Annotated in this window: 56 protein-coding genes, 3 pseudogenes and 1 other annotated feature (2 of these 60 cut by a window edge); of the genes and pseudogenes, 42 read left to right on the plus strand and 17 right to left on the minus strand. The window is 45.8% G+C overall.

What is annotated here, in order from left to right; genetic code table 11:
* Nucleotides 1-851 (minus strand): annotated as a pseudogene (locus WA325_RS13735) (DMT family transporter) (it extends 114 nt beyond the left edge of the window).
* Nucleotides 848-1,675, minus strand: coding sequence for an AraC family ligand binding domain-containing protein (locus WA325_RS13740; protein WP_105955634.1), 828 nt, complete (start codon nt 1,673-1,675; stop codon nt 848-850). Before WA325_RS13740 ends, WA325_RS13735 begins: the two are co-directional and overlap by 4 nt.
* A 471-nt stretch (nt 1,676-2,146) precedes the next feature.
* On the opposite strand from WA325_RS13740, the gene WA325_RS13745 reads away from it, so the two are divergent.
* The 12 genes from WA325_RS13745 (at nt 2,147) to trhO (ending at nt 12,927) form a co-directional block, all read left to right on the plus strand.
* Nucleotides 2,147-3,205: an iron-containing alcohol dehydrogenase family protein gene (locus WA325_RS13745; RefSeq protein WP_336183799.1), complete on the plus strand. Its 1,059-nt coding sequence runs from the start codon at nt 2,147-2,149 to the stop codon at nt 3,203-3,205.
* Between the two features lie 99 nt (nt 3,206-3,304).
* Entirely contained in the window at nt 3,305-4,459 is a 1,155-nt protein-coding gene (gene purT, locus WA325_RS13750) for a phosphoribosylglycinamide formyltransferase 2 (protein WP_227599082.1), read from the plus strand.
* A gap of 149 nt (nt 4,460-4,608) precedes the next feature.
* Entirely contained in the window at nt 4,609-5,547 is a 939-nt protein-coding gene (locus WA325_RS13755) for a trypsin-like serine peptidase (RefSeq protein WP_326324246.1), read from the plus strand.
* Nucleotides 5,510-5,914, plus strand: a complete 405-nt coding sequence (locus tag WA325_RS13760; protein ID WP_326324326.1) for a DUF2606 family protein — start codon at nt 5,510-5,512, stop codon at nt 5,912-5,914. Before WA325_RS13755 ends, WA325_RS13760 begins: the two co-directional genes overlap by 38 nt.
* A 174-nt stretch (nt 5,915-6,088) precedes the next feature.
* Nucleotides 6,089-6,985, plus strand: coding sequence for an alpha/beta fold hydrolase (locus tag WA325_RS13765; RefSeq protein ID WP_010332862.1), 897 nt, complete (start codon nt 6,089-6,091; stop codon nt 6,983-6,985).
* A 186-nt stretch (nt 6,986-7,171) separates the two neighbouring features.
* A complete protein-coding gene (pssA, locus tag WA325_RS13770) occupies nt 7,172-7,705 on the plus strand; it encodes a CDP-diacylglycerol--serine O-phosphatidyltransferase (RefSeq protein ID WP_024120065.1) in 534 nt (177 codons plus the stop codon).
* A complete protein-coding gene (locus WA325_RS13775; RefSeq protein WP_024120066.1) occupies nt 7,696-8,184 on the plus strand; it encodes a DedA family protein in 489 nt (162 codons plus the stop codon). Before pssA ends, WA325_RS13775 begins: the two co-directional genes overlap by 10 nt.
* The gene (locus WA325_RS13780; RefSeq protein ID WP_202852403.1) at nt 8,177-8,968 is read left to right on the plus strand and encodes a phosphatidylserine decarboxylase; all 792 of its coding nucleotides are present in this window, start codon (nt 8,177-8,179) and stop codon (nt 8,966-8,968) included. The genes WA325_RS13775 and WA325_RS13780 overlap by 8 nt, the downstream gene beginning before the upstream one ends.
* 57 nt (nt 8,969-9,025) lie before the next feature.
* On the plus strand, nt 9,026-9,301 hold the full coding sequence (locus WA325_RS13785) for a hypothetical protein (RefSeq protein WP_024120068.1): 276 nt from the start codon (nt 9,026-9,028) through the stop codon (nt 9,299-9,301).
* A gap of 130 nt (nt 9,302-9,431) precedes the next feature.
* A complete protein-coding gene (locus WA325_RS13790; RefSeq protein ID WP_415859195.1) occupies nt 9,432-10,751 on the plus strand; it encodes an erythromycin esterase family protein in 1,320 nt (439 codons plus the stop codon).
* Between the two features lie 112 nt (nt 10,752-10,863).
* Entirely contained in the window at nt 10,864-11,745 is an 882-nt protein-coding gene (locus WA325_RS13795; RefSeq protein WP_336183800.1) for an AraC family transcriptional regulator, read from the plus strand.
* Nucleotides 11,746-11,958: 213 nt separating this feature from the next.
* Nucleotides 11,959-12,927, plus strand: coding sequence for an oxygen-dependent tRNA uridine(34) hydroxylase TrhO (gene trhO, locus WA325_RS13800; RefSeq protein WP_105955625.1), 969 nt, complete (start codon nt 11,959-11,961; stop codon nt 12,925-12,927).
* Nucleotides 12,928-12,967: 40 nt separating this feature from the next.
* On the opposite strand, the gene gltP is transcribed toward trhO, so the two are convergent.
* The 3 genes from gltP to nagB all read right to left on the minus strand — a co-directional run bounded on the left by gltP (nt 12,968) and on the right by nagB (nt 17,018).
* Nucleotides 12,968-14,212, minus strand: a complete 1,245-nt coding sequence (gltP, locus tag WA325_RS13805) for a glutamate-aspartate/proton symporter GltP (protein ID WP_024120072.1) — start codon at nt 14,210-14,212, stop codon at nt 12,968-12,970.
* A gap of 139 nt (nt 14,213-14,351) precedes the next feature.
* Nucleotides 14,352-16,247 carry a glucose-specific PTS transporter subunit IIBC gene (gene ptsG, locus WA325_RS13810; RefSeq protein ID WP_336183801.1) on the minus strand — a complete coding sequence of 632 codons (1,896 nt, stop codon included), beginning with the start codon at nt 16,245-16,247 and terminating at the stop codon, nt 14,352-14,354.
* Between the two features lie 21 nt (nt 16,248-16,268).
* On the minus strand, nt 16,269-17,018 hold the full coding sequence (nagB, locus tag WA325_RS13815; RefSeq protein ID WP_202852405.1) for a glucosamine-6-phosphate deaminase: 750 nt from the start codon (nt 17,016-17,018) through the stop codon (nt 16,269-16,271).
* Between the two features lie 217 nt (nt 17,019-17,235).
* Between nagB and gamR the strand changes: the two genes are divergently transcribed.
* The 3 genes and pseudogenes from gamR to WA325_RS13830 all read left to right on the plus strand — a co-directional run bounded on the left by gamR (nt 17,236) and on the right by WA325_RS13830 (nt 19,583).
* Nucleotides 17,236-17,943 (plus strand): transcriptional regulator GamR, encoded by a 708-nt coding sequence (gene gamR / locus WA325_RS13820; protein ID WP_010332873.1) that lies wholly within the window; start codon nt 17,236-17,238, stop codon nt 17,941-17,943.
* A 61-nt stretch (nt 17,944-18,004) separates the two neighbouring features.
* A pseudogene (locus tag WA325_RS13825) lies at nt 18,005-18,281 on the plus strand (DUF1648 domain-containing protein).
* A gap of 234 nt (nt 18,282-18,515) precedes the next feature.
* Nucleotides 18,516-19,583 carry a branched-chain amino acid aminotransferase gene (locus WA325_RS13830; protein ID WP_105955423.1) on the plus strand — a complete coding sequence of 356 codons (1,068 nt, stop codon included), beginning with the start codon at nt 18,516-18,518 and terminating at the stop codon, nt 19,581-19,583.
* A gap of 35 nt (nt 19,584-19,618) precedes the next feature.
* On the opposite strand, the gene mmuP is transcribed toward WA325_RS13830, so the two are convergent.
* The 4 genes from mmuP to WA325_RS13850 all read right to left on the minus strand — a co-directional run bounded on the left by mmuP (nt 19,619) and on the right by WA325_RS13850 (nt 24,670).
* On the minus strand, nt 19,619-21,031 hold the full coding sequence (mmuP, locus tag WA325_RS13835; RefSeq protein ID WP_101860213.1) for an S-methylmethionine permease: 1,413 nt from the start codon (nt 21,029-21,031) through the stop codon (nt 19,619-19,621).
* A 122-nt stretch (nt 21,032-21,153) separates the two neighbouring features.
* A complete protein-coding gene (gene mmuM, locus WA325_RS13840; protein WP_105991865.1) occupies nt 21,154-22,101 on the minus strand; it encodes a homocysteine S-methyltransferase in 948 nt (315 codons plus the stop codon).
* Between the two features lie 127 nt (nt 22,102-22,228).
* A complete protein-coding gene (locus tag WA325_RS13845) occupies nt 22,229-23,665 on the minus strand; it encodes an alanine/glycine:cation symporter family protein (RefSeq protein WP_336183802.1) in 1,437 nt (478 codons plus the stop codon).
* 21 nt (nt 23,666-23,686) lie between these two features.
* The gene (locus WA325_RS13850) at nt 23,687-24,670 is read right to left on the minus strand and encodes a glutaminase (protein WP_024120081.1); all 984 of its coding nucleotides are present in this window, start codon (nt 24,668-24,670) and stop codon (nt 23,687-23,689) included.
* A 301-nt stretch (nt 24,671-24,971) separates the two neighbouring features.
* Here WA325_RS13850 and WA325_RS13855 point away from each other — a divergent pair, with 301 nt between their 5' ends.
* From WA325_RS13855 to WA325_RS13925, 15 genes are all read left to right on the plus strand, one after another.
* The gene (locus WA325_RS13855; protein ID WP_105991864.1) at nt 24,972-26,204 is read left to right on the plus strand and encodes an ATP-binding protein; all 1,233 of its coding nucleotides are present in this window, start codon (nt 24,972-24,974) and stop codon (nt 26,202-26,204) included.
* A 9-nt stretch (nt 26,205-26,213) separates the two neighbouring features.
* Entirely contained in the window at nt 26,214-27,161 is a 948-nt protein-coding gene (locus WA325_RS13860; protein ID WP_336183804.1) for a DNA-binding domain-containing protein, read from the plus strand.
* A 213-nt stretch (nt 27,162-27,374) separates the two neighbouring features.
* On the plus strand, nt 27,375-28,301 hold the full coding sequence (gene kdgD / locus WA325_RS13865) for a 5-dehydro-4-deoxyglucarate dehydratase (RefSeq protein ID WP_059292043.1): 927 nt from the start codon (nt 27,375-27,377) through the stop codon (nt 28,299-28,301).
* Between the two features lie 32 nt (nt 28,302-28,333).
* Complete coding sequence (gucD, locus tag WA325_RS13870) at nt 28,334-29,800, plus strand: alpha-ketoglutaric semialdehyde dehydrogenase GucD (RefSeq protein ID WP_322012057.1); 1,467 nt, start codon at nt 28,334-28,336, stop codon at nt 29,798-29,800.
* Nucleotides 29,801-29,885: 85 nt separating this feature from the next.
* Nucleotides 29,886-31,253, plus strand: a complete 1,368-nt coding sequence (gene gudP / locus WA325_RS13875) for a glucarate transporter GudP (protein WP_336183805.1) — start codon at nt 29,886-29,888, stop codon at nt 31,251-31,253.
* Nucleotides 31,254-31,289: 36 nt separating this feature from the next.
* Nucleotides 31,290-32,657 (plus strand): glucarate dehydratase, encoded by a 1,368-nt coding sequence (gene gudD, locus WA325_RS13880; RefSeq protein WP_202852409.1) that lies wholly within the window; start codon nt 31,290-31,292, stop codon nt 32,655-32,657.
* A gap of 69 nt (nt 32,658-32,726) precedes the next feature.
* Complete coding sequence (locus tag WA325_RS13885) at nt 32,727-33,428, plus strand: FadR/GntR family transcriptional regulator (RefSeq protein WP_105955418.1); 702 nt, start codon at nt 32,727-32,729, stop codon at nt 33,426-33,428.
* 92 nt (nt 33,429-33,520) lie between these two features.
* Nucleotides 33,521-35,053, plus strand: coding sequence for a galactarate dehydratase (garD, locus tag WA325_RS13890; protein WP_105955417.1), 1,533 nt, complete (start codon nt 33,521-33,523; stop codon nt 35,051-35,053).
* 278 nt (nt 35,054-35,331) lie between these two features.
* Nucleotides 35,332-36,255, plus strand: coding sequence for a macrolide 2'-phosphotransferase MphK (gene mphK, locus WA325_RS13895; RefSeq protein ID WP_336183806.1), 924 nt, complete (start codon nt 35,332-35,334; stop codon nt 36,253-36,255).
* A 56-nt stretch (nt 36,256-36,311) separates the two neighbouring features.
* Nucleotides 36,312-36,561: a binding site (T-box leader), on the plus strand.
* 94 nt (nt 36,562-36,655) lie between these two features.
* Nucleotides 36,656-36,817: a tryptophan RNA-binding attenuator protein inhibitory protein gene (locus WA325_RS13900; RefSeq protein ID WP_024120093.1), complete on the plus strand. Its 162-nt coding sequence runs from the start codon at nt 36,656-36,658 to the stop codon at nt 36,815-36,817.
* A 158-nt stretch (nt 36,818-36,975) separates the two neighbouring features.
* On the plus strand, nt 36,976-37,656 hold the full coding sequence (locus tag WA325_RS13905; protein WP_105955433.1) for a response regulator transcription factor: 681 nt from the start codon (nt 36,976-36,978) through the stop codon (nt 37,654-37,656).
* Nucleotide 37,657: 1 nt separating this feature from the next.
* A complete protein-coding gene (locus tag WA325_RS13910) occupies nt 37,658-38,593 on the plus strand; it encodes a HAMP domain-containing histidine kinase (RefSeq protein WP_336183807.1) in 936 nt (311 codons plus the stop codon).
* Between the two features lie 93 nt (nt 38,594-38,686).
* Nucleotides 38,687-39,610 (plus strand): ABC transporter ATP-binding protein, encoded by a 924-nt coding sequence (locus WA325_RS13915; protein ID WP_336183808.1) that lies wholly within the window; start codon nt 38,687-38,689, stop codon nt 39,608-39,610.
* A gap of 17 nt (nt 39,611-39,627) precedes the next feature.
* Nucleotides 39,628-40,314 (plus strand): ABC transporter permease, encoded by a 687-nt coding sequence (locus WA325_RS13920; RefSeq protein WP_081638227.1) that lies wholly within the window; start codon nt 39,628-39,630, stop codon nt 40,312-40,314.
* Between the two features lie 18 nt (nt 40,315-40,332).
* Entirely contained in the window at nt 40,333-41,028 is a 696-nt protein-coding gene (locus tag WA325_RS13925) for an ABC transporter permease (protein WP_336183809.1), read from the plus strand.
* On the opposite strand, the pseudogene WA325_RS13930 reads toward WA325_RS13925, so the two are convergent.
* Nucleotides 41,029-41,091: pseudogene (locus WA325_RS13930) on the minus strand (hypothetical protein); the annotation flags it as partial.
* A complete protein-coding gene (locus WA325_RS13935; RefSeq protein ID WP_010332895.1) occupies nt 41,063-41,449 on the minus strand; it encodes a YndM family protein in 387 nt (128 codons plus the stop codon). The pseudogene WA325_RS13930 and the gene WA325_RS13935, both read right to left, overlap by 29 nt.
* Nucleotides 41,450-41,795: 346 nt before the next feature.
* On the opposite strand from WA325_RS13935, the gene WA325_RS13940 reads away from it, so the two are divergent.
* The 6 genes from WA325_RS13940 to tatC all read left to right on the plus strand — a co-directional run bounded on the left by WA325_RS13940 (nt 41,796) and on the right by tatC (nt 46,110).
* Nucleotides 41,796-42,224, plus strand: a complete 429-nt coding sequence (locus WA325_RS13940; protein ID WP_101865304.1) for a cell wall hydrolase — start codon at nt 41,796-41,798, stop codon at nt 42,222-42,224.
* A 107-nt stretch (nt 42,225-42,331) separates the two neighbouring features.
* The gene (locus WA325_RS13945) at nt 42,332-43,063 is read left to right on the plus strand and encodes a vWA domain-containing protein (protein WP_105991800.1); all 732 of its coding nucleotides are present in this window, start codon (nt 42,332-42,334) and stop codon (nt 43,061-43,063) included.
* Nucleotides 43,064-43,141: 78 nt separating this feature from the next.
* Nucleotides 43,142-43,291, plus strand: coding sequence for a hypothetical protein (locus WA325_RS13950; RefSeq protein ID WP_049809871.1), 150 nt, complete (start codon nt 43,142-43,144; stop codon nt 43,289-43,291).
* A 54-nt stretch (nt 43,292-43,345) separates the two neighbouring features.
* Nucleotides 43,346-45,097 (plus strand): alkaline phosphatase PhoD, encoded by a 1,752-nt coding sequence (gene phoD, locus WA325_RS13955; RefSeq protein WP_322012081.1) that lies wholly within the window; start codon nt 43,346-43,348, stop codon nt 45,095-45,097.
* Nucleotides 45,098-45,110: 13 nt separating this feature from the next.
* A complete protein-coding gene (tatAD, locus tag WA325_RS13960) occupies nt 45,111-45,323 on the plus strand; it encodes a sec-independent protein translocase protein TatAD (protein WP_010332899.1) in 213 nt (70 codons plus the stop codon).
* Nucleotides 45,324-45,384: 61 nt separating this feature from the next.
* Nucleotides 45,385-46,110: a twin-arginine translocase subunit TatC gene (gene tatC, locus WA325_RS13965; RefSeq protein WP_024120100.1), complete on the plus strand. Its 726-nt coding sequence runs from the start codon at nt 45,385-45,387 to the stop codon at nt 46,108-46,110.
* Here the strand turns inward: tatC and pcp are convergent.
* The gene (pcp, locus tag WA325_RS13970) at nt 46,107-46,754 is read right to left on the minus strand and encodes a pyroglutamyl-peptidase I (RefSeq protein WP_248337585.1); all 648 of its coding nucleotides are present in this window, start codon (nt 46,752-46,754) and stop codon (nt 46,107-46,109) included. The genes tatC and pcp overlap by 4 nt on opposite strands.
* Nucleotides 46,755-46,834: 80 nt before the next feature.
* On the opposite strand from pcp, the gene WA325_RS13975 reads away from it, so the two are divergent.
* Nucleotides 46,835-47,950, plus strand: coding sequence for an aminotransferase class V-fold PLP-dependent enzyme (locus tag WA325_RS13975; RefSeq protein WP_336183810.1), 1,116 nt, complete (start codon nt 46,835-46,837; stop codon nt 47,948-47,950).
* 112 nt (nt 47,951-48,062) lie between these two features.
* Here the strand turns inward: WA325_RS13975 and lmr(B) are convergent, their stop codons facing one another.
* Nucleotides 48,063-49,505, minus strand: a complete 1,443-nt coding sequence (lmr(B), locus tag WA325_RS13980) for a lincomycin efflux MFS transporter Lmr(B) (protein WP_105991796.1) — start codon at nt 49,503-49,505, stop codon at nt 48,063-48,065.
* 57 nt (nt 49,506-49,562) lie between these two features.
* Nucleotides 49,563-50,129 carry a TetR/AcrR family transcriptional regulator gene (locus tag WA325_RS13985; RefSeq protein ID WP_105955405.1) on the minus strand — a complete coding sequence of 189 codons (567 nt, stop codon included), beginning with the start codon at nt 50,127-50,129 and terminating at the stop codon, nt 49,563-49,565.
* Between the two features lie 217 nt (nt 50,130-50,346).
* Here WA325_RS13985 and WA325_RS13990 point away from each other — a divergent pair, with 217 nt between their 5' ends.
* Together WA325_RS13990 and WA325_RS13995 are read left to right on the plus strand one after the other, a co-directional pair.
* On the plus strand, nt 50,347-51,480 hold the full coding sequence (locus WA325_RS13990) for a type II asparaginase (protein WP_336183811.1): 1,134 nt from the start codon (nt 50,347-50,349) through the stop codon (nt 51,478-51,480).
* Nucleotides 51,481-51,650: 170 nt separating this feature from the next.
* Nucleotides 51,651-52,289, plus strand: coding sequence for an esterase/lipase family protein (locus WA325_RS13995; RefSeq protein WP_336183812.1), 639 nt, complete (start codon nt 51,651-51,653; stop codon nt 52,287-52,289).
* Between the two features lie 37 nt (nt 52,290-52,326).
* Here WA325_RS13995 and WA325_RS14000 read toward each other — a convergent pair whose 3' ends face one another.
* Complete coding sequence (locus WA325_RS14000) at nt 52,327-52,710, minus strand: RDD family protein (protein WP_336183872.1); 384 nt, start codon at nt 52,708-52,710, stop codon at nt 52,327-52,329.
* Nucleotides 52,711-52,946: 236 nt separating this feature from the next.
* Between WA325_RS14000 and WA325_RS14005 the strand changes: the two genes are divergently transcribed.
* On the plus strand, nt 52,947-54,026 hold the full coding sequence (locus WA325_RS14005) for a helix-turn-helix domain-containing protein (protein ID WP_105955402.1): 1,080 nt from the start codon (nt 52,947-52,949) through the stop codon (nt 54,024-54,026).
* 43 nt (nt 54,027-54,069) lie between these two features.
* On the opposite strand, the gene WA325_RS14010 is transcribed toward WA325_RS14005, so the two are convergent.
* Nucleotides 54,070-55,026, minus strand: a complete 957-nt coding sequence (locus tag WA325_RS14010) for a sensor histidine kinase (RefSeq protein WP_336183813.1) — start codon at nt 55,024-55,026, stop codon at nt 54,070-54,072.
* 12 nt (nt 55,027-55,038) lie between these two features.
* Entirely contained in the window at nt 55,039-55,740 is a 702-nt protein-coding gene (natR, locus tag WA325_RS14015; protein WP_059292023.1) for a two-component system response regulator NatR, read from the minus strand.
* 143 nt (nt 55,741-55,883) lie between these two features.
* On the opposite strand from natR, the gene natA reads away from it, so the two are divergent.
* Nucleotides 55,884-56,624: a sodium ABC transporter ATP-binding protein NatA gene (gene natA, locus WA325_RS14020; RefSeq protein WP_059292022.1), complete on the plus strand. Its 741-nt coding sequence runs from the start codon at nt 55,884-55,886 to the stop codon at nt 56,622-56,624.
* On the plus strand, nt 56,625-57,671 hold the 5' portion of the coding sequence (locus tag WA325_RS14025; protein ID WP_105955400.1) for an ABC transporter permease. It continues 114 nt past the right edge of the window; the window shows 1,047 of its 1,161 coding nt (coding positions 1-1,047); it begins with the start codon at nt 56,625-56,627; its stop codon lies off the right edge, out of view.

Below are 57,671 nucleotides of genomic sequence, written 5' to 3' on the forward strand. Positions count from 1 at the left end.
ACAGTGTAAGCGCCCCTCCTAGAAGAGCAATCCATGTCATTTTTTCCTGCAGAATCATGATGGAAGAGATGATTGTGATAACCGGCACCATGTAAATATAAGCGCTGGATTTCACGGCGCCGAGCACGCCGACCGAGTAATTCCATGTGGCAAAGCATAAGGCGGAAGCGCCGATGCCAAGGTAAAGCATGTTGAGTACATTTGAAGCGGTTGAAAAGCGGCTCGGGTCAAGATGGAAGTCAAACAAGAATAAAGCGGGAATCATAAACAGCAAACCGTACAAAAATACTCTTTGTGTCAGCTCGATGATGTGATAACGGTGAGCGCTTAATTTCTTCATAAATATCGAATAAAATCCAAACACGAGAGCGGCTGCGGCGGCTAAGATGTCCCCGAGCGGCTTCAGTTGAAGCACGACATTACCGTTGAAAGTAATCAATAAAAGCCCGATCAGCGCTGCAGCGAATCCGATGAAAAAAGTCAGCTGCAGTTTTTCCCCTTCAAGCAGAAAATGAGCCAGAACCGCAGTAATCATCTGAATAATGGACACAATCATGCCAACATTGGATGCGTATGTATACGTGAGCGCTATATTTTCTAATAGAAAGTAAAAGGTCACGCCAAATAAACCTGCTCCGGCGAACAACAGCTCCTGCCGCCCAGCTTTTGAACGGGATCATTTTAGGACGTACAAGGATCAGAGCAATAAAGCCGATCAAAAACCGATAAAATAATATTTCCATCGGAGTAAAGTCAGCCAGCAGAACTTTTGTCGAAACAAAGGTCGTACCCCAAATCAAAATGGTCACAATTGCCGCTGTATGGCCGGCAGTTTCTCGTTGAATGCTCATTTTTGAAACTCCCTTTCGAAAATCTTCATGTATTGCTTCGGCGTCAGCCCCACCTGTCGTTTGAAAAACTTCGTCATATGGCTCTGATCACTGAATCCTGTCTGAAATGCCGCATCAATCGGTCTAACCCCTTGTTCAAGGAGTTTTTTCGCTTGATTAATCCGGATTGTCTCCAGGTAGCTATTAGGCGTAATTCCTTTTTGTTTTGTAAATGAACGCAATAAATGATACTTGCTCCAGCCTGTTAGTTCACTCAAATCATTGAGCGTGACGTTCTCGGCATAATGTTCTTCTAGAAATCCGCAAACCATTTTGACTTCGTCGGATGGTTCAGGAATGCTGTTGAGGAATGTAACGTCTGAATAACGGCGGATCAGCTCTTCCAGTAAATGAAGAAACAGCTCCTCCTTGCGCAAAGCCTGCCTTTCCTTGGAAATCAGAATGTGCAATTCCTGCAGACTGGATGTCAGCTCATGGCGGAATAACACATGGTGGGAGAAATAAGGGAGATGCCCGGCGCCAGTAATCTCTTCCACCGCCTTCTTCATGACATCCGGCATCACATTGATACACCGATAATCGAGCGTGCGCCCGTCAATCTGCTCACAGCTGTGCGTGTCACGGGGGTTAAAGAGAAGAAGATCACCTGGATTGATGATATATTCTTGATTTTGACAGGCCAGGTACCGCTGCCCTTTTTCAATAAAACCAATCACATAATAATCGTGAAAGTGATTCGGGAATTTTTGCATAATCCCCTTGAAGCGGTAGGCTTCTATATTAAGGTGCGGGTCAAGGTGCAGTGTTCGGGTTTCGTTTTGCATGGGATGCCTCCTGTCGGTGTGGTGGTCTTGGGTTAAGTGTAGCATGAATTTTGGGGATTTCTTGTATGATGTTGCTGCTAACGATATGTCTCGCTATTATTAGCTTTGTGAAGTACTAATAAACTGCCCAACATTAATTATCAAAGGAATATTAATAGTTTAATAAAAGAAGCGCCATTTTTGATGGTTTCGATTGATGGAGAAGTCAATTCGTCCTTGTGTCAATGACAGATGCAAGCGTGGATGAACATTTTTTTGCCACTAACCTTTCCCAGGGTGGATTCCATAGGCGTGAGTACTCATCCGGTTCCCGCATCACAGGAAGAGGAACAGCTCTATGAGGCGGGATTTACAGGGGTTGCACCATTTTTCAGCGCTTATGCCATTGGCGGGTGGTTTGCGGGGTAAGCGGATTGACACCATTTGAAGGAGAGTGAGATGATTGATGAAAAAATGGAGGAGAGATGAGAGATGCAGCCAGAAGATATTGTCCGAAGCGGTCCGAATCAATACATATGCAAACAAGGAATTGTAAAAGAGCTGCCGGCATTTGTGAAGGAATGGAAGCATCCTGTTGTTGTAACGGGCATCAAGTCGTATGAGGCGTTTCAAAAGTATGCTGCGATTCCGCCAGAGTGGAGAGTGATTCAGCATAAAGGGTACAGCTCGCCTGAAGCAATAAGGGAGATTGCGGAACAAGCGGCATCTGCTGATCTCATGATCGGGATTGGCGGCGGAACGGTGTTAGACACAGCAAAAGCCGTCGCAGATCATTTGGATATTGAAGTCATAACTGTTCCGACAATCCCGGGAACTTGCGCGGCAAGCACGCCGCTGAGCGTGATCTATGATCAAGAAGGCAACTTTATTCGAGTTGATTATCATAAACGTTCCAGCTATTTGACACTCGTTGATCCGTTATTGCTGCTTTCTTCTCCTATCGAATATGTCAAAAGCGGAATTGGCGACACGCTTGCGAAGTGGTATGAAGCGGAAGCCATTATCAGAAATACGAAGGAGCCTGTTTCATTAATGGTCGAAGCAGGGCTTAGGCAGTCTGTCTATATTCGTGATCTTTTGCTGCAGGAAAGCCTTAAGGCTGTTGAAAGCCTTGAGAGAGGGGAAGCCTCGGCTTCTTTCACAGCTGTAGCAGAAACCATTATTACTTTGGCAGGAACTGTAGGCGGTTATGCCGGACGCTTCGGCAGGATGGCGGGTGCCCATGCGGTTCACAACGGTCTGAGTTTTATCCCGGAAACCCATCATGTACTGCACGGACAAAAGGTGGCGTACGGCATACTGATTCAGCTTGCGCTTGAGAAGAGAAATCAGGAAATTGAAGAGCTGATTCCGTTTTATCAGCAGCTTGGCTCCCCGGTGAAACTGAGTGATTTAGGCATTCATAAGGATCAAGAGCAAGCGAAGAAAGTCATTGCGGCTCATGCGTGCAAGCCGGAAGAATCGTTATGTTTGATGGGTTCTTTTTGTGAAGCGGATGTTGTGGCGGCAATTAATGTATTGGAATCATAAGCTAAAATAAGGGTTTTCTTATTTTAGCTTTTTTATTGCGAAATTTATTTTTTGAATATTTCAGTTATAATGGTTTTTGAACAGATAGGAGGGGCAAAGATGTATCAATCAAAGAAGGTTTTATTGTTAGGGTCAGGTGAACTGGGGAAAGAGGTTGTGATTGAAGCCCAGCGTCTCGGGGTAGAGACGGTGGCGGTAGACAGCTACGAGCATGCTCCGGCGATGCAGGTGGCGCATAAAAGCTATGTCATTGACATGCTGGATCGTGAGCAGATCAGACACATTATTGAGAAAGAAAAACCTGATTTGATTGTGCCTGAGGTTGAGGCAATCGCGACGGATGAATTGCTGAAGCTTGAAGAGGAAGGATTTCACGTTATCCCAAATGCGCGTGCAGCAAAGCTGACGATGGATCGGGAAGGCATCAGGCGGCTTGCGGCAGAAACGCTCGATCTTGCGACGGCAGGCTATGAATTTGCGAATACATATGAAGAATTTGTACAGGCGGCAGCTCATATCGGCTTCCCTTGTGTCGTCAAACCGTTGATGAGTTCTTCGGGAAAAGGCCAAAGCGTATGCCGCTCAGAAGCGGACTTGGAGAGCTGCTGGGAGACGGCGATGGAAGGCGGACGAGTGAAGAACGGACGCGTGATCGTCGAGGAGTTTATCCCGTTCGAATCAGAAATTACACTCTTAACTGTGCGTGCAGTGAACGGTACGGTATTTTGTGCGCCGATCGGCCATGAGCAAAAGGATGGAGACTATATCGAATCATGGCAGCCTCATCATATGACAGAGCAACAAATTGAAGAGGCGAAGCATATTGCGAAAGCCATTACTGATGAGCTTGGCGGGTACGGTCTGTTTGGTGTTGAGCTTTTCCTTGCGAAAGACAAGGTATATTTTAGTGAGGTGTCTCCTCGACCTCATGATACAGGTCTTGTGACGCTGGTGACGCAAAATTTGTCGGAATTCGCGTTGCATGTCCGGGCGATTCTCGGCTTTCCGATTACAGAAATCACACAGCTTTCTCCAGGCGCCAGCCGGCCCCTCAAAGCACCGGAAGAGTCAGCGGATTACACTGTTGAAGGTTTGGAAAACGCGCTGGCAGTGCCAAAGACACAAGTGCGCGTGTTTGGAAAGCCGATAACGAAGGTCGGACGCCGTATGGCGGTTGCGCTTTCTGCGGCTGACACTGTTGGAAAAGCGCGAGAGAACGCGAAGAAAGCGCTGGATCAACTATCGATTCAATAGACATGAAACAGACGGGCCTTGTCTTGATACATGGCCCGTTTTTTTATCATCCCGCCAAAAATTGTATCATAAGAATCAAATTCTTGATTATAATGTAAAAGTCTTCCAATGAAAAGGCTGGTTGACACAAAAGGAGGGGGATGACTAAAATGAGAGTAGTCTCAAGATTCAGAAAAAAATGCTTTGCAGGGTTTATGATTTTGTGTTTGGCAACGGCAGCGGCGGTATCTTTCGGAACGCCGGCAGAAGCGGCGGAGAACCCGCAAACCTCTGTCTCCAATACGGGAAAGGAAGCTGAAGTCAGCAATAACCAGACGTCGAAAGCGGAATTGGTTTCTGATCCTTATGAAGGAACCGGAAAAACAAGCAAAACATTACACGAGCTCATAGAATCAGAAAAAAACATTAAATCCTTAAAGCCTTCAAGTGTAATTGGATCTGATGAACGCGTCAGAATCTCAGGCACTACGTCTTTCCCTTACAGAGCAACGGTTCAGCTATCAATCAAATATCCCAATACTTCAAGCACTTATGGATGCACAGGCTTTTTAGTGAACCCGAATACTGTGGTAACGGCCGGACATTGTGTGTACAGCCAGGATCACGGGTGGGCTTCTTCGATAACTGCTGCGCCGGGCCGCAATGGTTCATCGTATCCATACGGCACTTATTCCGGCACGATGTTTTACTCCGTTAAAGGATGGACGGAAAGCAAAGATACCAATTATGATTACGGTGCAATAAAACTAAATGGTTCTCCTGGCAACACGGTTGGCTGGTATGGCTATAGAACAACAAACAGCAGCAGCCCCGTCGGCCTTTCTACATCAGTTACAGGATATCCGTGTGACAAGACTTTCGGCACCATGTGGTCTGATACAAAGCCGATTCGCTCTGCGGAAACGTATAAGCTGACCTATACAACTGATACGTACGGCTGCCAAAGCGGCTCGCCTGTTTACCGCAATTACAGTGATACGGGGCAGACGGCCATTGCAATCCATACCAACGGAGGATCGTCATATAACTTGGGAACAAGGGTGACGAATGATGTATTCAACAATATTCAATATTGGGCAAAGCAATAAATACGGCAAACTGGCCGTTTTCATTTCTATTTTGTTTTTATGCGGATGCAGCTCTCAGGCGCATTCAGATTCTGCTCAGAAAGAAACAACGATCCCTGTGACCCTTCATGTGGAAGACGATGCCGGGTTACCGATGGAAGGCGTTCAAGTGACGATTGTCAAAGCGCCGGCATCAGATCAGGAGCCGAATACAGAGATCGGTGAGATTCTCGGTTTGACAGACAAAAACGGAGACATCACATGGGATACCGGGAAAAAGGGCGAATACTCCATTGCCTTAACGAAGAACGAAACGTCTGTGACACATCAAGTGTCATTAACAAAGGACAAAAAAGATAAGGTTATTCCATTAGTCTTTAAAGAATAGACGGTTTTCCTTCAAGTTTAGGAAGAGCGTCTTTTTTTTATTGATCTTCGTATATGATCAAACTATATACTGGAAAATTGTTATATGAGATAATAAGAATGGGTATTTTTTCTTACAAGAAAGGGCAGTCTCCTTTCTCTATATATAAATGAAAGTCGGAGGAAAAAGAAAAAGATGAAACAGGATTCGATGCAGCTTGCCGCGGCTGAAGGCGGTACATGCTTTTACCAGGCTTATGATGAAAGCCTTTCTTTGTGGCCGATTGATTCGGAAGCTTTCTATGTTTCTACTCGTTTCGGAAAAACACATATCATGGCAAGTGGGCCAAAGGACGCACCTTCGCTCGTACTGCTTCACGGAGGGCTCTTCAGCTCTGTCATGTGGTATCCGAATATCGCCGAGTGGAGCGGTCAATATCGTACATATGCAGTCGATATAATAGGAGACAAAAATAAAAGTATACCATCAGCCTCTCTGGATACGAGAGCTGATTGCGTTCATTGGCTGAAAGACGTTTTTGATTCCCTTGGACTTAAGACCGCACATCTGGCCGGATTTTCCCTTGGCGGGCTTCATACAGTAAATTTTCTGCTTGATATGCCTGAAAGAGTGGAGAGGGCAGTGGTCATCAGTCCTGCTGAAGCGTTTATATCATTTCATCCGGATGTCTATAAATATGCCGCAGGCCTTAGTGAGCCGAACGGGGCTGATGCTTACATCAAGTGGCTGACGGCCGGCCGCTATCAGCTTCATCCCAAGCTGCAAAAGCAGATCAAGGCTGGAGTCAAGTGGCAGGATGAGAAAAGAAGCCTGACACCGAAAGAAAATGGCTTTCCCTACGTGTTCACAGACGCGGAGTTAAAGTCAATCACGGTTCCGATACTGCTGATGTTCGGCGAGCATGAAGTGATGTACCATCAGCAAATGGCTTTAGAAAGAGCTTCTGTATTAGTCGCGGGGATTCAGACGGAAATGGTCAAGAACGCGGGACACCTGTTACCTCTGGAGCAGCCGGACTATGTCAATAAACGTGTAATGTCATTTTTAGGCGAAAATGAAATGAGTACATAAATTGAAAAGACTGGCATTCATTGTTCAAAAGGTAACAAATGTTGTATAATAATAGAATTTGAGTGCTGCTTTTTTTCTGGCAGTCTATGTTATCATGCTTAATAGAGAGATTTTTCCTGTAACGCTGATTCGATATACAACGTCGTGTTGATATAAGGTTTTTTCAATTGGAGGTTTGGTTACACTGTGAATTATATACCCAGTATGATTACGATAGGAAACTTTATTTGCGGGCTTTTGGCGGTTCATTCCTTAATATTTCACAACATCCATTCAGCAGTGATTTTCATTTTTACCGGCATGTTTCTCGATTTCTTCGATGGAATGGCTGCGCGGAAGCTGAATGCTGTATCTGATATGGGGAGAGAACTGGATTCATTTGCGGATCTGGTTACATTTGGCGTGGCGCCATCCATGCTCGCCTACAGTGTCGCTTTATATGCCCTGCCGTTTATCGGGATACTATGCGCGCTGGCTTACAGTATTTGCGGAATGCTTCGGCTCTCTAAATTTAATGTTGAACAAAGCAAGCTTCCGACGTTTATCGGAATGCCGATTCCATTTGCGGCAATGTGTCTCGTCATTTTATGCTTTGTGAATAACCCGATTCTGCTGGCGCTCGGCACATGCGGGCTGTCTTATTTAATGGTGAGCAAAGTGAAATTTCCTCATTTTAAAAAACACGCAGCAGAAAATCTGGAGTCCGAAAGATGGAATTAGTGCAGCAGCTGATAGCGGATTATGGTTATCTCGCTATTTTTTTGATGCTTGTTCTTGGAATTATTGGATTGCCGATACCCGACGAAGTCATGATGACAATCGTCGGTTATTTTACGCACATTGATGTGCTGAATTATGAGCTTGCCATTTTTATCAGCTTTGTCGGAGCCCTGTTAGGGATGATGATCAGCTACATGATCGGCAGAAAAGCCGGGCGTCCGTTTATTGATAAGTATGGCAAATGGGTCGGTTTGAAAGAAAAGCGAATGCTGAAAGTAGAAAAATGGATGAAGAAATACGGACCGTATTCTCTTATATTAGGTTATTTTATTCCAGGCGTCCGGCATGTGACGTGTTATTTTTCGGGAATCGGCAAAATGGAGCTGAAAACGTATATCGCGTATGCAGCGATCGGCGCCTTTTTGTGGTGCTTTATTTTTATTACAATCGGAAGGGTTATAGGGATTATTCATGTTTAATACGGCTGTAAAGATTCTGTACCGATCATTGATAGAACTGACGAACCATCGATTATCATCCTGCCTGATCAAAGGATTTTGCGAATCGAAAATCAGTAAGCCGGTCATTCCGCTCTTCTCTAAACACTTTCAAATTAACTGGAATGATGTAGACGGAACGGCAGCTGATTACGGTTCGCTTTCCGAATTGTTTATTCGGAATATTAATTTGGAGCGGCGCCCTGTTTCAAAAGAGGCGCATGCTGTGGTCAGCCCCGTTGACGGTGTCGTTCAGACGATAGGGACGATCAACCCGAATCAAACCTTTACGGTAAAGGGAAAAGACTACTCATTTGCTGAATTGACCGGCTGTAAAAGCGCTGATCATCAATACAACGGCGGATATTTCGTCGTGCTTTATTTAAGCCCGCGGCATTACCACCGTTTTCATTCCCCGATCAGCTGCACATATCAAAAGCTGGCTGAACTCGGAAACCGTTCATACCCGGTGAATCAGTTAGGATTAAAATACGGAAAAGATGTACTGTCGAAAAATTACCGAGTTGTTTATGAGTTGAATAGCGGCAATCGAAACGTGCTGATGATTCCTGTCGGCGCGATGAATATTAACTCAATCGTGCAGACCAGCACAGGTGATCAATTGAAGATCGGCGAGGAGCTGGGGTACTTTTCATTTGGTTCAACCGTCATTTTAATCTTTGAAAAAGACGCGTTCCGGCCGTCTGCTGATGTAACAGAAGGCCAAGAAGTCCAAGTCGGGCAACTGATAGGTTATGGAGAGTAAAGAAGAGGAGCTCGCAAATGGAAGCGGCGCCTCTTTTTTTGAAGAAAGGTGAGAGTGTTGGAAAAACAAATCGTCAGCTGGATCACACATTATCAGCAAACCGGAGATGGAGCGGCTCTTCACAAGGTGCAGGAAGCATGCTGGCCGATTGTGGAAACAGTTCTGCAAGAGGCGGCAACTGATGCAGAGCAAGTGAACGATTTGCGCCAAAAAGGATTGGAGCGGTTTCCATTCATCATCAGCAAATACCAATCGGATGTGCAGCTTCCGGTTGAAACGTTTTTGAGAAATACGTATCGGTTTTATTTTCATCAGGCAATGAAAGGCTCTTAAAAAAACGGCTTCTATCAGCAGAAGCTTTTTTTTTTATAACTGAAAAGGAAACTTTTTCTATAACTATCTCGTAACTACTAGAGAACCTAGCAGAAAAGGAGAGATAGAATTGAAACATAAGTTAGTAAAAATGACTTTGCCGCTGCTGATCGTCTGTCTGGCGTTTTCTTCTTTTGCGGCGCCCGCCCGTGCTGCTTCTGAAGAAAAACATTGGGATCGCTGGATTGAACGGAATGCCCATCCACTGGATTCTTCCGATGCTTCAAACAAAGATCTTCGATTTCTGAAGAAAGTGCTGAAAGGAAAACGAATCGTCCAGTTAGGAGAAACCACACATGGCTCAGGTGAGATGAATGCAACAAAGGTCCGCATGATCAAATACCTCCACGAAGAACTGGGATATGATGTACTGGCCTTTGAGTCTGGCTTTCCCGAAGCAAATGCATCCTACCTTCACATGGATCAATTAACCCCGAAGAGCATGATGAAACAATCCATTTACCCCGTATGGCACACAGAAGATGTGGTTGAACTGTTTGATTATATGAAAGCGCAAAAAGAGAAAGGCGATCCGCTTATTCTCACTGGATTTGATATTCAAAGCCTGAGGAATTCATTTGCCGGTGCTGCGAATCAATGGGTAAAGGCAGCGGACCCTGAAAAAGCCGAGCTGCTTTCTCAATCAGAAAATGATTTTTTCAGCTTAGTGTCAAACAGCAAAACGATGGAAGAATTTACGCAAAAGAAGGAAGCGCTTGTAACAAACTACCGGGAGCTTATCAAGTTCGCTGACACACATGCTTCAACGCTAAAAGCGCACCTTCCGAAAGAGCCGAAAGCTTATGAGATCTTTGTGCATTCCCTTCAGTTGAGAATTGACGTAATGGAAACATACATGCTGGAAGAAATGAAAGAAAAGCTAATGGATTATCCGGAGAATATGGAGGATTTTTCATTCTTTATGAGAGACCGCATGATGGCCGAACAATTTCAGTGGGTTGCAGAAACGCTTTATCCAAAAAAGAAGATCATCGTCTGGGGGCACAATTACCATCTTCGCAAACAGAATACCAAAATGATAAAGGATTGGGTACAGCTAAACGGACCTAACATGGGTGATTATTTGCCTGAGCGGCTGAAAAAACAGACCTATACCATTGGAATCTATGCGTACTCTGGAGCCAGTCTGGATAGCTCCGATAATAAGACCGTTAATCCGGTAACAAGCCCGCCGCCGGCTGGAAGTCTTGAAGACTTGCTGAAAGCTGCGAACCATCCATCGGTCTTTGTTGATTTTCTCCATACCAAAAAAAGCAAAGGAACTTCATGGATGTATACGCCGCGTACAGCGCTGTATTGGGGTTTCAAGGAGGAGCAAATGATACTGAAGGAACAATATGACGGTGTGATTTGGCTGGAGCATATAACGCCTTCTGTTATTATAAAGTGAGGAAAAGATCCCCTGTGTAAACACACAGGGGATTTTTACATATCGCAAAAATAATCAAAACATTTAAGTCGGGATCTTTTATTCTGAAACAGAAAGGAGATTAAAGTGTTCCATGTATTATGAAAAAGCTGTTCAGCAAACCATTGATTGGCTTGAATCACATTTGCATGAGCCGATATCTGGCAAGGATATTGTAAGCGTTTCAGGCTTTTCTAAATTTCATTTTCATCGGATTTTTCAAAAAGAAGTTGGCATGTCGGTTGCTTCTTATATTCGTTTAAGACGTCTTGCGAATGCAGCAGCTGCTTTGCTTTATACAGATGTTCGCATTATCGACATTGCCTTGCATTATCAGTTTGAATCTCAAGAGGCGTTTACTCGGGCATTTAAAAAAATGTATCACATGCCGCCGGGAGCATATCGAACATTTATGAAACGTTTAACTGTAAAAAAGGAGGAATCTTGGATGGAGAAAAAAATGAAGGGCTGGGTATTAAGCGGCAGTCATCCATTTCAATTTGAAATGGGGGTTGATCGGGAAAATGTGCATCAGGGCAAGGCGTCGGGGTATTTAAAATCAACAATGGTGCATGACATCGGGGAATTTGCGACAATGATGCAGCAATTTAAGGCGGATCATTATCTCGGGAAAAGATTGCGTCTATCAAGTTTTATCAAAACAAAAGGCGTAAAGCATTTCGCATCGCTTTGGATGCGGGTTGACAGTGCGGCTGAAGATGTTCTTCAATTTGATAATATGAGCAACAGGCCAATTACAGGAACAACCAATTGGAATCATTACGCTGTTGTTTTAGATGTTCCTGAAAATAGTGCTGTCATTTCATTCGGCGTTCAGCTATCGGGACCAGGCCAAGTGTGGCTGGATCATGTTGTTTTTGAAGAGGTAGACGAGAGCGTTCCTTCAACAAATCTTGAAATGCCGGGAGAGCTTTTAGATGAGCCTGTTAATTTATCGTTTGAGGAAGAATTATAAGTGTAGTTATCTGAAAAATACATGCAATTTTATTAGTAAATGAATGGAAAATACTATTGTTTTTCCGCAAACCCGCTAGCCTCCTGGGTTTGTAAGAGTTTGGATATTTTTATCAGTCTGGGCGGATGTGTTCATCTTTGAGGTGTTTTCCTGTATGATATAGTAAGAGTGTGCATAACAACTAACTATATCATTGAACAGGGTGTTTATATCATGGAAAAACAATACAGAGTATTACTTTACTATAAATATGTTCCGATTGAAGAGCCGGAGGTGTTTAGAGAGCAGCATCTGGCTTTTTGTAAGGAGCTTGGTTTGTTAGGCCGTATTCTTGTATCAGCTGAAGGAATTAACGGTACGGTATCAGGTACGTTTGAGCAGACTGAACAATATATGCAAGCGATGAAAGCTGATCCTCGTTTTGCGGATATGGTGTTCAAGATTGATGAAGAAGAAAATCATGCGTTCAAGAAAATGTTCGTCCGTCATAAAAAAGAGCTTGTGACGCTTCGCCTTGAGGATGATGTCAATCCGAATGAAACAACAGGAAAGCATTTGAAGCCTAAAGAATTCTTTGAAAAGATGCAGGATCCTGATACAGTCGTCCTTGATGCGCGTAATGATTATGAATATGATCTCGGCCATTTTAGAGGAGCTGTCCGTCCTGACATCGAGGCGTTCCGTGAATTGCCAGAATGGATCGAAGAAAATAAAGAGATGCTTGAAGGCAAAAAGATTTTGACATACTGCACGGGCGGCGTGCGCTGTGAAAAATTCTCAGGCTGGCTGATGAAGCAAGGCTTTGAAGATGTATCACAGCTTGACGGCGGAATCGTCACATACGGAAAAGATCCTGAGGTGCAAGGAAAGCTTTGGGACGGCCAATGCTACGTATTCGATGAAAGAATCAGCGTGCCGGTCAACCGTGTCGAGCATGTCATTGTCGGAAAAGACTACTTTACAGGTGAACCGTGTGAACGGTATGTCAACTGTGCAAATCCATCATGCAATAAGAAAATCATATGCACACCGGAAAATGAATACAAATATATGCGCAGCTGCAGCCACGAATGCCGCACGAACCCAAGAAACTTATATGTACAAGAACACAATATGACGGCGGAAGAAGTTAGCGCCAGACTTGCAGCGATTGAAAAAGAAGAGCACGCTGCTGCTGAATAATATGGAAAGAACACCTCTCATGCAGAGAGGTGTTCTTTTTTTACATGCTTTCCGTTTGTCCGTTTGCGGCGGCCCATTCTTTTTGGCGGAAGGCCTTTTCCCATTTAGAAACCACGATGCAGGCGACCGCGTGTCCCGGTACATTCACACCTGTTCGGGCCATATCCATGATGCGGTCCACGCCTGCAATAATGGCGACGCCTTCGGCAGGCAGCCCCACAGCGTTTGCAGTCGCCAAAAGAACGACAAGGGAGCCCGACGGAACAGCGGCGATGCCTTTGCTGGTCATGACAAGCACAAGCATCATGAGAAGCTGCTGTGACAGCGTCATGTCTACATTGAAGGCCTGTGCCAAGAATATACAGGAAACCGATAAGTATAGGCTTGATCCGTCACAATTCAGCGATAAGCCGGAAGGAACGACAAATGATACCACCCGCTTCGGACAGCCGTATTTCTCCATTCGATCCATAAGCTGAGGAAGAACGGTTTCGGTGCTGGTTGTAGAAAACGCAATCAGAAACAGATCCCATATCATTTTCAGCACTTCAAAATACTTAATGTGAAAGATGAGACCAACAAGCGGAAAGAGGACAAAGAGGATCAGAAACAGACCGAGAAAAACAGTACCGACCAATTTAAACATGGGGAGGAGGAGTTCGATGCCATATTGGCCTACAGAGGCGGCCATTAGGGCAAGCACGCCGATAGGAGCGGTCACCATGACGATTTGCGTCAGTTTAAACATAATCTGAGCGACCGATTCAAAAAAATTCATCACTGGTTCAGAGGCTTTGCCAATGCCAGCGGCGGCGACACCGAATAAAATCGCAAAGAAAATGACAGCGAGTAAATCGTTTCTGGCCATGACATCAATAATGTTTGTCGGGATAATATCGAGGATCATTTGTTTGATATCCACGACTTTCTCTGTATAGCCGGAAAGTTCATGAATATCTTTTTTCGCTAAGTGAGAAAGATCCAGCCCGACGCCCGGTTTTAAGACATTTGCCAATAAAAGTCCCAGGCCCAGCACCAAAGTGGTGATCACTTCAAACCAGATAATGGTCTTTACGCCGAGGCTGCCCATCTTTTTCATACTTCCGCTTCCAGCAGCTCCGATGACAATGGTAGAAAATACAATCGGCACGACAATCATTTTAATCAAGCGGATAAATCCGTCACCGACAGGCCTGAGCGCCATTCCGAAATCAGGAAAAAAGTGGCCGATTACTGCGCCGATAGCCAATGCGATTAAAATTTGAAACGCGATAAATTTTTTCAAATGAATCCCCCTTTAGAATGATATGATGAGGCTTATTCATACCATTCGTGAATCAAATGCAAACCCCTTTTTTAAAAATTTATTTTGATAGCGCTTTCATTATGTTGGATAAAAAGTCCCCCGCGTCAGGGGGACTTTTTTACTTCATGTTCATACGGTTCATTTGTTCCTCAGATACATTTGTGAAAATAATAGGCGTTATGGCGGAAGCAGCATGCTGCTTAATGTAATTCAGATCAAAGGTTAGAAGCAGTTCGCCTTGTTTGACGGTTTGGCCGCTCGTGACATGAGCTTCAAAGCCTTCTCCGTTCAGCTTCACCGTATCAATGCCGACATGAATCAACATTTCCGTGCCGCCAGCGCTTGTAAAGCCAATGGCGTGCTTTGTCGGAAATATCGATACAATCTCGCCGTCAGCGGGGGCAACGACTTTTCCTTCTGTTGGATCAATCGCAAAACCCTCACCCATCATTTTTTCTGAAAATACTTGGTCAGGCACGTCGGATAGGGAGCGTTTTTCTCCTTGTACCGGATATATAAAAGACTCTTCGGCAGGAGGCTCCTGCTGGGTCTCGGCTTCAGCATCAAGCGCCGCGGCGGCAGCCGGGACACCTCCAGCTATAATCGTTTTGATATCATCTTTTAAAGCATCTGACTTTGTGCCGAAAATCGCTTGGAAGTTGTTGTTGACTTCTAACACACCTACCGCCCCAAGCTGCTTTAGTTCGTCTTTGTTTACTTGGCTTGGCTGATGAACGGTGACACGCAGCCTTGTAATACATGCGTCGAGGTTGGCGATATTTTGCTGGCCGCCCAGCGCCTGCAATACGTGGAAGGCGAGCTGGTCTTTTGAAACAGGAGATTTGGCTTCACTTTGATCATCTTCATCGGCTTCACGGCCGGGTGTTTTCAGATTCCATTTCAAAATCGCATAACGGAACAAATAGTAATAAATGAAGGCGAAGACGATCCCGACAGGAATGACGACCCAGCCGTTTGTCGAAAGCCCGTAATTCAGCACATAGTCAATTCCGCCGCCGGAGAAGGTGTAGCCGTGACGGACATGGAACAGATCACACACGACAAAGATGACACCGGCAAGAATAGAGTTTATTAAATAAAGCACAGGCGCGACGAACAAAAAAGCAAATTCAACTGGCTCTGTAATTCCAGTGAGCATAGACGTAAGCGCTGCTGAAATCATGACGCCGGAAATCATTTTCTTTTTTTCGGGCCGCGCGGTATGGATGATGGCAAGCGCGATTGCCGGCAGACAGAAAATCATGTAAGGGAAATCGCCCATCATAAAACGTCCCGCAGTCGGGTCTCCGGCGAAAAACCTTGTCAGATCGCCGGTTACGGTATTGCCTGTTGATGGATCTGTGTATTCGCCCATCATAAAATAGAAAGGTGTATAAAAAATATGATGCAGTCCAAAAGGAATCAGTAAGCGATAGATTGTCGCATAAAAGAACAGGCCGACCGTTGAATCGGCAATTAAGCTGCTGGCGGCGTTTATTCCGTTTTGAATTAGCGGCCAAACAAATGAGAAAATAACACCGATGACCAATGAACTGACCGAAGTAATAATCGGGACAAATCGTTTTCCTGAGAAAAATCCAAGGACGGGATGCAGCTCTATTGATGAAAAACGCTTGTACAAATATGCGGCAAGCAGCCCGATGATAATGCCGCCGAATACCCCCATATCAATCAGATGCTCGGCCCCTTCATAAGGAGGCTGAAGGCCGAGTAATTTTCCCATGTTATCCAGCGTGACGGTTAAAATCAAGTATCCGATGACAGCGGCAAGTCCGGCCACTCCTTCGCCGCCAGCTAAACCAATTGCGACACCTACGGCAAAAATCAGCGGCAGGTTATCGAATACAACGCCGCCCGCATCCTTTATAATAGGAATGTTAAGTAAATCCTTGTCACCGAAACGGAGCAGCAGACCGGCTGCCGGCAGGACGGCAACCGGAGTCATCAAAGCGCGGCCGAGCTGTTGCATAATTTGAAATGCCTTTTTAAACATAACAGTCTCCTTCTATTTGTTTTATAAGGATGATAAGTTCTTCAGTTTTTGAGCTGCTTTTTGATCGGCGATAACGGTTACATGATTGTGTTTTTGAAGAATTGAGGCCGGTACGTCCGGCGTCACAGGGCCTTCAGCCATTTTTTGGATCGCGTCCGCTTTTTCCTCGCCATTTGCTAATAACACAATGTGTTTACTGAATTCCATGATCGTTTTGATGCCCATTGAAACGGCAAGCCTCGGCACAAGTACAGGATCGCCGCCGAAAAATCTGGCATTTGCCTGTATCGTGCTTTCAGACAGCCTGACGATTCGTGTCCGGTCCTCAAAATCAGAGCCGGGTTCATTAAAGCCAATATGGCCATTCGAGCCGATGCCAAGGATTTGCACATCAATGCCTCCCGCCTGGCGGATAAGTTCCTCATACACTTTGCACTCAGCCTCAAGCTGGGGATTGTCTCCTTGCGGGATATGAATATGGTCAGGCTGAACATTGATATGCTGAAAAAGATGCTCGTGCATAAATTTGTTATAACTTTGTGGATGAGATGGAGACAGGCCTGCGTATTCATCCAAATTAAATGTTATAACCTTTGAAAAATCAATTTCGCCTGCCTGATAGTCTGAAATGAGCTGTTTGTACAAGCCGATCGGCGTGCTGCCGGTAGCCAGGCCAAGAACGGCATCTTTCTTTGCCTGTACATATTCCTTAATCATGTTAGCGCTTAACTTACAGAGATCTTCATAATGATCAGCAACGATGATCTTCATCTGACACCCCCTCAATGAAATAGACAAGCATCATATTTGTTATGATCAATTTATGATATTTGTCATTACGAATTTAGCACCATCGCCATAAAATTGTCAACGTTATTTTCTGAAAATTTGTTATAAAAGGAAGTACAAATCTTTCAAAATAGGAAAGCAGATGGTATTATGGTTTCATTCAAAAAGATCGGTTTACATACAGAATGGGGAGGATGAAATGGCAGCTTTATATTCTGTTATCAAATTTAAAATCATTGAATTAATCAAGTCGGGCAAATATCAGGCGAATGATCAGCTGCCGACAGAGAGCGAGTTTTGCGAGCAATATGATGTCAGCAGAACAACTGTAAGGCTGGCTTTGCAGCAGCTTGAGCTTGAAGGATATATTCAGAGAATCCAGGGAAAAGGAACATTTGTATCGGCAGCTAAAATCCAAACGCCGATTCCGCATAAGATTACGAGTTTTGCAGAACAAATGAGGGGGCTGCGTTCTGAGTCAAAAGTGCTTGAACTTGTGGTGATCCCTGCCGATCATTCCATAGCCGAGCTGCTGAAAATGAAAGAGAATGAGCCTGTCAACAAGCTTGTCAGAGTCAGATACGCCGAGGGTGAACCTTTGCAATACCATACCTCATATATACCTTGGAAAGCGGCACCGGGGCTGGTGCAGGAAGAGTGCACCGGATCTCTGTTTGAATTATTAAGAACAAAATACAATATCGAAATCAGCAGGGGGACGGAATCGATCGAACCGATTTTAACGGATGAAACGATCAGCGGGCACCTGTTAACCAATGTTGGAGCGCCTGCGTTTTTATCGGAATCCCTCACCTATGACAAAAATGAAGAAGTAGTAGAATATGCACAAATTATTACACGAGGAGACCGAACGAAATTCACCGTAGAACAGTCATATCAATCGTAAAGCAATGGGAGATAAAGAAAACGCTTTATTGTTTTAGGAAGTGATGAGGAGGACTGGTTCTATGTTTCTATTGATGAATGAGAAAGTGGTGTGGGGGTCTGTCTTTGCGGCTGTCATACTCTCTATGGTGTTTTATCCTTTTCTTCCGGCAGATATGCCGATTCATTATGATGTAACGAACAGCCCGGATTTGACGGTCAACAAGCTGGCTGGAACAGCTATTTTTGCCGGCCTTGATGATTGTTTTTGCATTGGCGCGGAAGGTCAACTGGCAGTTAGGGATCGCGGTTTATATTCTGCTGATTGGTCATGCTGTCATTTTGTTTTTAGCAGTTTAACGAAAACAGCCGGAAAAATCTCTGGCTGTTTTTTCTATAACTTCACCTTCATCTTACACTAAATGTAGTGTATAATAGCCGAAGACGATAAAGAATATTCTGACATTTGTATTTGAGCCCTCTTATATCAAATGAGAACGGAAAACCGCCTGTAAAAAAGAAAGGCATTACCGATTTGCAGCTCAAAATTGACAGAAAATTTAAACAAATTCATCTAGAAAGGTGTGCTTATCAGTGAACAAGCTTATTGAACGAGAGAAAATCACATCAAAGAAGGAAAAACCAGACCCTTCATCCTTAGGGTTCGGCAAATACTTTACAGATTATATGTTTGTGATGGATTATGAGGAGGAAAAGGGCTGGCATCGTCCAAGACTTACTCCTTATGCACCGATTATGCTCGATCCGTCCTCTTCTGTTTTCCATTACGGCCAGGCTGTTTTTGAAGGTTTGAAAGCATACAGAACTGAAGATGGCAGGGTGCTGCTGTTCAGGCCGGAGCAAAATATTAAAAGGCTGAACAGATCATGTCAGCGAATGAGTATGCCTCCTTTAGACGAAGAGCTGGTGCTGGAGGCACTGACGCAATTGGTCGAGCTGGAAAAAGAGTGGGTTCCGAGGGAAAAGGGAACGTCGCTGTATATTCGTCCGTTTGTTATTGCCACTGAACCGAGTCTCGGTGTAAAGGCGTCAAAAAACTATACATTTATGATCGTGCTTTCGCCTGTCGGCTCTTACTATGGCGATCAGCTGCAGCCGATTAACATCTATGTGGAAGATGAGTTTGTGCGGGCAGTTAATGGCGGAGTCGGAAATGCCAAGACGTCAGGAAATTACGCGGCGAGTCTTCAGGCGCAGCAGAAGGCGAATGAATTAGGCTATGATCAGGTGCTGTGGCTGGATGCCATTGAAAAGAAATACGCGGAAGAAGTAGGGAGTATGAATATCTTTTTCGTCATAAATGGAGAAGTTGTGACTCCTGCATTAAGCGGAAGTATTTTGAGCGGGATTACACGAGCTTCTGCTATTGAGCTGATCCGAAGCTGGGGCATCCCGGTCCGGGAAGAAAGGATATCGATCGATGATATCTATGCAGCCTCCGCACGAGGAGAATTGACAGAGGTATTCGGCACAGGTACGGCTGCAGTTGTTACGCCTGTCGGCGAACTCAATATTCATGGAAGAACGGTGATTGTGAACGACAGGCAAATAGGAGAAATCTCAAAAAAGCTGTATCAAACGATAACCGATATTCAGCTTGGAAAAGTGAAAGATCCGTTTCGTTGGACAGTGGAAGTATGAGGATAAAAAAAGAACCTGCCTTGGGGCAGGTTCTTTTATTTTGAATGGGTCATATCAGCGGCCGGACGGCTTTTGCGGTTTTTCGTGTAATACACCGCATAGCAGATGGCCATAAACGGCACACCGCAATATAATGCGATTCTTTGATTCGGATCAAAGGCAATGCCAATCACGGATGCCAGACATAAAAGAAATGCGGCAATCGGCACAAATGGGTACCAAGGCGTTCGGTATTTCAAATCTGTGACCTTGTTTCCCGCTTCCAGATAACGTTTTCTGAACATGAATTGAGAAGCGGCGATGCCCATCCAAACGACAACGACGGCAAAGCCGGAAATCGACACGAGTATAACGTACACCGTGTCTGGCGCAAATACGCTGGACAGTAATGACAGGATGCCGCCAATCATGCTGAACACCAGCGCGTTTAGCGGGATTCCCTTTGATGTCAGCTTTGCAAATGTTGGGTGAAGCGTCTGTTCTTTTGACAGTGACCAAAGCATACGGGACGAAGCGTAAAGGCCGGAATTAGCGGCTGACAGGATGGCTGTCAGAATGACAAAGTTCATGATGTCAGCTGCGTATGGTACACCGACTCTGTCAAAGACTGCAACGAATGGGCTTTTGATAACGCCCGCTTCTTGAATCGGAATCAGCCCTGAGAGTACAAAAATGGTTCCGATAAAAAAGAGTGAGAGACGCCAGACCGTTGTTTTAATCGCTTTTGGTATGGTCTTGTCGGGATCGACGCTTTCACCCGCGGCAATTCCGATCAGCTCAGTTCCCGAGAAGGCAAAGTTGACAGACAGCATGGTCATGAAAATGGGGACAAATCCATTCGGAAAGAGCCCGCCTTCCGCTGTGAAGTTTGACAGCATCGGAGCGGCGCCCCCGTCTTTGATCGGGATGATGCCGAACATAGCGGCGCCGCCTAAAAGAATAAATAATACGATGGCTAATACTTTAATGCTGGAAAACCAAAACTCTGATTCTGCGAAAAACTTAACTGAAAACGCGTTGAGCAAGAAAATCAACAAAGCAAAAACGGCGCTCCACATCCAAACAGACGTATCGGGGAACCAGCGCTGCATTAGCAGGCCTGCCGCTGTAAATTCAGATCCCAATGCAACGGCCCATGTGAGCCAGTACAGCCAGGCGACCGTAAAACCTGTGCCCGGCCCTATGTATGTTGCTGCATAGGTATGAAACGCGCCTGTCACTGGCATGGCTACAGACAATTCGCCAAGGCACAGCATGACCAAATAGACAATTCCCGCGCCGACTAAGTACGCAAGGATGGTTCCGGCAGGGCCTGCTTGCTGTATGGTATAGCCTGAGCTTAAGAACAGGCCGGTTCCGATGACGCCTCCTAATGAAAGCATAAAGAGGTGTCTGCTTTTCATACTTCTCTGAAAGTTTGTCTCATTCTTGTTGTGAGCGGATTTCATCTTTTTCCAACTTTCTATACGGCGATTTGATGGCTTCCTAATAAAAAATCTCATGTCAGCGGGTGACACGAGATTCCGGCAAGCCGGCTTTTAGGTTAGAATATACAAACTATTCCGATAAGTCAAGTGGTTTTTAAAGTCCGGGCCCAGCCGGCGATTTCTTTAATATCCTCCGGTTTTGTCCGGCAGCAGCCGCCAATCAGCTTTGCTCCGTTTTCATACCAGATGCGGGCGCTTTGTCCGTAAGGCTCGCCGCATGCTGCGCCGTTCCACGTTTTGGTGTCCGGATCATACTGTTCGCCTGAATTCGGATAGACGATAATCGGTTTAGAAGTGTTCTTCTTTAGCTCAGCAATCAATGAAGGGATATGCTGAAGCGGAGTGCAGTTGATCCCGACCGCCGCCGCTTGGCTGTGCTGATCAAGCCATGACGCGCATTCAGCGGCAGGGGTTCCGTCACTGATATGCAGACCGTCTTTCGCGCTGAAGCTGAACCACGCATATGTTTCAGGAAATTCCTTCAGCAGACGGACAATTGCTTTTGCCTCAGTAAGACATGGAATCGTTTCACATGCCAAAACATCCGCACCGGCGTCAATCAGGGCTTTCATACGGGGGCGATGAAATTCAGCCAGCTCATCCTCAGAGATTCCGTAGTTTCCGCGATACTCAGAGCCATCCGCAAGATAGGCGCCATACGGGCCGACAGAGGCCGCAACGATCGGTTTTGGCCGATTCAAGCGGTTACCTTTCTGTGCCCAAAATTCATCACGGGCTTCGGCCGCGATGCTGACGGACATCTGGATAAGCCGGCGGGCTTCCGCTTCGCTGAGCCCGCGTGCGGCAAAGCCTTCAAACGTAGACTGATAGCTGGCGGTGATCGCACAGTCGGCGCCTGCCGCAAAATAATCAGTATGAACTTGTTTAATCAGGTCCGGCTGCTCCATCAGAATTTTTGCCGACCAGAGACTGTCATTCAAGTCGCAGCCTTTGCGTTCAAGCTCGGTTGCCATCGCGCCGTCTAACACGATAAGCGGGTATGTATCTAATAGATGCTGAATTGGATTCATAGGCTGTTCCGTTCCTTCTTTCTGATTTTTTGAAAAGATATGAAAATGGTAAAGGACGTCTTGATGTTTGTCAATCAACCGAAAGATAAAAGGTGTTCAGATTCCATTGATCTGAACACCTTCTGCGTTATGATATTTGTTTGTTATGAGGATCAGCAGGCGTTTCTGAAAGCTCCCAGCATTCAATCCGCTCATGATCTTTTATGACATTTTTATAAAAAACGGGATCTTTGCCAGCTTTTTTCTGCTGGGTATAGTCCTTGAGAGCCGCAAAAACCACCTTCGACAATAAGAAAATGGCGATTAAGTTGACGACGACCATCAAGCCCATAAACAAATCGGCCAAATCCCATACAAGCTGCACCTTGGCTACACAGCCAAACACGATCATTGCTAGCACGCCGATGCGGTAAACGAAGATCAGTTTTTTGCTTTTGTTCAAAAAGCCGATATTGGTTTCGCCGTAATAATAGTTGCCGATCAAGGCACAGAATCCAAATAAGAGGATCAGGATGGCGAGAAAGCCTGACGCCCATGGTCCGATATGGGAGCTGAGAGAGGCTTGAGTTAAGGCGATTCCGCTCAGTCCCGGTGTATGATAGGCGTCTGAAAACAGGATGATAAAGGCCGTGCTTGTACAAATGACCAGCGTATCAGTAAGCACACCAAATGCCTGGATCAGCCCTTGTTTTACAGGATGGCTTGTCGTCGCGGTGGCAGCGGCATTCGGTGCGCTTCCCATTCCCGCTTCGTTTGAAAAAATCCCCCGTCTGACACCTTGCATTAAAGCCGCTCCCAAAGCGCCGCCGGCCGCCTGGTCAAATCCAAACGCGTTTTTGACAATAAGCGCAAAAACGGCAGGAAGCTGGGTGATGTTTGTGAGAATCACGAAAAAAGCGACTCCGATATACAGGACAGCCAAAACAACAACAATATATTCAGCCAGTTTTGCGATGCGTTTGACTCCGCCAAAGATAATCGTTCCAAACACAGCAATTAAAATGAGTCCAAGTGTCAGGCGGTTTGTGCCGAACGCGTTTTCAAACGCGAGACTGACCGTATTTGATTGAACCGAGTTAAAGACGATACCGAACGACAGCGTGATTAAAACGGCGAACAAGGCGCCCATCCATCTTTTGTTCAGTCCTTTTTCCATATAATAAGCAGGACCGCCGCGGAAGCCGTTTGCATCTTTCACCTTATAAATTTGAGCCAGTGTACTTTCGACAAAGCTTGACGCTGACCCGATAATGGCAATAATCCACATCCAGAAAATCGCACCGGGCCCGCCCAGCGCAATCGCAATGGCAATACCCGTAATGTTTCCAGTGCCGACACGGGCTGCCATGCTGATACAAAACGCTTGAAACGGAGAGATGCTGTTTTTCGACCGGGATGCAGCGCCTTCCTTTAACACCCTGACCATTTCCTTCAGCATGCGAACCTGCAAAAATTTAAGCCTGAACGTAAAATAGATTCCCAAAGAAAGAAGCAATACAATTAATAGCTTTGACCACAAAAAATCATTAGCGAAACCGACGATATGTTCTAGGAATTGCTGCATACAATCACCTCGTTTTTTATTTTAAAAAATGCTGAGTTCCCACTCCTGTGCGATGTGCTTCAGCAGCATGCCGCCAGTCAGGCTGTTGCCGTATTCATCAATGGCAGGCCCGTAAATGCCGATGCCGCATCCGTTTTGGAAAGGCTGCTCTCTTCTGGCGCTTGGAGGAACCAGCGCCATGATGCCGCCGGAGACACCGCTTTTGGCCGGTACCCCGACAAACGCCGCATATTTTCCGGAGGCGTTATACATGCCGCATGTCAGCATTAAAGCCTTGGCGAGCTTTGCCACATCCTTTGGAATCACCTGCTGGCGGTGAATCGGGTGATAACCGTCATGAGCAAGGATCAGGCCGATCAATGCAATGTCTTCTGTCGTGCCTTCCATGGCACATTGCTTCAGGTAAACCTCCAGCGTTTCTTCCACATCGGCCTCTAAAAAGTTTGTCTCTTTTAAGTAGTAAGCCAGTGCTCTGTTGCGGTGGGCGGTTTCCCATTCAGACCGGAAAACTTCCTCATGTATTCTGGGCCGTTTCCCTATTAATGTTTCAATGACAGAGTACAGATACTCCAGCCTATCGCGGGCTGTCTCTCCCGGAAGAAGCGAGGCGATTGTAATGGCGCCCGCGTTAATCATAGGGTTAAACGGTTTTCCGGGCTTGTGCATTTCAAGACGGATGATTGAATTAAAGGCGTCACCTGTCGGCTCGACATCGACGCGGTCAAGCACATAGGGAATGCCGCGGCTCATGCACGCAGCGATAAAGCTGATGACTTTTGAAATGCTTTGCAGGGTAAAAGGGACGTTCCAATCGCCGGCATGTATCATTGCTCCATTAGGCTCCAATATACAAATGCCGAGCTGTGAGTCATTAACTTTTCCTAACGCGGGGATATAATTTGCGCTTTGTCCATTGGCGGCAAAGGGGCGGTAATGTTCTACCCATTCATACAGCTGTGACGCCAGATTCTTTTCTTCCGGGCGTTCTTTTATCAGTTCTTTCATCAAATTCCTCCTATCTGTTTTTGCTATTGGGGACTGAGGCGGAGTAAAATCGAAGACAGGCGAGGCGTTAAACGCTTTCACGAATGCGGAAAGGTATCATAACTGTATAATGGAGACTACAGAATCATACAAAATACGACAAAAATTTTTTGAAAATAAGCCGTTGGTTTTATAAATAGCTTACATACTGGGTCGAAAGAAATTTGCAGGTTTTTTGTCCTTTCCTCAAAATAAAAATGAGGATGTGATCATAATCAAACTGGAACGTTTTTTTGAGAAAGACGCATATATACTGGCGCTCATGCTGATTACTGTGCCGCTTGCAGGCGAACTGAAATTTTATCCCCTCAATGAAGAGTTCCGAATCAGCTTCGGCGCGCCGGCTTTTTTCTTTTTCTTAGTGCTGCTGCGGCATGTGTCCGCTGTATTGCCGGGGTTTTTGACTGGAACATCGGTTTTCGTATTTCGTGTTTTATTGGAATTATGGGACGGAAGACACGCAGGGCTGATTCCAATCCTGTATGATCAAGCGTCCGGCTTTTTCTTTTACATGACGTTTGCATGTCTGTTTTATGTGTTGCGGGCGAACCGCTATCGTGATCGGCCGGTAATGCTCGGTTTTTATGGATTTATGATTGAAATTGCTTCCGATAGCGTCGAGCTGGCCGTTCAGTTTCTTATTTTTCATACGGTGGTGACGCCTGAGAAAATAACGGATATCGCGGTTGTTGCGATTTCTCATACATTTATTGTCATCAGCTTTTTTAACGTGCTGAAGCTGTATGAAACGCAGTCCAGAGAAAAGCAGACAAGGCGGCAAAATGAGCACATGCTGATGATTGTGTCGAATTTATATGAAGAAACAGTGCATTTAAAAAAGACGCTGAAAACGACAGAGCACGTGACAAACGAATCCTATCAGCTCTACCGGGAAGTGAAGGGCAAGGACGATCAGCTCGGCGGCAGGATTCTAAGGCTGGCAGGGGAAATTCATGAAGTAAAAAAGGACAACCAGAGGATATATGCCGGGCTTTCGAAACTGATTTCCAATGAAAGTTTTAAAGATTATATGAATGCCTCGGACCTTTTCCGGCTTGTCATTCGAATGAATGAAAAGTACGCTGAATCATTGGGCAAACAGATCAATTTTCATTGTTCAATAGAGGGCGAGCATGACGATTATCATGTATTTATTGTTCTTTCTATCATTAATAATTTGACGGCAAACGCGGTGGAGGCAATGGGGGATGAGGGAACGGTTAGCCTAAGGCTCCGTAAGCCAGATGAGAGTATGATAGAATTTCAGGTGGAAGACAATGGTCCCGGCATTTCGGAGAAAATAGGAGATATTGTGTTTGATCCGGGCTTTACCTCAACGTATGACGAGTATGGCACGCCCTCAACCGGAATTGGGCTTTCCTACGTCAAGGAAATCGTGACAGAGCTTGAGGGAGACATCAAGTTTCACAACCAGCAGCAAGGAGTGGTCTTTACCATCAGGCTGCCTGCCAGACATTTGATTCAGAAAGGATGAACGGATAATATGCGTTTTTTTATCGCTGATGATGACCGCGCGGTGCGGTCGATTTTAAGGCAGATCATAGAGGATGAGGACCTTGGAGAGGCTGCGGGTGAAGCGGAAGACGGAAGCCAAGTGGAAGGGCATATATTGCAATTTAAGCAGATTGATATTTTGTTAATCGATTTATTAATGCCCGGGCGGGACGGAATTGAGACCATACGCCGGATCAAGGACTCTTATTCCGGGAAAATCGTAATGATCTCACAAGTGGAAGCTAAAGAAATGGTCGGAGAAGCGTATTCTCTCGGCATTGAATATTTTATTCATAAACCGATTAACCGTATTGAAATTGTGACTGTTCTGCAAAAGGTGAAGGAACGAATCGAGCTTGAAAACTCGATCGGAGATATCCAAAATTCTTTAAGCCGGCTGGTCAACCGAACCGAACGGAAAGCACGGTCTCAGTATAAAAATGACAACAGCTTAAAAGAAGCGGGAACATTTTTGCTATCCGAGCTCGGCATGATGGGGGAAGGCGGCGCTCATGATATGATGGCGGTCCTTCAGTATTTAACTGAGCATGAACAATCTGAACCTTACGAAAAAAAAAATATCCCTTCTTTAAAACAAATCTTCACACAAGTAGCGGAACGAAAGCTTGGAGCTGCGGCATCACAAACGGAAATCAACCGCGAAGTGAAAGCCTCGGAACAGCGAATCCGCAGAGCCATTATCCATTCGCTGGACCATTTTGCCTCATTGGGCACAACTGATTTTTCGAATCCTAAATTCGAAACCTACGCATCAAAATTCTTTGATTTTCCGGTCGTCAGCCAAAAAATGAAAGAAATTCAATCCAAAGAGGCAAAACCCCTCGCACCTGCCAGAGTGAATATGAAAAAATTTATCCACGTATTTTTTTTGGAAGCAAAGCTTTTGAACGAAACGATGAAAGAAAGAAGTATGTGAAAAAACAGCCGGCTAGCAGCGGCTGTTTTTTTATGCGGAAAAACGGGGGCTTTCAGCGTTTTTATGAAAAGTCTGAAAATAAAGTTATTGACTTATTGTTTATTTGTCTTACAATTAAACAAAAGGATATGTTGAAAGGAGAGGATATGCAATCACATGATTTTAAAGCGCTTTCAAATGAGCTGTTTACACAAATGACAGGAGGTTTTGTACATGAGCCGTATAAGAAAAGCACCTGAAGGGATTTTAGGTTTTCCGGTTGCGCCTTTTAATACACAAGGAAAGCTGGAGGAAGAAGCTCTGTTTCAAAATATCGAGTTTTTGCTCGAAGAAGGCTTGGAAGCGATTTTTATCGCCTGCGGTTCAGGGGAATTTCAGTCCCTTAGCCAGAAAGAATACGAAAACATGGTCGAAGTCGCAGTTTCGGCAGCGGGAGGAAAGGTCCCGGTCTATACGGGAGTGGGCGGCAACCTCAGCACCGCGCTTGATTGGGCGCGTATATCGGAGAAAAAAGGCGCTGACGGCTATTTGATCCTTCCTCCGTATTTGGTGCATGGCGAACAGGAGGGGCTGTATCAGTACGCCAAAACGATTATTGAAAGCACGGACTTGAATGCCATTCTGTATCAGCGCGACAACGCCGTATTTTCTCTTGAACAGATCAAGCGGCTGACGGAGCTTGAACAGCTTGTTGGTGTGAAAGACGGGGTGGGGAACATGGATTTGAATATCAACCTCGCCTATACAATCGGTGACCGCTTGGGATGGCTTAACGGAATGCCGATGGCTGAAGTGACGATGCCGTCCTACCTGCCAATCGGTTTTCACTCTTATTCTTCAGCCATTTCGAATTATATTCCGCATATTTCCCGGATGTTCTATGAAGCTTTGAAAAACGGAAACAACGATGCAGTGAAGGAACTCTATCAGCATGTCATTCTGCCGATCAACGATATTCGGAAGCAGCGGAAAGGGTATGCGGTGTCCTTGATCAAAGCCGGCATGGAGATTATGGGGATGAATGTGAGAAATACAGCCAGACCGCCTGTCGGACCGGTTGAAAAAGAACACTATCAGCAATTGGAAGCCATTTTGAAGCAAGCGGCGGATCGTTTCCCGAAGAAGGCCGCGACGGTTTGACAAACATAAAAAGCATGAAAGGGGCAATGGGCATGTCTGTAATCACGGAAAAAAACACATATCTCAATTTTATTAATGGAGAGTGGGTCAAAGCTCAATCAGGCGACATGATCAAGTCGGAAAATCCTGCGGATGTGAATGACATCGTCGGCTATGTGCAGAGTTCAACGGCTGATGATGTGGACCGGGCCGTCGCCGCCGCTAATGAGGCAAAAACGGGATGGAGAAAGCTGACGGGTGCAGAACGGGGCCAATTGCTGTACAAAACAGCTGATATCATGGAGCAGCGCTTAGAGGACATCGCCGCATGTGCGACGCGTGAAATGGGAAAAACCCTGCCGGAAGCAAAAGGAGAAACCGCTCGCGGCATTGCGATTCTTCGCTATTACGCCGGCGAGGGCATGCGCAAAACAGGCGATGTCATCCCGTCTACTGACAAAGACGCACTGATGTTTACAACCCGTGTCCCGCTTGGTGTCGTCGGCGTGATTTCGCCGTGGAACTTCCCGGTAGCGATCCCGATTTGGAAAATGGCGCCGGCACTGGTGTACGGCAATACTATTGTCATCAAACCCGCAACAGAAACTGCCGTTACATGTGCGAAGATCATCGCTTGTTTTGAAGAAGCGGGACTTCCGGCGGGAGTCATCAATTTGGTGACTGGCCAAGGGTCAGTTGTCGGCCAAGGCATAGCCGAACATGACGGGGTCAATGCCATTACGTTCACGGGTTCGAATCAGGTTGGGAAAATCATCGGGCAAGCCGCTTTAGCGAGAGGCGCCAAATATCAGCTTGAAATGGGCGGGAAAAACCCGGTGATCGTAGCGGACGATGCTGATCTTGAAGCGGCAGCAGAAGCCGTGGTGACAGGCGCTTTCCGTTCAACGGGCCAGAAGTGCACCGCAACAAGCCGTGTCATTGTCCAAAGCGGAATTTACGACCGCTTTAAAGAAAAACTGCTGCAGCGCACAAAGGAGATCACGATCGGAGACAGCTTGAACGAAAACGTTTGGATGGGACCGATCGCAAGCAAAAATCAGCTTGATAACTGTCTGTCGTATATTGAAAAAGGCAAGCAGGAAGGCGCTTCTCTTTTGATCGGAGGAGAAAAGCTGGAGGATGGAAAGTATCAAAACGGATATTATGTGCAGCCTGCCATATTTGACAACGTGACATCTGACATGACGATTGCCCAGGAGGAAATTTTCGGACCGGTCATCGCTCTGTTAAAGGTGGACACGATGAAGGAGGCTTTAGACATCGCCAATGATGTGAAGTTCGGATTAAGTGCATCTATTTTTACGCAAAACATCGGCCGTATGCTTTCATTCGTTGATGAGATTGAAGCCGGGCTTGTCCGGGTCAACGCGGAAAGCGCAGGAGTTGAGCTTCAGGCGCCATTTGGCGGCATGAAGCAATCAAGCTCCCACTCCCGCGAACAGGGTGAGGCCGCGAAGGACTTCTTCACGGCGATCAAAACCGTATTTGTGAAGCAGTAAAGGTGCTGGAAAGAGGCGCTTGTCTCTTTCCAAGCCTTATCACCGCCAGCATATGATTCTCTACTTTGACAAAGGAGAAGATATTATGAAAAAAGACCATGCGAATGTTTCGCCGGCGGGCAAAAAAACCTCTGTACGCTGGTTCATCGTATTTATGCTGTTTCTTGTGACGTCTATTAACTACGCAGATCGTGCGACGCTTTCGATTACGGGTGATTCCGTCCAGCATGACCTTGGACTGGATTCGGTTGCCATGGGGTATGTTTTTTCTGCATTCGGCTGGGCCTATGTCATCGGACAGCTTCCCGGAGGCTGGCTGCTGGATCGATTTGGCTCAAAAACGGTTATTGCGTTAAGCATCTTTTTCTGGTCATTTTTTACGCTGCTGCAAGGGGCGATTGGATTCTTTACCGCTGGCACAGCGATTATCCTGCTGTTCGCGCTGCGCTTTTTAGTCGGGCTTTCTGAGGCGCCTTCATTTCCCGGAAACGGCAGAGTGGTTGCTTCCTGGTTCCCGAGCTCCGAACGCGGTACAGCTTCAGCCTTTTTTAACTCAGCTCAATACTTCGCAATCGTCATTTTTTCTCCTTTAATGGGCTGGCTCACCCACTCTTTTGGCTGGCATTCCGTCTTCGTAGTGATGGGGGCCGCGGGAATCCTACTGGCTTTTATCTGGTTAAAAACGGTATATGAACCGAAAAAACATCCAAAGGTCAACAAAGCCGAGCTTGCGTACATTGAAGAAGGCGGCGGGCTGATTTCAATGGATGACAGTCAAAGCAAGCAGGAAAAAGAATCAAAATGGCCGTATATCAAACAATTAATAACCAACCGCATGCTGATTGGCGTGTACATCGCGCAATATTGCATTACGACTCTCACCTATTTCTTTCTCACATGGTTTCCGGTATATTTGGTTCAGGCCCGCGGAATGTCCATTCTTGAAGCGGGATTTGTGGCTTCCCTCCCGGCGCTGTGCGGATTTGCGGGCGGCGTGCTTGGAGGCATCGTATCTGATTTTTTACTGAAAAAAGGCCGTTCTCTCACCTTTGCGAGAAAAGGACCGATCATTGTCGGCATGCTGCTGTCTTGCAGCATGATTATCTGCAACTATACAGATTCAGCGTGGCTCGTCGTTGTAATCATGTCACTCGCGTTCTTCGGAAAAGGCTTTGGCGCCTTGGGCTGGGCTGTCGTGTCGGACACGTCGCCAAAAGAGTGTGCGGGACTAAGCGGCGGTTTGTTCAACACATTCGGAAACATCGCCTCGATTACGACTCCGATTATTATCGGCTACATCGTGAATGCTACAGGATCTTTTAATGGCGCGCTCGTTTTTGTCGGCGCTAATGCGATTGCAGCAGTCCTCAGCTATTTGCTGCTGGTCGGGCCGATCAAACGGGTCGTATTAAAGAAACAAGAGCAAGACCCCGATCAATCACTGCCTGTCTAATACTTATGAAAGCGCTTTATCAAAGGAGGATGACAGATGAGTTCACCAATACAGGAACAGGTTCAAAAAGAAAAAAGATCGAATATTCCGTCAATTACTGAAATGAGAGTCATTCCAGTCGCGGGGCATGACAGTATGCTGCTGAATTTAAGCGGCGCCCACAGCCCATTTTTCACCCGAAATCTTGTCGTCTTAACGGACAGCAGCGGGAATCAGGGTGTCGGCGAGGTGCCGGGCGGGGAAGCGATCCGCCGCACACTGGAGCTTGCAGAGCCGCTTGTTGTCGGAAAATCGATCGGCGCGTACCAGTCGATTTTGCAAACAGTCAGAAAGCAGTTTGCGGACCAGGACAGGGGAGGCCGCGGAATCCAGACATTTGATTTGCGCACTGCGGTGCATGTGGTCACGGCTTTAGAAGCCGCTTTGTTAGATGTGCTCGGCAAATTTCTCAATGAACCGGTTGCGGCTTTGCTTGGAGAAGGACAGCAGCGGTATGAAGTCAAGATGCTCGGTTATCTATTTTACATTGGTGACCGAAAGCGGACGACATTGCCGTATCAAAGCAATCAGCAGTCAGATTGCGAGTGGTTTCGCCTCCGCCATGAGGAAGCGCTGACTCCTGAGGCCGTTGTACGTCTTGCAGAAGCGGCGCAAGAGCGCTACGGCTTCCAAGATTTCAAGCTGAAAGGCGGCGTATTGCGGGGCGAGGAAGAAATGGAAGCCGTCACCGCGTTATCAAAACGTTTTCCTGAGGCGAGAATTACCCTTGATCCGAACGGGGCTTGGCCGCTAGAAGAAGCTGTTACATTATGCAGAGGAAAGCAGGATGTACTTGCTTATGCCGAAGATCCGTGCGGGGCGGAAAACGGTTATTCCGCACGTGAAGTGATGGCTGAGTTCCGCCGCGCGACAGGCCTGCCGACAGCGACAAATATGATTGCGACTGACTGGCGGGAAATGGGGCACGCGATTCAGCTGCATGCGGTCGATATTCCGCTGGCTGATCCCCATTTCTGGACGATGCAGGGTTCGGTGCGGGTTGCACAGATGTGCCATGATTGGGGGCTGACGTGGGGCTCGCACTCCAATAATCATTTTGACATTTCCCTTGCCATGTTTACCCATGTGGCGGCCGCAGCTCCGGGACGCATCACGGCGATTGATACCCATTGGATCTGGCAGGACGGACAGCGTTTAACCAAACAGCCTTTAGAAATTGCTGATGGCTGTGTGAAGGTGCCTGATAAGCCTGGGCTTGGCATCGAAATTGATATGGAACAAGTGGAAAAAGCGCATGATCTCTATCGAAAAATGAATTTAGGCGCACGGAACGATGCAATCCCTATGCAGTTTCTAATCAGCAATTGGGAATTTGACCGCAAGCGCCCGTGTCTGGTGAGATAAGTTTTATTCTAAATATTGTCATAACGAATATTTTGTCTTACAATTGAACAACTGAAGGGAGAGTTGTTCGTGTACGAAGGTTTAGAAGATCTGAAGGTGGATACAGTCAATCGGAAAACATTAGCCAAGCAGGTCATTGAACGGATTGTCCATTTACTGTCAAGCGGACAATTAAAGGCCGGAGACAAATTGCCGACGGAAATGGAGCTAATGGATATCTTACATGTCAGCAGACCGGTGCTTCGCGAAGCGCTTAGCTCACTAGAGACGCTGGGCGTTATCACGAGAAAAACCCGCGGCGGCACGTATTTCAACGACAAAATCGGGATGCAGCCTTTTTCCGTCATGCTTGCTTTGGCGACTGATAATCTTCCGGCCATTATTGAAGCGCGGATGGCGTTAGAACTCGGGCTGGTGACGATTGCGGCGGAAAAGATAAATGAAGATGAGCTTAAGCGTTTACAGAAAACAATCGACGACATCGCCAGCAGCACTGACAACAATTATGGAGAAGCTGATAAAGAATTTCACCGAATTATTGCATTAAGCGCTAATAATCCCGTTGTTGAAGGAATGATTCAATCTCTGCTGATCACGCATGCGAAAATCGACAGCCAGATTCCGTACAGGGAAAGGGATGTTACGGTTGAATACCACAAAAAAATCTACGACGCCCTTGCCAAAAGAGATCCATACAAGGCTCATTACCACATGTATGAGCATTTGAAATTTGTTCGTGACAAAATTTTGAATGGGATAGACGAAACATAATTGTTATGACAGCCGCAGTTTGAAATCGGGATTTGCGGCTTTTCTTAAACCAAAATCGGAAAGCGTTTACAATGTTGAGGAGTGATATTCCTATGGTGATGAACCTCAGACAGAATCAAGCGCCTCTTTACATTAAAGTGAATGTAAAAGATAACACGGCGATTATTGTAAATGACGGCGGACTGAAAAAGGGCACTGTTTTTCCATGCGGGCTGATGCTTGAAGAAGATGTTCCTCAAGGCCATAAAGTGGCCCTAACCGATTTGAATCAGGGGGATGCCATCGTGCGTTATGGAGAAGTGATCGGATTTGCAGATCAGCCGATCAAACGCGGAAGCTGGGTGCGGGAAGCTTTGGTGAGAATGCCCGCCCCTCCGGAACTCCATGACCTTCCTATCGCAAACAAAGTGTCTGAACCGCTGCCGCCTCTTGAAGGCTATACGTTTGAAGGATATCGAAATGCTGACGGCAGTGCGGGAACAAAAAATATTCTCGGTATCACCACAAGTGTTCAATGTGTCGTCGGCGTGCTGGATTATGCGGTAAAACGGATAAAAGAAGAGCTTCTTCCGAAATATCCAAATGTCGATGATGTCGTGCCGCTTCATCATCAATATGGATGCGGCGTGGCCATCAATGCCCCAGACGCCGTGATTCCCATCCGCACGATTCAAAATCTGGCAAAGCATCCGAACTTCGGCGGGGAAGTGATGGTGGTCGGATTAGGATGTGAAAAGCTCCTCCCGGCACGGATTGCACCTGAGAAAAAAGATCACATCATTTCACTTCAAGATCATCAAGGCTTTGCGAATATGATTCAATCGATGATGGAAATGGCGGAGGAGCGGTTAATCAGACTCAATAGCAGAGTCCGTGTAACCTGCCCCGTTTCTGATCTGGTAATTGGCCTTCAATGCGGCGGCAGTGATGCCTTTTCCGGCGTGACGGCGAATCCGGCAGTGGGATATGCGGCTGATTTATTGGTTCGGGCAGGCGCAACGGTCTTGTTTTCTGAAGTGACTGAGGTGCGGGATGCGATTCACTTATTAACGCCCCGGGCTGTCAGCGAAGAGGTCGGTCGTTCGCTGATCGATGAGATGAAGTGGTATGACAGCTATCTGAGGCGGGGGGAAGCAGACAGAAGCGCCAATCCGTCACCTGGCAATAAAAAAGGCGGTTTATCCAACGTGGTGGAAAAAGCGTTAGGATCGGTAGCAAAGTCAGGCACAAGCCCCATTTCCGGTGTGCTCGGGCCTGGGGAGAAGGCGGAGAAAAAGGGTTTGCTGTTTGCAGCGACGCCGGCAAGCGACTTTGTGTGCGGAACCCTTCAGCTGGCGGCAGGCATGAATCTGCAGGTCTTTACGACAGGCAGAGGAACACCGTATGGATTGGCTGCTGCGCCGGTGCTGAAAGTATCTACACGCCATTCATTAACAGAGCATTGGGCGGATTTAATCGATATCAATGCCGGGCGAATTGCTACCGGAGAGGCCAGTATCGAAGAAGTCGGCTGGGAGATTTTTCGCATGGTCTTAGATGTAGCGAGCGGCAGGAAACAAACATGGGCGGACCATTGGGGCCTTCATAATGATTTGTGTTTGTTTAACCCCGCGCCTGTGACTTGATTCATTTTTTATAGTAGATCAAAACTGGAATATGATGTAAAATGGAGATCAACTACAATGAACGGAGGGGTTCCGACATGGCATTCATTAGATTCCGATTGACACGAATTCAATAGTGAACGACACTCGCCTGGATGCGGGGAATCGGGATGAATCTGCCTATGTATGTACCCTTATATTGTCATGAAAAGAGGGTGGCGATGCTGCCCTCTTTTTTTGTTCCTTAAAAACATCCCTTCTCTCTAACGACAGGCGGAATATGAGAAAGGGGAAAAGAGATGACAAACCCGAACGAAAGGCAGCTAATCACTGAGATTGTCGCGCTTGCACGCAATCAAGGTTTGACGGTTCACTCTGATAACGCTCAATTGAATGAAACGGGAATGGATTTTCAAGTTGTATTTGCCGAGGATGATACAGGTATGCCATGGGTACTGCGAAAACCGCGGCGAAGCGATGTAGTTGAAAGAGCAGCTTCAGAAGGCAGAACGCTTGCCTTTCTCCGCGCGAACCTCACAGCTGATGTGCCGAATTGGAAAATTCATATGCCGGAATTGATCGCTTATCCGAAGCTTAGCGGAACGCCTGCTGCTGGGATTGATTTGGAACAGAAACAGTATGTATGGAATATGAGTCATCAGCCGCCGTCAGATAATTTTGTTCATACACTTGCTGAAATACTGGCAGAATTACATGGCATGAATCAAACATCTGCCGGCCAATCCGGAATAGAAGTGGTGATGCCAGAAGATTTCAGGAAAATGACAGCTGAATCTATGGCTGATGTAAAGAATAAGTTTGGCGTATCTAAGCAGCTTTGGGAAAGATGGCAAACGTGGATCAATGATGATGCATACTGGCCCGGTTTCTCCGCGCTGATACACGGCGATTTCCATCCGCCGCATATCCTTATTGATCAAAACGAACACGTGACAGGCCTCCTGGATTGGACAGAAGCGAAAGTCGCCGATCCAGCCAAGGATTTTGTCTTTTACCACATGATTTTCGGAGAAAAAGAAACAGCCCGTTTGCTTGAATGCTATGATCAAGCAGGCGGCCGTGTATGGTCAAAAATGCAGGATCACATCTCAGAGATGCAGGCGGCGTATCCGCTGGAAATTGCCAAGTTCGCTCTTCAGACACAGCAAGAGGAGCACGTAAATATGGCTCTGCAAGCACTTGGCGAACCTAAATTGAATTAAGAATTGACTTCTGTAAATTGACGGAGTATTATAAATTTTACAAATGGAAGAACGGATTAACAATTGTGAGGAAGAGCAAGTAAGCATCAGTGAGCGGGGTTCAGAGAGTCGGTGGCAGGTGTGAACCGATCCTCCCCTGATGCCGAATGGGCTTCTGAATTGCATTGCTGAATAGATAGTAGGCAATGCCGGGATGCTCTCCCCGTTACCAAGAGAGGAGTATCGAAACTGACGTTTTCTGTACTGATGAGCGAATGGCTTTTTAGCTGTTAATAAAGGTGGTACCGCGAGACCCTCGTCCTTTGATAGGACGGGGGTTTTTGTGTTTCTTAAAGGAGGTGACGGCCAATGGAAGAAGGCTGGTGGTCCATGTTTAATCAATGGGAAAGGAGGAATTCAAATGGTGATCGCAACTGATGATCTGGAGGTTGCTTGTCCGCATTGTGAAAGAGCCGGAGAAATAGAAGGCAAACCTTGTCCGGCATGCAGCGGGAAGGGCGTCATTCTTACCGCACAAGGAAATACGCTTTTGGATTTTATTCAAAAACATATGAACAAGTAAAGGAGAAAAACTGAGCAGAGCGGCTGCAGGCAAAAGCTGAAAACAGGTAAAAAAGAATAAATTTTGTAAAACACACATGTTTTTCAATTACAATAAGCGTAATGACATGTGTGTTTTTTTGACTATGAAAAAGGTTAGGTGAGAGGATGCAGCGCATATTGCTTGTGGAGGATGACCATTCAATCAGTGAAATGGTGGACCATTATTTAACAAAAGAAGGCTTTGAAATCGTGCATGCTTACGACGGTGAAGAGGGCATTCGGAGGTTTCAAGAGCAGGCGTACGACCTTATTCTGCTTGATATTATGCTTCCGGAGCTGAATGGAATGGATGTTTTAAAAATCATTCGGGAAAAAAGCAAGATTCCTGTTTTAATGATTTCAGCAAAAGACGGAGATGTTGATAAAGCACTGGGGCTGGGATTCGGGGCGGATGATTATATCGCCAAACCGTTTTCGATGATTGAACTGACAGCCAGAGTCAAAGCAGCGATACGGAGGGCGACGCAATATTCGTCAAGTGAACCGGCTGAACATCAGGTGATTCGTGTTCACCAGCTTACGATCGATATAGACAATGTATCCGTTCTGAAAAACGGCGAACCGCTTCAGCTGACGTCAACCGAATGGCAGCTGCTGATACTATTTGCAGCAAATCCTAAAAAGGTGTTTACGAAAGAACAAATCTATCGTTCCGTATGGAATGAGGAGTACTTTGGAGACCAAAACATCATTAATGTACATATGAGACGGCTGAGAGAAAAGATTGAAGATGATCCATCTTCTCCTCAATATATCAAAACATTATGGGGCATCGGCTATAAATGGGGAGAGTTTTAGAATGGCAGTATTAACGATTGCTGCTATCATCGCTTTGGCGTGTCTGAATGTCATTCAATATATGATGAAAAAGAACCGGGACAGGAATTTGACGTATACGGCAGAAAAGCTTAGCGCCATGCTTGACAACAAATCGGCCGATCAGGTTTTACTTCATACAGATGACCGTGCGCTCAGGGATCTGCTCGTCAACATCAATCTGCTCGCTGAGGATCATCAGCATATCAACGCCCGGTTTGCAAAAACAGAGCAATCCATGAGACGGATGCTGACCAATATGTCACACGATCTCAAAACACCTCTGACGGTCATTCTCGGTTATATCGAAGCCATCCAAAGTGACCGGAATATGCCGGACAGCGAGCGGGAAAGGCTGCTTGAGAAACTGCACCAAAAAACAAATGAACTCATCCAAATGATCCACTCTTTTTTTGATTTAGCCAAATTGGAATCTGAAGACAAACAAATCCCAATCACAAAAATACATATCAACGAAGTATGCAAACGAAATATCCTGCATTACTATGATGCCGTTCAGGCAAAAGGTTTTAACGCGGAGATTGATATTCCGGATACGCCGGTATACGCGCATGCAAATGAAGAGGCGCTGGACCGTATCCTGCAAAATTTATTATCCAACGCGATTCAATATGGCGCGGTTGGCAAGTTTATCGGATTATCACTTTCTTATGATGAGACAAGCATTGCCATCTCCGTATGGGACCGCGGAAAAGGAATCAGTGAAACAGACCAGCAGCGGGTATTTGAGAGGCTGTACACACTTGAAGAATCAAGGAACAAAGCATTCCAAGGGAGCGGTCTCGGTTTAACGATCACGAAAAGACTTGTGGAAAAAATGGGGGGCTCCATCTCTCTTCAAAGCAAGCCGTATGAACGGACAGCGTTTACGATTACATTAAAACGAATGACCTATTAACAATCGTAAGAATTTCTTAAGAATGAAGAAATAAAAATGACAGGGCCCGCCGCTACAATAGAAAACAGGAAAAAGAGGAAAGGAGCAACAACGTTGACTTACATCGTACAAACAAATGGACTGACCAAAACGTTTCAAGGCAAAGAAGTCGTATCAGATGTCAGCATGCATATCAAAAAAGGTGAAATTTACGGCTTTCTCGGCCCGAACGGGGCGGGGAAAACAACCATCATGAAAATGCTGACAAGTCTTGTAAAACCGACAAGCGGTGAAATCAATATCCTCGGAAACAATCTCACCCATACGTCATATGAGGTGCTCGGCAAGATCGGCAGCATGATTGAATATCCGATTTTCTATGAAAATCTGACGGCTATCGAAAATTTAGAGCTGCATTGTGCATACATGGGATACCACAATAAAAAAGCCATTCAAGAAGTACTGGGTATGGTGAATTTAAAACAGATTGACAAGAAACCCGTCAAAACATTTTCGCTTGGAATGAAGCAGCGCCTCGGCATAGCGCGCGCAATCCTCACCAAACCTGATCTGCTTATATTGGATGAGCCGGTAAACGGCCTTGATCCTGTCGGCATTAAAAAGATCAGAAACTTATTTCAAGTATTAAGCAAAGAGTATGGAATGACACTGCTGATCTCCAGCCATATGCTGAGTGAAATCGAACAAATTGCGGACACAATCGGCGTCATTCGTGAAGGCAGGCTGCTGGAAGAGGTGTCGATGGAAGATGTCAGGGGGCAAAACACAGAATACATCGAACTCGTTACATCGAATCAGACAAAAGCCTGCTTTGTGCTTGAGAAAGAACTTCACATTGCCAACTTTAAAATCTTAAATGATAAAACCATTCGCATTTATGATGCTCAACGATCACAGGGTGCCATATCAAAAGCGCTGATTTTAAATGATGTAGACATTGAATCGATGAATAAAAAGTATACGTCACTGGAGGACTACTTCATCAGCTTGATCAATGGCAATCACATCAGTGCGTAGAGGAGGCGAGACCGTTGCTGAATTTGATCAGAATCGAATTAAGGAAAATGAAGATGGGATGGTATGTGAGAGGAGTCATCATTGCTAACCTGATTATCCTTGGCTTTATGTGGTTGGTCAGTTACATAGAAAAAGCGGAGGGCACTGAATCGTTCCAAAGCATGGATGATGCATTTCTCGTCATTGGCACTTTTGTCAGAGCGGTGTTTATCGTTTTTGGCGCTGTACTGATCGCCAAATTAGTCATATCGGAATATAAAAACAAAACGATTCAAGTGATGTTCACGTACCCGATCAGCCGGAAAAAACTGCTTGCTGCTAAGCTTAGCATCTCAGGCGGGCTGACGTTTATCACCATTTTGGTCTCAAATGCGTTCGTAGCAGCCGCTTTCTATATGCTGAACTCGATCTACCATGTCATTCCGGGAGAATTGAGCGCCGATGTCATTTCTCAGCATTCGGTAAAAATGGCGGTTTTCGCTTTTGGCGCCGCTGGCACCAGTTTAGTTCCCATCTTTTTTGGGATGCGTAAGCACTCTGTCTCGGCAACCATCATTTCATCTGTCGTGATCGTCATGCTGATGAGTTCAACAAGCCCGGGCCTGTCCATTTCTTCCATTGTATATATTCCATTATCTCTAGCTGCTGTCGGTTTGTTTTTTTCATACATGGCAGTCAGGAAAGCTGACCGGCAAGATGCTTAAATACGGAGTTGAAACAACATGTTGAATTTAATGAAACTTGAATTGAAAAAAATGAAATTAGGCTGGTATTACAGAGGCGCCGTTATTGCAAATCTATGTATTCTCGGATTTATATGCTTGATCGCATCAGAAGAAAAAAAACTCCCGCAGCCGGAGGTGATGACTGATGCGGCATCCACGCTATTTTTGCTTGGAACGTTTGTAAGATCTGTATTTGTTGTTTTCGCCAGTGTGCTGATTGCCAAATTGATTATTAGTGAGTACAAAAATAAAACGATTACCGTCATGTTTACATATCCCATCAGCCGGAAAAAACTGATTGCTGCCAAGCTGCTGATTACAGGCGGACTGACGTTTACCACCATTATGGTGTCTGAAATTGCGCTTTCATTCATCTTTGCGCAAATCAATCAATATTATCAACTTACACCTGAGATGTTATCAGTCCAGACTATCGGGCAAGAGGTCGGCAGTATGGCGATATATGCCGCTTCGGCTGCGTGCTTGAGTTTTATTCCTTTATATTTTGGGATGAGGAAACGCTCTGTTCCGGCTGCTATCATTTCATCGGTTATATTGACGATACTGATCAGCCAGCAAAGCCCCGAGTTATCGCTGGCAACGATTATCTACATTCCGCTTTCTTTAGGTGCGATCGGCATCTTGATAGCGATTTGGTCTGTCCGAAACATAGACCGGGAAGATGCTTTATGATAGAAGGCCGATGCTGTCAGCACCGGCCTTTTGATTATGAATCTGTTCTTGTTTCAAGATAATGCTTTTTGCCAATTTCTTTGCTCATCATATAGAAATGGAAGCAATATTCACCGATGGCCATGGCGATTGCTCCGAATAGAGCCGCCAGCGCAATTTCTCCGCCAGTCATCCCCATAGAAAGCGGCATGCCCATCAGCCAAATCACGAGAAATGCCAAACCGAAATCAGCCAAAGTGGCGATCATATTGTTCCATCGGGGCAATACATAAAGGTCTCCAAGCAAATAAGAAATGACCCCTAACACAACTGTCATCAGCAGCGTATCACCAAACGTGAAACCAAAGCCAAGACCCAGCACCAAATACAAAACAATAATCGTCATAATACCTTTAATCGCGAGCGCTTTCACATGTGTCATGATAAGGTTCCTCCTTCTTTTATCTGATTTGTTATGTATGATTCCTCAAATACGGAAAGTTAAACATTACTTTGTGTTCTTCACAAAGCGTTTTCGGCTATGGGTGGAAAAAGGATGAGGAATTGTTATGAATTTAGGGGTGAATCTGCATCTGCCATGCCGTAGAATCCGGGATTTTACTGGAGATTTCCCTTGACGGCCAGGTGTCCATTTTTCTTCTGCAATTACCGATCTTTATGGTTTGTGACAGTACCGGGAGAATAAATTTTAAAACTTCTTCTGTCCCTCCGTCATCACTCTTTGGGTATTGCAATATGATGAAAGGAGAAAAAGGGGAGGTGACGTGATGGCGGTTGTGAGAGCAACAAGTGCTGATGTCAACTTGATGGCACGGCTGCTCAGAGCGGAAGCGGAAGGTGAAGGAAAGCAGGGGATGCTGCTTGTCGGAAATGTTGGGATTAATCGGCTGAGGGCCAATTGCTCTGATTTTAAAGGCCTCCGCACCATCAGGCAGATGATTTTTCAGCCGCATGCGTTTGAAGCGGTGACTCATGGATACTTTTATCAAAGACCGCGGGAAAGCGAGCGGGCCTTGGCACGCCGGACGATAAACGGGGAGAGGTTCTGGCCGGCAAAATTCAGCTTGTGGTATTTCAAGCCGGAAGGAAACTGCCCGCCGACCTGGTATAACCAGCCGTTTGTAGCCAGATTCAAATCACATTGTTTTTATCAGCCGACGGGCGAAACATGTGAAAATGTATATAACACATTTTAAAGAGAGACGCCGTTCACATCTGAACGGTGTTTTTTCTTTAAAAAGTTATACCAATGGTAAATATTTCTGTGAGATAATCGGATAAAAGAACTACAGGAGATGACAAAATGGCGACAATTGACCTGCAAAAGAAGAGCGTAAAAATCGTACTGGAGAAAAAACAGTTAACCAAGGTGACGGCTCGTGTCGGGCTGGTGCTGGATATTACCGGTTCAATGAGAACGCTGTATAAAAACGGAACGGTTCAAAAAGTGGTGGAGCGGATTTTGGCTGTGGCTGATCAGTTTGATGATAACGGCCTGCTTGATGTATGGGTTTATGATAATGAATTCTCCCGGTTAAAGCCAGTCTCTGAAATCGATTTTTCAGGCTATGTTGATCGCGAAATTTTGAATAATGAACTCTTGCATAAATTCGGGAGAAATGATGAGCCGCCGGTCATAAAAGACGTGTTACATAAATATGTTGTGGAAGAACCGAGTTCATATCCCGCTTTTATCGTTTTTATTAATGATGGAGGGTGTAAAAAATCCATCAAACCCATTATTGAAGCTGCCTCTGATAAACCGGTGTTTTGGCAGTTTGTCGGCATCGGTAACGGCAATTTCGATTTTCTTAATAAACTGGATACGCTAGAAGGGCGTGTTGTTGATAACGCAAACTTCCTGCATATCGAAGACATTGAATGCATCTCTGATGATGAGCTTTATGATGCATTGCTTACTGAATTTCCATTTTGGCTGCAAGAAGTGAAGGAAAAAGGAATTTTAATAGAACAAGAGCCTGAAGCTGCAAAACCGGAAAAGAAGGGCTTTTTCAGCAGATTGTTTTCTAAATAACAGATAGCCTTTCCGAACACTGAGTGATTTTGCAAAATCGCTCGGTGTTTTTGTTTTTTTAAGATCATGTGAAGAAAAATGGGTAAAAAGGGCGGCTTGCAAACGACAGGATATGCAGAAAATACGCCGTTTTGCCAGCTGTCGGCATGTTTCGGCGAAAGGGCTGTGAATGAAGTCCTGTTTCCCATGTTCAGTGCTTACAATCCCTTCACACTTCTTCACAGCTAATTAACAATGGTTTCCTATAATGAAAGCGATCAATGAGAAGAGAGGGGATCTGGAATGGCATATGACAGTCGTTTTGACGAATGGGTAAAGAAATTGAAAGACGAAAGCTTTCAGAATAATACGTTTGACCGCCGCAAATTTATTCAGGGGGCTGGAAAAATTGCGGGGCTTTCTCTTGGGTTAACCATTGCTCAGTCAGTCGGAGCATTTGAAGTAAATGCTGCGCCTAAGTTCTCTAGTTATCCGTTTACGCTCGGCGTCGCTTCAGGAGATCCGCTTTCTGACAGCGTCGTGCTCTGGACGCGTTTGGCGCCAGATCCGCTGAACGGCGGGGGGATGCCGAACCAGGCTGTGCCTGTCAAATGGGAAGTGGCAAAGGATGAGAACTTCCGCAAGATCGTAAGAAAGGGCACAGAAATGGCCAAACCGAGTCTCGCCCATTCTGTCCACGTGGAAGCGGACGGGCTTGAGCCGAACAAAGTGTACTACTACCGATTCAAAACCGGACATGAGCTAAGTCCTGTCGGAAAAACAAAAACACTGCCGGCCCCAGGTGCCAATGTGCCGAAAATGACCTTTGCCTTCGCTTCCTGCCAGCAATATGAGCATGGCTATTATACAGCCTACAAGCATATGGCGAAGGAAAAGCTTGATCTTGTCTTCCATCTCGGTGATTACATATATGAGTACGGGCCGAATGAATATGTATCGAAAACAGGCAATGTCCGGACGCACAACAGCGCAGAAATCATTACGCTGCAGGACTATCGAAACCGCCATGCCCAATACCGTTCAGACGCTAATTTAAAAGCGGCGCATGCGGCGTTTCCTTGGGTTGTCACGTGGGATGACCATGAAGTTGAAAATAACTATGCCAATAAAATCCCGGAAAAAGGGCAGTCGGTTGACGCGTTTGTATTGCGCCGTGCGGCGGCGTATCAGGCTTATTATGAGCATATGCCGCTTCGCATCTCCTCTCTGCCGAATGGCCCGGATATGCAGCTGTACCGCCACTTTACGTATGGAAATCTGGCATCATTTAATGTGCTGGATACACGCCAGTACAGAGATGACCAAGCCAATAACGACGGCAATAAGCCGCCTTCTGATGAATCGCTCAATCCGAATCGGACCTTGTTAGGAAAAGAACAGGAGCAGTGGCTTTTTAACAATTTGAGCAGCTCGACTGCATATTGGAATGTGCTGGCACAGCAAATCTTCTTTGCGAAGTGGAATTTCGGGACAAGCTCAAGCCCGATCTACAGCATGGATTCATGGGACGGTTATCCGGCTCAGCGCGAACGGGTCGTCAATTACATTAACAGCAAAAATTTAAACAATGTTGTCGTGCTGACAGGAGATGTACACGCAAGCTGGGCATCGAATCTGCATGTCGATTTTAATAAAACAAGCTCAAAAATTTTCGGGGCTGAATTTGTCGGCACCTCCATCACATCCGGAGGAAACGGAGCGGATAAGCGGGCGGATACCGATCAAATTTTAAAGGAAAATCCACATATTAAGTTCTTTAACGATTACCGCGGATATGTCCGCTGTACAGTAACGCCTCACCAGTGGAAAGCTGATTATCGGGTAATGCCATTTGTGACAGAGCCGGGAGCAGCCATTTCCACACGGGCTTCATTCGTCTATCAAAAAGACCAAACCGGATTGAGAAAGGTATCCTCGACAATGGTTCAAGGCGGAGTGAAACAATCCAATGAAGTCGAAGAGGATCGTTTCTTTGAGCACAACAAAGCCCATGAAAAACAAATGATCAAAAAACGGGCAAAAATTACGCATTAAGGAGTGAAACATAATGTTTTCAAACATTGGAATACCAGGCTTGATTCTGATCTTTGTCATCGCCCTCATTATTTTTGGCCCTTCAAAGCTTCCGGAAATCGGGCGAGCCGCCGGCCGGACTCTGCTGGAATTCAAAAGCGCCACAAAATCACTTGTGTCTGGTGATGAAAAAGAAGAAAAATCAGCTGAGCTGTCAGCGGTGAAGCAGGACAAAAACGCAGGCTGAGTGCTGATGAGGCAGACGCATGGTCTGCCTCTTTTTCTCATGAAAGGGAGGGCTTTTTTGAATGGATAAAAAAGAAACTCATCTGATCGGACATTTAGAAGAGCTTCGCCGTCGGATCATCTTCACACTTGCGGCTTTTCTTCTGTTTTTAATTACGGCTTTTTTGTTTGTGGAGGACATTTATGATTGGCTGATCAGAGATTTTGACGGAAAATTAGCTGTTCTCGGACCGAGTGAAATTCTCTGGGTATATATGATGCTTGCCGGCATTTGTGCGATTGCCGCCTCCATCCCCGTTGCCGCCTATCAGCTTTGGCGTTTTGTAGCGCCGGCGCTGACAAAAACGGAGCGCAACGTGACACTGATGTACATACCGGGATTATTCGCCCTGTTTCTGGCCGGCATCTCGTTCGGATATTTTGTGTTGTTTCCGATCGTTCTCGGCTTTTTGACTCATTTGTCTGCCGGCCATTTTGAAACGATGTTTACCGCTGACCGCTATTTCAGGTTTATGGTGAATTTGAGCCTGCCGTTCGGTTTTCTGTTTGAAATGCCCCTTGTGGTGATGTTTTTGACAAGGTTAGGCATCTTAAATCCATACCGGCTGGCCAAAGCGAGAAAGCTGTCCTATTTTCTGCTGATCGTGGTGTCCATATTGATTACCCCGCCAGATTTTATTTCTGATTTTCTCGTGATGATTCCGCTGCTTGTCCTGTTCGAAGTGAGCGTCACACTGTCAGCGTTTGTATACAAAAAGAGACTGACCAGTGAAGCGGCCGCCGCTTAGTGCAGCGCGCCGCCGGGTGACTTCGTATCCTGATCATATTGTGCGGCCGTAACAGCGGCGATCCTCAATGCTTTGACTATCATGTCCAGGCTGAGGCTCGGCGCTGTTTTGTCGATTGTTTGTTCCGGAATGTACGGAATGTGGATAAACCCGCCGTGAATGTGCGGAGACGTACGGTGGATGTGATCCATTAACCCGTAGAACAGATAGTTGCATACAAATGTGCCGGCCGTAAAGGAAACAGCCGCCGGAATGCCGTTTTCCTTCATTTGAGATGTAATGCGTTTAATCGGAAGCCCTGTCCAGTAAGCGGCAGGCCCGCCGGGAGAAATCTCTTCATCAATCGGCTGGTTTCCATCATTATCCGGGATACGCGCGTCTGCAAGGTTGATCGCGACCCGTTCCGGTGTCACCTGCATCCGGCCGCCGGCTTGCCCGACGCAGATCACGATGTCCGGCTGATGTTTATGAATCGCTTGCCGCAAAGTGTCGAGAGCGGTTCTGAACACAGTCGGAATTTGTGCCGAAGCGATGATCACCTGATCCGTTTCAAAGCCATTCAGCCGTTTCACCGCTTCCCACGATGGATTGACAGTTTCTTGATCAAAAGGGTCAAAACCTGTGAAGAGCACTTTTTTTCTCATGGTAACCATCTCCTTTTTTTTATTATTCTATTGTTTATTTCTGGATTTTTCATCAAAATAATAAAAAGGAGTGAATCAGAATGGAACATTTGCCGCAGCAGTACCGACTTCTGTTCCCAACCGTGCAGAGCCGCATCATGCTTGCCAGCTGCTCACAGAGCGCGTTGGCAGAGCCGGTGTCAAAGGCGATACAAGATTATCATGACAGCTTGCTGCATAGAGGGACGAACTGGAATGAAGCGATTGAAAAGACAGAGAGTGCCAGAAACGAGTTTGCGAGACTGGTAGGGGCTGAGCCGGATGAGATTGCGATTGTGCCGTCAGTTTCTGATGCGCTGATTTCCGTGGCATCATCCTTGTCTGCTGTTAAAAAGAAACATGTTGTATACACGGAGATGGATTTTCCGGCGGTGTCTCATATTTGGCAGGCACAATCTGATTATAATGTATCTATGATCCCTTCAATAGACGGTGAGCTGCCGCTCGAACAATATGAAAGGTATATCACGGAAGAGACGGTGCTGACCTGTGTTCCGCACGTTCATTATCGTGACGGCTGCATTCAAGATATAAAAGCCATCGCTGCCATCGCCAAGAGAAAGGGATCGATGGTATTTGTGGATGCTTATCAATCTGCCGGGCATATTCCTATTGATGTGAAGGAATGGGGCATAGATATGCTGGCGGCAGGCACCAGAAAGTATATGCTCGGCATACCGGGCATGACGTTTCTTTATGTGAGAAAAGAGCTGGCGAACGAGCTGAAGCCCAAAGCATCTGCTTGGTTCGGGCGGGAAAACGGGTTTGGGGCGTCGTCTTATGCAGAAGGCGCGAGGCGTTTTCAAACAGGAACCCCTGCTTTTATAAGCGTGTATGCAGCGGCTGCGGCTTTATCGCTGCTGAATCATATCGGAATGTCCCGTATCCGCGATCATATAAAAGCGGTGAGTGCCGATGCGTTTCAATATGCAGCTGAAAAAGGGCTGGAGCTTGCGGGGGCGCCATCGGTACAGCAGCCGGGCATGATTTCCATTCGGGATGAACGGGCATCGGAAACGGCGGCGTTACTAAAGAAGAAAAACGTGATTTGCGCTCCGCGGGACAATGTCATCCGTCTGGCTCCTCACTTTTATAATACGAAGGGCGAACTGCGTTATGCGATTGATGAAATGGCTGCGATTTTATCCGCGCGTTAAAAGCGATCACCTAAAAATAGATGTTCACCTCAGGCGCCGCTCGCGTCTTGCTTGAGTGTGTTGTCCGGTATAGGCATAAAAAACCCCCTGACCTCAAGATCAGGGGGTTTTCTTATTGATGATCAACCTTTACTCGCTTCAAAAAGAAAGCGGCAATTAAACCGATAATCGCAACAATCATCGCAAAGACAAACGCATGCTGAACGCCAGCTGTCAATGCTTGCGGAATGACTGCCGGATCGGCTGGATTTTTTACGCTGCTCAGGTAGTCATGCTGACCGGCAGCCATGATGCTGACCGCAACCGCTGTCCCGATCGCGCCCGCCATTTGCTGAAGTGTGTTCATAATGGCAGTGCCGTCCGGATAGAACTCACGCGGAAGCTGGTTTAAACCGTTTGTCTGAGCAGGCATCATAATCATGGAGATCCCAATCATCAAACAGGTATGCAGCACGATAATCAGCACTGCTGTTGAAGCTGTCGTGAGATTTGAGAAGAGCCACAGAACAATAGTCACAATCAAAAATCCCGGAATAACTAGCCACTTTGGTCCGTATTTATCAAACAGACGGCCTGTGACAGGTGACATAAATCCGTTTAAAATACCGCCCGGCAAGAGAATAAGTCCTGAGGCAAATGCTGTTAAGACTAAGCCGCCTTGCAGATACATCGGCAGAAGCAGCATGGATGACAGGATGACCATCATGCAAATAAAGACCATAATGACGCCCAAAATAAACATCGGGTATCTGAATGCACGCAGGTTCATCATCGGCTGCTTCATCGTCAGCTGACGGATTGAAAATAGAATAAGGGCGATAACACCGACAATAAGTGAAACGATCACAGTCGGGCTGGACCATCCGCCAGAGCCTTCACCCGCGTTGCTGAATCCAAACACAATGCCGCCGAAACCGATCGTCGACAGAATAATAGACAGGACATCAATTTTCGGTTTTGTGATGTCAGACACATTTTGCATGTACAGGATACCGAAAATGAGCGCAAGCACAAGGAACGGAAGAGAGATCCAGAAAATCCAGTGCCAGTTAAGGTGCTCAAGAACCAACCCGGAAAATGTAGGGCCGATTGCCGGCGCAAACATAATGACAAGTCCGATTGTTCCCATGGCCGCTCCCCGTTTATGGGGCGGGAAAATCACCAAAATCGTATTAAACATGAGCGGTAATAAGAGTCCTGTTCCAAGTGCCTGAACGATTCTCGCCGCTAATAAAAATGAGAAGCTAGGCGCAAGCGCCGCAATCAAGGTGCCTATGATTGAAAAAATCAGTGACACAGTAAAAAGCTGTCTAGTTGTAAACCATTGCAATAGCAGACCTGAAACAGGAACAAGAATACCGAGCACAAGCAAATAGCCTGTTGTTAACCATTGAACGGTTGCTGCTGTAATGTTCAATTCCTTCATAAGATCGGTTAACGCGATATTCAGCGCTGTTTCACTGAACATGCCGATAAAACCGGCCGTCAGCAAAGATATCATAATTGGCATCACTTTATATTGCTGAGATGCTTTAGCTGCTGTTTCCAAATCTATTTCTCCTCTCGTTCATCTGAATGTATTCACTCAGCTTGTAGTAGTATGTCTCTTTTTTTATTTCTTCAACAGAGCGGGAATGCGGCTGGAGATATGAAGAAGCGGTGTGCTGTCTTTTGCCGTTAATGATAAAAGAATGCCGCCTTCAATCATCGCGTTAATGACGATGCTTGATTCCTTGGCATGGCTCTCGCTGTAACCCGACAGCTGCAATTTTTCCTCAAACACAAGGGACCACGCTTTGTAGGCTTCATCACAGGCTTTTCGCAAAGGCTCGCTTTTTAATGATGTCTCTGCCGCAAGCAAGCCGACGGGCAGGCCTTCGATGTCCTCTGTGCATGAGAATTGACAGGAGAGCTCCTTCAGAAAGGCTTGAATGCCTTCTGCGGGATCAGTGCTCACGTCCATGCAATCTGTGATTTTCTGTCGGATGTATTCCTTCATTTCATTCACGGCTTCAATTGCCAGCTGTTCTTTACCGCCGGGAAAGTGGTAGTAAAGAGAGCCTTTAGGTGCACCGCTTTCTTTAATAATCTGGTTCAGTCCCGTGCCGTAATACCCCTGCAGCTGAAAAAGCCGGGTAGCTGCAGAAAGGATTTTCTCACGAGAATCTCCATAGCTCATAACATTCCCACCTTACTGATTGCGATCATAAAATATAGTGACTGGTCTATTATCTTGATTCCCCCATAGATTGTCAAGATAAAGAAACTTGTATAAGAAAATAAAATAAGCATATAAAAAAGCTGAGAGATAACCTGACGCACGTTTTGACTGAATAAATGAAATATTCAATTATTAAAAGACGTAAAGACGTTACCATACAAAAGGAGAGAAAAACATGAAAACACAACGATTCCTCTTACTGACCCTTTTTACCGTACTATTGCTTGCTTTTACCGGATGCTCACAATCTCCTGAAGCAAAAGAATCCCCAAAAGAAAAACCGCAGACACAAAAAGTTTCTTCAGCTTCTGCTTCCAAAAAAAATGATCTTCCAAATATCAAAATACTGGCGACAGGAGGTACGATTGCCGGAGCCGATAAATCAAAAACCTCTACAACTGAATACAAAGCAGGTGTCGTCGGCGTTGAGTCTCTGATCGAAGCGGTGCCAGAGATGAAGGACATTGCGAATGTCAGCGGCGAGCAAGTGGTTAACGTCGGAAGCACAAACATTGATAACAAAACATTGCTGAAGCTCGGAAAACGAGTCAACAAACTGCTTTCTTCAGAAGATGTTGACGGTATTGTCGTGACTCACGGAACAGATACATTAGAAGAAACGGCTTATTTTCTGAACCTCATTGTAAAAAGTGACAAACCGGTTGTTGTTGCCGGTTCGATGAGGCCGTCTACAGCCATCAGTGCTGACGGCCCGTCCAACTTGTACAACGCAGTTAAAGTGGCAGGCGCACCTGACGCAAAAGGGAAAGGGACGCTCGTCGTTCTCAATGACCGCATTGCTTCAGCACGGTACGTTACAAAAACCAACACAACCGCAACAGACACCTTTAAATCAGAAGAAATGGGATACGTCGGAACGATTGCCGATGACATTTATTTTCATAATGAAATGACACACAAGCATACAAAGGATACCGACCTCTCGATTTCCGGCCTTGATAAACTGCCGCAAGTAGACATTCTGTACGGCTACCAAAATGACGGAAGCTATCTGTTTGATGCGGCTGTGAAAGCCGGAGCAAAAGGCATAGTCTTCGCAGGATCAGGCAACGGATCTTTATCTGACGCAGCCGAAAAAGGAGCAGTCAGGGCGGTCAAAAAAGGCGTCACAGTGGTTCGCTCAACCCGTACGGGAAATGGTGTCGTCACACCGAACGGCGACTATGTGAAAAACGGCCTTTTGGCATCAAACTCCTTAAATCCGCAAAAAGCCCGGATATTGTTAATGCTCGCGCTCACCAAAACAGATGATCCCAAAAAAATCCAAGACTATTTTAATGAATATTAAAGAGAAGAAGGCGAAAAAGCCTTCTTTTTTTGCATTTTCGGGATCATAAACAGCTGAAATGTTCTCTCAACCTTAAAATTTCTTCAAAAATAAGTCAAATTTACCCTTTACTTAATTAAATTGGCAAAGTAATATAATTTAAGAATTTGTTGCAAAAAAAGGAGGAAATTATGAAACTTTTAAGAAGTAAGTTCATTGCACTTGTAACAATTGTTGCGCTGTCAGTTACATCCATATTTGCGATGCAGCCGTCAGCGAAAGCCGCTGAACATAATCCGGTGGTGATGGTTCACGGAATTGGCGGAGCTTCTTTTAACTTTGCCGGTATTAAAACTTATTTGGCATCACAAGGCTGGTCACGGGACAAGCTGTATGCTGTAGATTTTTGGGACAAGACAGGCAATAACTTAAACAACGGCCCAGTATTATCACGTTTTGTGCAAAAGGTATTAGATGAAACAGGTGCGAAAAAAGTGGACATTGTCGCTCACAGCATGGGGGGCGCCAACACGCTTTATTACATAAAAAAACTGGACGGCGGTAATAAAATTGAAAACGTCGTAACGCTTGGCGGCGCGAACCGTCTCGTTTCAAACAAGGCTCTTCCGGGAACGGACCCAAATCAAAAGATTTTATATACGTCCATTTACAGCTCGGCGGATTTGATTGTTATGAACTATCTGTCTAATTTAGAAGGGGCAAAAAATGTTCGTATCAACGGTGTCGGGCATATCGGCCTTCTGTACAGCAGCCAAGTCAACAGCCTGATTAAAGAAGGGCTGAACGGCGGCGGACAAAATACGAACTAATGAGAAACATAACCTTGAAGAATCCTATTCTTCAAGGTTATTCTGCTTTCAGCACAATTGTTTTCGCAGCCATATCATGAACGGCTTGTTTTTTCTTTGTAAATGCGGCTGTCAAATAAATAAGGCGGGAAAACACATGCACCCACGCTATCATGTAGCGGACAATGGCCTGTGGGAGGGAGATTTTCTCGTGTGTTTCATCTCTCACGATTTGCAGCCCGATGATTTTTTTGCCCAGCGTACCCTTCCAATTTGTCAGCGGCATCAGCAAAGGATACACAAGCAGCATCAATATGGCGACAGCAATGACGCCAGCGGACCCGTCGCCAAACATAAATCCGGATGCTAAAATCACTGTGGCCGCAATGATCACGTCAAGCACAAGAGCATAGGCGCGCAGCATAAAACCAGCTAGTTCCAACATAAACACTTCCTTAAAAATTTTAGATAAACACCTAACGGTTGTAAAAAAGAAGGGCCTAAAGTGGGGATAGGTTATAAGTCTTACGTCACAAAAGTTGATGAAAAAGTCATAGGTAAATTTACATAATGAACCAGGCTGTCACATTACCAAATTCTTTTTTAGCCCGAAACCAAGCCCTCAGAAGTTATTTTTGTTAAAATAGAAAAGTTACAACAGAATTCGGAGGGTTTATTGTGGGAAAAGTGAAAAGAAATGCCCCTTGCCCATGCGGCAGCGGTAAGAAATATAAAAAATGCTGCGGAAATAAAGTTGTCGACTTCCCGACAGAATTAGCGGCAAAAGAAGCAAAACAAATTCAGGAAGACTTAGTGGAGTATGCCTTCACAGTACATAGAGAAAGCATTTCAGGTTTTATCAACCAGCATGATTTTCTTTCTACTATGGACAGGCAGACAAAGGACATCAGTGTGTTTAATTTAGGAATCTGGGGAATCTTCTTCCACCCGCTCGCTGGTGACAAAACGATCTTTGAAGAGTACCTTCAGAAAAAAGGCGATACGATCACCCGCCCGAAAACACGTGAGATCGTTGAATCTTGGAAGAGCATGACGCCTGCTTTATTGCTGCTGAAGGATATGAAAGAAGCAGTTATTCATTTTGAAGATGTCATTACGAAAAAACAATTCGACGTGGAAATGGACGTCACAAGTCAAGACCTCCCTCCAGTGGGAAGCTTGATTCTCGGCTATCCGATTCACGAAGCGGAAAAAGCGGAATTCTTCATGCAGTTCACAATCTTCCCAGTGAAGAGAACGGAAGAGCTGATCAGCAAGGTGAAGACATATGCGGATGCTGCAGTGAAAAACGGCAAAACGCCGGAGGACTTCATGAAGCAGGAGTTCAACAACGTACTTTTCGCGCTGTTAGCTGAAAAAGATGAACAGCCGCAGCAAGCGGAGCCTGTTCAAGAAAGCAGCGTTGAGTGGGCAAATGACATGGAGAAAGAAACAGCCGCGGCGATCGAAAAAGGCATGAGCGGAGATGAATATCCGAATGAGCTGATTCCGGCAGTCATTGACATTTGGAAATCGTTCTGCGAGAAAAAAACACCTGTCATCAGAAAGCCGGAAGCTTTTGCGGCGGCAGTTGAATATTATGTGAATGCAATCTCACTTAACGGCGCAACCGTTTCCCAAGCCAAACTGGCGAAAAAATACGGCGTAAGCGCATCAACGATTTCAAGCCGCTACAAAGAAATTGAAAGCACGCTGCAAGATGAAGCGGATCGCTTTGCACAATCATTAACATCGTAATGACGAACAAAAAACCTTGAAAAGCCAAGCTTTTCAAGGTTTTTTATTTTTGGAACGGAATTTTAATTTCTAATCGGAAGACAGGATGGCGATATGTGAAATCAAGCTTGCCAAAAGCTTGGTTCACCAGCCTTTGGATCACATAAGTGCCGATTCCTTCATGAGTGCCGCTTTTCGTCGTATGGCCGAATGACTGATACAGTGTATCGAGCACTTTCGGTTCCATGCCGGGTGTCGTATTTTCACAAATCAGCACATAAAGCCCGCTTCGCAGTGATGTCTCCAGCTTGATCTCCGCTTTCTCAGGGGCCTCTGCAGCGCTGTCGAGCGCATTTTCTAATATGTTGCCGGCCAGGCTGACCTGATCAGCGGGAGAGAAAGGGAGGGAAGAAAGCGGTGTATGCAAATGCAGTGAAACGTTCACATTCGAAGCGTTTGCTTTTTCCAGAAAGTCATACAGCACCCCTGCAATGTACGCACTCTCTCCTTTCAAAAACCGGTCATATTGGCTGTACTGGCCCGCCCAATGTTTTATGTATGTTTGTGTGTCCGGCTCTGACTGCGCCGAGCTGAGCGCTGTGATATGCTTCATTGTATCGTGATTCCGGCTCCTGACATCCATCAGCATTCGATTGGCGTGCTGTTCAGCCTGAGTCAGCCGATCGATTTGTTCAAAAAGCTTTGTCAGCGAGCGGCACAGCCCGATGCGGAGCCATTCACACGTTGCGGATATCACAATCACAAGCAGCACCGCCAATCCAGAGGGGGCGATCAGCAAAAACGCCGCCGACAGAATGTGAATCACGGCGATACATGAATAGAGCTGATGCGGACAGCGATCCCGCATAGGCTTCGTTTTCCATATGTATAAAACCGCTGCCGCCGCGCCTAAAGCAGCGGCGAGCCAAGAAATGGCTGTGCTGTGCGATAGAATGGCAGCCGATTGATAAAATAGGAAACTGAATAAAAACAAATAAAGACATTGAAACAGAGTTATCACAACCTGCGCTCCTCAAAAATAATAGTTTTGAAAATAATCAAGCTGCTGCTTGGTAATCATCGCTTTTTTAGATGTTCCCTCAAACGAAACCGTAAACGAATGCTTCGTATAAGCGGAAAAATGCTTAATGTAATGAATGTTGATAATAAAGGAGCGGTGCGAACGAAGAAAATCCTTCTCCGGCAGATCGCCTTTAATATCGTTTAATGTTTGATACGTTTGCACTTCTTCAGCTGTTGTCACAATCGTCGTCGACCGTCCTGTGCGTTCGGCGAAAATGATATCCTTCTTTTGCAGCACATGCATTTTAGATTTTTGTTTAATCAAAATCCGCCCGTTCAAGCTCGTTTCCGTTTTCTTTTTGAAATAACGTTCGAAGGAAGAGCTGAGACGATCGGCGTGGTACGGCTTCATAATATAGTCGTGGACGTTCAGATCAAATGCGTGAACCGCATAGCCGCTGTTGCCGGTGACGAACATCACATCCACATCCAGCGAATGAGATCTGATTAAATCCGCCAGCTCGTAGCCTGACATGTGAGGCATCTCAATGTCGGCAAGCAGAAGATCAATGTCCCCGTTCTTCACCCGGCTGTAAGCTTCCTCCGCCGAATCGGTGGCAAAGACAATTTCGACATCCTGCATTCTGGACACGATTGCTTCCAGCTTCTCTAAATCTACTCGATAATCATCGACTAGTCCGACTTTTACCATTATCATTCCCCTAGTTAAATAGAATCATCTTTATTTTATCCCATTTCGCGACATAAAAAGAACTCTTCGCGACAACTTTATCCAACAAATCCAGCTTTTCGTATATAGTCATTACTAGAAATAACGAAAAGGGAGATTGTGACATGATTACACTGACGGATTGCAGCCGCAGGTTTACAGATAAGAAAAAAGTAGTCAAAGCTGTGCGTGATGTAAGCTTAACGATTCAAAAAGGAGAAGTCGTCGGCATTCTCGGAGAAAACGGAGCCGGCAAAACAACGATGCTGAGAATGATCGCGACCCTGCTTGAACCGACACAGGGTACGATCGCAGTAGACGGCTTTGACACGGCCAAGCAGCCGGCGGAGGTCAAGAAACGAATCGGCGTCTTATTCGGAGGAGAAACAGGACTCTATGACCGGATGACTGCAAAAGAAAATTTACAGTACTTTGGCCGGCTGTACGGGCTGAACCGCCACGAAATCAAAGCGAGAATTGAAGATTTATCAAAACGGTTCGGCATGCGTGATTATATGGACCGGAGAGTGGGCGGGTTTTCAAAAGGAATGAGGCAGAAAGTCGCCATTGCCAGGGCGCTGATTCACGATCCGGATATCATTTTATTTGACGAGCCGACGACAGGACTAGATATTACGTCAAGCAATATCTTCCGTGAATTTATTCAGCAGCTGAAAAGAGAACACAAAACCATCCTGTTCTCCAGCCACATTATGGAGGAGGTGCAGGCGCTCTGTGACAGTGTCATTATGATGCACAGCGGAGAGGTCATTTACAGAGGAGCACTTGAAACACTATACGAGAGCGAACGCAGCGACGATTTGAACTACATCTTTATGTCTAAGCTGGTCAGGGGGATTTCATAAATGGTAGGACAGATTTATAAAAAAGAGATGATCGACGCATTACGGGACAGAAAAACAATTTTACTGACGATCTTGGTTCCGATGATTACGATGCTGGGCCTTGTGTTTTTCTACGAAAGCATGCTGTCGGACAAAGGGGAGCAGTATACGATCGCTGTCGGCCAGTCCCTGCCGTCTGAGCTGGAACATAAGCTGAATGCGATTGACGAAATCAGTGTAAAGACATTCGCAAAACCTGAACAGGCGGTCGATGACGGCAAAGCGGATGTGTATCTGAATGTCCCGAAAGAGTTTGATTCTTATATCACCAGTATGACATCTTTTGAGGTTGACGTTTACGGCAGCTCGGTCGATCAAGGTTCATCAAATGCTATGCAGCTTGTGCAATCTGCCTTAGAGCAGTACAAAAATGAAATTGTGCAAGAACGTTTAACGAGTAAACATATTGACCACTCGGTGATCCAGCCGTTTTCGGTTCAGCAAAAAGAAGCAGATGAAGAGCAAGGCGTTTCCGCGATCATGCTTTCCGCCATTCTTCCGATGCTGCTTTTAACATCAATCGTTTCCGGTGCCATGCCGATCGCTCTTGATATTATTGCCGGAGAAAAGGACCGGAAATCCATAGAAGCGCTGCTGTTAACTCCGGTTAGCAGAAACAAAGTGTTAGTCGGCAAGTGGCTTGCGGTTTCTACCTTCGGGATAGCCTCTGGCGTATTGTCACTGATCTTTCTGATTTTGTGCACCGTCTTATTTACGGAAAAGTTAAGAACAGCCTTTCAGCTGGGAGATCATTTATGGGTCATTATCGGAGCGTCAGCCTTGATCATCGTGCTTTCTGCAATGCTGATCGCCGCAATGGAGCTTATGATCAGCATCATTTCCGGCACGGTAAAAGAAGCGCAGAGCTATATGTCTCTTGTCGTCTTTCTCCCTATATTCCCGATGTTTTTCATCTTCAATAAGGCGCCGAATCAAATCGATCTATCCTACTTTTTCATCCCATTCCTAAACCTGCACGCCTTATTTAAACAGCTGTTATTCGGGATG

Source organism: Bacillus sp. 205(2023), assembly GCF_037027485.1.
In the GTDB taxonomy this organism is placed as follows: domain Bacteria; phylum Bacillota; class Bacilli; order Bacillales; family Bacillaceae; genus Bacillus; species Bacillus halotolerans.

Excerpts from the sequence above, each read along its gene's own strand:
- WA325_RS13765 (WP_010332862.1), top strand. The coding sequence starts at position 6,089 with ATGAAACAGGATTCGATGCAGCTTGCCGCGGCTGAAGGCGGTACATGC.
- WA325_RS13945 (WP_105991800.1), top strand. The coding sequence starts at position 42,332 with ATGGCGACAATTGACCTGCAAAAGAAGAGCGTAAAAATCGTACTGGAG.
- WA325_RS13995 (WP_336183812.1), top strand. The coding sequence starts at position 51,651 with ATGAAACTTTTAAGAAGTAAGTTCATTGCACTTGTAACAATTGTTGCG.
- WA325_RS13850 (WP_024120081.1), bottom strand. The coding sequence starts at position 24,670 with ATGAAAGAACTGATAAAAGAACGCCCGGAAGAAAAGAATCTGGCGTCA.
- mmuM (WP_105991865.1), bottom strand. The coding sequence starts at position 22,101 with ATGAATCCAATTCAGCATCTATTAGATACATACCCGCTTATCGTGTTA.
- WA325_RS13845 (WP_336183802.1), bottom strand. The coding sequence starts at position 23,665 with ATGCAGCAATTCCTAGAACATATCGTCGGTTTCGCTAATGATTTTTTG.
- tatC (WP_024120100.1), top strand. The coding sequence starts at position 45,385 with ATGGATAAAAAAGAAACTCATCTGATCGGACATTTAGAAGAGCTTCGC.
- kdgD (WP_059292043.1), top strand. The coding sequence starts at position 27,375 with ATGAGCCGTATAAGAAAAGCACCTGAAGGGATTTTAGGTTTTCCGGTT.
- WA325_RS13740 (WP_105955634.1), bottom strand. The coding sequence starts at position 1,675 with ATGCAAAACGAAACCCGAACACTGCACCTTGACCCGCACCTTAATATA.
- WA325_RS13795 (WP_336183800.1), top strand. The coding sequence starts at position 10,864 with ATGTATTATGAAAAAGCTGTTCAGCAAACCATTGATTGGCTTGAATCA.
- WA325_RS13910 (WP_336183807.1), top strand. The coding sequence starts at position 37,658 with ATGGCAGTATTAACGATTGCTGCTATCATCGCTTTGGCGTGTCTGAAT.
- nagB (WP_202852405.1), bottom strand. The coding sequence starts at position 17,018 with ATGAAGATCATCGTTGCTGATCATTATGAAGATCTCTGTAAGTTAAGC.
- WA325_RS13780 (WP_202852403.1), top strand. The coding sequence starts at position 8,177 with ATGTTTAATACGGCTGTAAAGATTCTGTACCGATCATTGATAGAACTG.
- WA325_RS13860 (WP_336183804.1), top strand. The coding sequence starts at position 26,214 with ATGCGTTTTTTTATCGCTGATGATGACCGCGCGGTGCGGTCGATTTTA.
- gucD (WP_322012057.1), top strand. The coding sequence starts at position 28,334 with ATGTCTGTAATCACGGAAAAAAACACATATCTCAATTTTATTAATGGA.
- WA325_RS13990 (WP_336183811.1), top strand. The coding sequence starts at position 50,347 with ATGAAAACACAACGATTCCTCTTACTGACCCTTTTTACCGTACTATTG.
- mphK (WP_336183806.1), top strand. The coding sequence starts at position 35,332 with ATGACAAACCCGAACGAAAGGCAGCTAATCACTGAGATTGTCGCGCTT.
- WA325_RS13760 (WP_326324326.1), top strand. The coding sequence starts at position 5,510 with ATGTATTCAACAATATTCAATATTGGGCAAAGCAATAAATACGGCAAA.
- gudP (WP_336183805.1), top strand. The coding sequence starts at position 29,886 with ATGAAAAAAGACCATGCGAATGTTTCGCCGGCGGGCAAAAAAACCTCT.
- gamR (WP_010332873.1), top strand. The coding sequence starts at position 17,236 with ATGGCAGCTTTATATTCTGTTATCAAATTTAAAATCATTGAATTAATC.
- ptsG (WP_336183801.1), bottom strand. The coding sequence starts at position 16,247 with ATGTTTAAAAAGGCATTTCAAATTATGCAACAGCTCGGCCGCGCTTTG.
- trhO (WP_105955625.1), top strand. The coding sequence starts at position 11,959 with ATGGAAAAACAATACAGAGTATTACTTTACTATAAATATGTTCCGATT.
- WA325_RS13855 (WP_105991864.1), top strand. The coding sequence starts at position 24,972 with ATGCTGATTACTGTGCCGCTTGCAGGCGAACTGAAATTTTATCCCCTC.
- mmuP (WP_101860213.1), bottom strand. The coding sequence starts at position 21,031 with ATGAAATCCGCTCACAACAAGAATGAGACAAACTTTCAGAGAAGTATG.
- WA325_RS13935 (WP_010332895.1), bottom strand. The coding sequence starts at position 41,449 with ATGACACATGTGAAAGCGCTCGCGATTAAAGGTATTATGACGATTATT.
- WA325_RS13775 (WP_024120066.1), top strand. The coding sequence starts at position 7,696 with ATGGAATTAGTGCAGCAGCTGATAGCGGATTATGGTTATCTCGCTATT.
- natR (WP_059292023.1), bottom strand. The coding sequence starts at position 55,740 with ATGGTAAAAGTCGGACTAGTCGATGATTATCGAGTAGATTTAGAGAAG.
- WA325_RS13950 (WP_049809871.1), top strand. The coding sequence starts at position 43,142 with ATGGGTAAAAAGGGCGGCTTGCAAACGACAGGATATGCAGAAAATACG.
- WA325_RS13745 (WP_336183799.1), top strand. The coding sequence starts at position 2,147 with ATGCAGCCAGAAGATATTGTCCGAAGCGGTCCGAATCAATACATATGC.
- gudD (WP_202852409.1), top strand. The coding sequence starts at position 31,290 with ATGAGTTCACCAATACAGGAACAGGTTCAAAAAGAAAAAAGATCGAAT.
- WA325_RS13985 (WP_105955405.1), bottom strand. The coding sequence starts at position 50,129 with ATGAGCTATGGAGATTCTCGTGAGAAAATCCTTTCTGCAGCTACCCGG.
- phoD (WP_322012081.1), top strand. The coding sequence starts at position 43,346 with ATGGCATATGACAGTCGTTTTGACGAATGGGTAAAGAAATTGAAAGAC.
- WA325_RS13975 (WP_336183810.1), top strand. The coding sequence starts at position 46,835 with ATGGAACATTTGCCGCAGCAGTACCGACTTCTGTTCCCAACCGTGCAG.
- WA325_RS13940 (WP_101865304.1), top strand. The coding sequence starts at position 41,796 with ATGGCGGTTGTGAGAGCAACAAGTGCTGATGTCAACTTGATGGCACGG.
- tatAD (WP_010332899.1), top strand. The coding sequence starts at position 45,111 with ATGTTTTCAAACATTGGAATACCAGGCTTGATTCTGATCTTTGTCATC.
- WA325_RS13790 (WP_415859195.1), top strand. The coding sequence starts at position 9,432 with ATGACTTTGCCGCTGCTGATCGTCTGTCTGGCGTTTTCTTCTTTTGCG.
- WA325_RS13755 (WP_326324246.1), top strand. The coding sequence starts at position 4,609 with ATGAGAGTAGTCTCAAGATTCAGAAAAAAATGCTTTGCAGGGTTTATG.
- WA325_RS13900 (WP_024120093.1), top strand. The coding sequence starts at position 36,656 with ATGGTGATCGCAACTGATGATCTGGAGGTTGCTTGTCCGCATTGTGAA.
- WA325_RS13925 (WP_336183809.1), top strand. The coding sequence starts at position 40,333 with ATGTTGAATTTAATGAAACTTGAATTGAAAAAAATGAAATTAGGCTGG.
- natA (WP_059292022.1), top strand. The coding sequence starts at position 55,884 with ATGATTACACTGACGGATTGCAGCCGCAGGTTTACAGATAAGAAAAAA.
- pcp (WP_248337585.1), bottom strand. The coding sequence starts at position 46,754 with ATGAGAAAAAAAGTGCTCTTCACAGGTTTTGACCCTTTTGATCAAGAA.
- purT (WP_227599082.1), top strand. The coding sequence starts at position 3,305 with ATGTATCAATCAAAGAAGGTTTTATTGTTAGGGTCAGGTGAACTGGGG.
- garD (WP_105955417.1), top strand. The coding sequence starts at position 33,521 with ATGGTGATGAACCTCAGACAGAATCAAGCGCCTCTTTACATTAAAGTG.